Raw genomic sequence first — 57,671 nt, 5'->3', positions numbered from 1 at the left:
TCTTCTATTCCTAATATTAAAGGCCACCCTTTATCTAGAAAAAATCTAGCCCACTTATCATAAGAGTGATGATGGGAAGTAACTCCAATAATATATACTGGCTTATAAATATTATTATCTAACTCAATTATTTCAACCAGCTCAATTCCTCCTTTTTCATTAATTGGCTCTCCTAAAGAAGTCGGTATCTGAATATCAACAATTAAAATATGATAATGTTTTAAACTCATGAACTGCAGAGCTTGACGAATAGAATTGCAATAATCCACATTGCAAAACAAATCATCCTTTGCAATTTTTGAAATAACTTGAGTTTTTTCATAACCATCATCGACTATCAAAACAGAGCAGCTCATTAAATACCCCCAATTATTTCTGACATGGCATTTTTCCATCCTTCATCTGCAGAGCTATAATACACTGCGCCAAGATAAAAATTTGGATAACTATTTTTTAAACCAGCATCTAAATCTTCAAGTTCCACTTGCCCTTTAGAAAAAGTTGCGTACTGTGTTACTACTACCACAGGTACAAAACGTTCTCTAAGATCCATTTGCGCAAGAAACTCTTTACCAGCAAAACTATCTGGTGTGCCCCCAACCGGATCCTCTGAGCTAGGATCAAAGTTAGGCATACTCATATCTAAAACTACCAAATCAAATTTTTCACTAATTATAGACTTTAAGCCAGAACGAAGTGAAGAACGAACTTGAATATTTATAAACACAGAAAAAAAATTTTCTAAAAAAGAGCAAATATCATCACTTTTTTCTTTTTGATCTTCAACGATTAGTATATTCATTTAAACTTAACCCCTTTGCCAACCTCACATAGTATGTCAACATTAAAAAAATCTTCATCATCAAAATAGATATCTAACGCATGAGGCGTTTCTAAATCTTTTTCTAATATTTTCCATATTTTAAACAAGCCTGTACCTCCTTCTTTCTGTAAAACATCATTTATTTTACTCTCATCTCCATAAGCTAATTTATAAAACTCTAGCTTTGAAGATCTTTCTTCCAAAGTAATATCGCTTGAAGTTTTGTTTATTATCTTAATCAAGAGATCATCACTTTCAGTTTTATGCACAAATACTTCAATACTCAACTCGTTTTTTTCAAGTCCAGATTTTGAAACGGCATTTTCAAAGAGAATAAAGAAAACATCCACCATATATAACAAATTTCTTTCAGAGAAAGTACAGGCGACATTCTTGTATAATGAGACCTCAACATCTGTTGAGTATTTAGCAATATCTACGCAAGTATCTATATCATATTCATCTCCTTCGTCAATATCGGTATGAGCAAACCAAGAACAAACAACGTCAATTTGGGTAGAAAGGCTGGCTTTTGCTCTATCTACGGCATTGGAAAAATCAAATACAACACCTGTAGGAATAGTTTCCTTTGCAAGATAAGTTTTTAGTTCATCTAACAACTGAGTAAGTCTAAATTTAAAATCGGTTCTAATGTACTTCTGTACTTCTCTTAAATTACAATCTGTACGATCCCATAGCCATTGCGTAGCTGTTTTTACAAAATCATTAAATCCTGGGGATATCGGTAACTCTTTCTGTAAAGCGAAAGACTCTAAACTTGAAACAGAATAATCAAACATAGCGATAGTATTATCCGAAACCCTCCCTGTAAGTACTAATTCTTCTCCAAGAAAACTAACCTGCAATCTTTTATCATTTAGTTCCGCTATTATATCTTCATATTTTTTTGAAAAAACAGCTAACACATTATTTACAGTATTTATTTCATTGTCACTTATTTCTCTATATCTAAACAACCATTTTGGTGTTTTAGAAAAATCCTCTTTATCTTTTTTCAATATAAACAACCCTTCTTCTAGCAATGGCTTTCTTAATGCAGTTGGTAAAACACCATGTCTTATTCTAGTACTTAAATGATTATTTAAGCCTCTATCACCATATGTAAATTCAGCTCTTATCATTTTAGCTAAACTCATAAAAGTAGAGTTCTTCAAACTTTGCTTTACATTTTGTGGATGAATTCTTGAAAGGTAGCGCCAGTAATCAATTCTTTCATTTCCTATTTCTGTTTTAATAACATCAATAATATCTAAAAAACTATCATCATCAGTTTTTTCTTCTTTACTAGCATTCGCTAGATCGATATATTTTTCAAAAAGAGATTTAAATTTTTGAGAATCACGACCGTTCAAATTCGACATATCTACATATATGCGACTATTTTCTACTTTTCTAACAGCTTTTCTCATTATATGAGTTCGGTTTATATCCTTTATCTCATCGCTTAGCATAATATCATTGTCATCATATTTCATAAGATAACGACAAATTTTTACCCTGCATTCTTCTGTATGTCGTGGAGAATCAAAAGCTAAATAAAGCTTCATAACCTCAGGAGTACATACCCATCTAAGAAAATAGTGGAGCTTTTCTTGTCCAAATATAGACTCACTTCCAAAAAGCTCTGTTGGAAAAACAAAATTATTTTTTGTTAAAAAATTATCAAATGCATATTTTAAAGCAGAGTCGTGTGATGAGTTATTAAGACGCGAGTGCAAAGAATAAAATATAGGAACTTCTATAAATGAAGATTCTTTTATAGAAAACTTTGCTTTTATAATTAAATCTTCAGTGTCAAACATATAAAAAAAACTTTCATTTTGTAAAGCTTCATGTATAAGAACTTTCAAAGCCTTTATATATTCTCCTAATTTTATATATGATTCAACTAACAATTTAGTGACTTCAATTGAAGTAATAAGGTCTTCGTTTTTTCTATAATTTTATTAAAATTTTCAATTGCTAAATTAGGTTTTTGACAATCTAAATCATATATCCCAAAATATTTTAATTTACGTGAAATTGGAATCTCAATATTTTCTAAGTGAGATTTATTTCCATTATTACTAAATTCTTGTAAAGCTAAAGATGGTGAATAGGGAACAATTTCTTGAAACTTTTTTAAATACACATCTCTTACCTTAGAAGGCATAATATTACATTTTCTGGGTGTTTCAAGTGGAGAAAATGCTTGAACCAACTTGTCACAAATATTATATGTTTTATTACTAACAAATAACGACTCTCTTTGTAAGAAAAAACCTAACTGTTTAAACCAATTAATCCCTCTTAGCAGATGAGCTTCACAAGATAGATATTGAAGAGATGAATAGTAAAAGCTATCTCGTTGATATATTTGGCTAGCTGCAATTATCAGCGGACTAAACTTTATTTCATCATTTAATGTCTGATCCCTAGCCTTAGACTTAGCTACTAGATCATAAAATGTAAAGCTATTTTTACAACCGTTACTGCCATTACTGCCATTACTGCCATTACTGCCATTACTATACGTCTTTATAACTTCATCATACTTTCCAGAGCTATACATATCCACAATATCGACTTCGCAAGGAGATACATTCCAGTCGATATTTTCAATATATAAAGTCGCTAGCGATCGAAATATAGGAGTATTAAAAGCTTGATATAGTCTAATAGCAAGTTGTTTAACCGGGAAAACTCCAGGATCTTTACTATAAACCGCATATATTAAATAATCAGTCAACAAAAGGAAAACATCAATTATTGAAGTATTCTTTTCTATGTTAAATATGGCTTCGAAATCGTAATCTATATCAACATGTAACCCATAAATTTTATAGTTTAAAAAATTTCCAAACGACTGCTCTAAAGAGTTTCGAAGTTCAAATAAATGATTTTTTTTGGTTGTAAAATATATTTCATGCTCACCATCATATCCGGATGAGTACTTTAAAATATATTTAAGTAAAGGAGTCGCTCCAGAATCAGTTTCTGAATTATTTTCTAATTTAGTATTGGAATCATTATTAGAGCCGCTATTTATACGGGAATTGACAACCTTTCTTAATGATAAAGACCAAAATGATTTACCACAGGATTGATCAGCAAGATTTAATAAAGATAAAATATTTTCATAATTATTATTGAGAATTGCTTCTTCTATTTTTTTTCTAACTCTATAAAACTTATTATCGATAGCTTATTTACTTCTACTAATGCAAGACACCAAGCAATATTTTTTTCTAGACTAGCATTTGGTGTTTTTTTCTCGAAAAAACTAGTTATAGGGATATCCTTTGTAAGGCGAATTGCGTTTTTAAAAAATAAATTATTAGCGATATTATGTACACCTTGGTGTATCTCAATAGGGCTAAGTTCTTCAAAAAATTTAATTCGTGCTTCATAACTTGTCCTTGATGAAGATAAAATCTTAGATAAATTAGATTGTTTTCTTTTAGTTCTAGTCGTTTTCTTTTTATAAGCCATATTTCCTCCCATACATTTATTAACTTTAATATAATTATAGCTATAAAAAAAGCCCGCTTAACGCGGGCAGAAAAATTGAGTGGAATTAATTTGCTGTCAGTTTTCACTCCCACTCAATAGTAGCAGGCGGCTTACTGGAGACATCATAAGTCACGCGCGATACCCCACCCAGCTCATTGATGATGCGGTTGGAGACAGTCTCCAGCAGCTCATAGGGTAGGTGCGCCCAGCGGGCGGTCATGAAGTCGATGGTTTCTACTGCGCGGATGGCGATGACCCACTCGTAGCGGCGGCCGTCACCTACTACGCCTACCGATTTCACCGGCAGGAACACGGCGAATGCCTGGCTGGTTTTTTCGTACCAGCCGGAGGCGCGCAGTTCTTCGATGAAGATGGCGTCGGCTTCACGCAGGATGTCGGCGTACTCTTTCTTTACTTCACCCAGAATGCGTACGCCCAGGCCCGGCCCCGGGAAGGGGTGGCGGTATACCATGTCGTAGGGAAGGCCGAGCTCTAAACCAAGCTTGCGCACTTCGTCTTTGAACAGCTCGCGCAGCGGCTCAACCAGCTTGAGCTTCATGGTTTCCGGCAGGCCACCCACGTTGTGGTGAGATTTGATGACGTGCGCTTTGCCGGTTTTGGAGGCGGCGGATTCGATCACGTCCGGGTAGATGGTGCCTTGGGCCAGGAACTCGACGCCTTCAATCTTGCTGGCTTCTTCATCGAACACGTCGATGAAGGTGTTGCCGATGATTTTGCGCTTGGCTTCCGGGTCTTTCTCGCCTTTCAGCTTGCCCAGGAACAAGTCTTCAGCGTCTACACGGATAACCTTGACGCCCATGTGCTTGGCGAAGGTTTCCATCACCTGGTCGCCTTCCGCTTTACGCAGCAGGCCGTTATCCACGAATACGCAGGTCAGCTGGTCGCCAATCGCTTTGTGTAACAGCGCGGCGACTACGGAAGAGTCTACACCGCCGGAAAGGCCGAGCAGCACGTGGCGGTCGCCCACTTGCTCACGTACGCGCTGTACCTGGTCTTCGATGATTTGGGCAGGTGTCCAGCGTTTTTCAGCTTTACAGATATCCAGCACGAAGTGCTCAAGAATCCGCTGGCCTTGCAGGGTGTGGGTCACTTCCGGGTGGAACTGTACGCCGTAGAACTGCTTCTCTTCCCAGACCATCGCCGCAATCGGGCAACTGGGTGTGGAAGCGGTAATGGTGAACTCGGCAGGCGCTTGGGCGACCTTGTCGCCGTGGCTCATCCACACATCCAGCAGGGCTTTGCCGGTCGCGGTGTCTACGTGATCTTTGATGTCTTTGAAAAGTGCGTTTTCAGCATCGATGCGGATTTGCGCATAGCCAAACTCGCTCTTGTTGGAGCCTTCCACCTTACCGCCCAACTGCTCGGCCATGGTCTGCATGCCATAGCAAACGCCAAACACGGGCAGGCCCATTTCGAACACGCACTGCGGCGCACGCGGGGAATCCAGCTCGGTCACGGACTCGGGGCCACCGGCCAGGATGATGCCGTTGGGGTTGTACTCGCGGATCTCTTCTTCGGTGATATCGAAGGCGCGAACCTCAGAAAATACGCCAATTTCGCGTACCCGGCGGGCGATCAACTGGGTGTACTGCGAGCCGAAGTCGAGAATCAGGATTTTGTGAGCGTGGATATCATTCATGGCGGTATCTCGAGTAAGCAGTGGAGGTGCTGCTGGTAAGGCCGAAAAGCAAGCGGCGGAGCAATGCCCGCCGCCGTGTTACTTAAAGCGCTGGTTAGCTCACCCGGTAGTTGGGAGCTTCTTTGGTGATCTGCACGTCGTGAACGTGGGATTCGTTAAAGCCAGCACCGGTAATCTGGACAAATTCCGGCTTGGTGCGCATTTCCTGAATATCGCGGCAGCCGGTGTAGCCCATGGAGGCGCGCAGCCCGCCCATCATCTGGTGAACGATGGCGCTCATCATGCCTTTGTAAGGTACGCGGCCTTCGATGCCTTCGGGCACCAGCTTCTCGGCACCGGCGTCCTTATCCTGGAAGTAGCGGTCGGCGCTGCCCTGGTTCTGCGCCATGGCGCCCATGGAACCCATGCCACGGTAGGCTTTATAAGTACGCCCCTGGAACAGCTCGACTTCACCCGGTGCTTCTTCGGTACCGGCCAGCAGGCCGCCGACCATCACCGCGCTTGCGCCAGCGGCGATTGCCTTGGCCAGGTCGCCAGAAAAGCGTACGCCACCGTCAGCAATCAACGGAATGTCATACTCTTTAAGCGCGGCGGCCACGTTGGAAACGGCGGTGATTTGCGGCACGCCCACACCGGCCACAATACGCGTGGTGCAGATGGAGCCCGGGCCGATGCCCACTTTCACGCCGTCGGCACCCGCTTCGGCCAGTGCTTTGGCAGCGGCGCCGGTGGCAATGTTGCCGCCGATGACCTGAATGTCCGGGTAGTGCTCTTTGATCCAGCTAACGCGATCAATAACGCCTTGGGAATGGCCGTGGGCGGTATCGACAATAATGACGTCAACGCCTGCTTCCGCCAGTGCGGTTACGCGGTCCGGGGTTTCTGGGCCGGTGCCTACGGCGGCGCCTACTAACAGGCGGCCATCGCTGTCTTTAGCGGCCATCGGGTAAGTGCGGGCTTTTTCGATATCCTGGAAGGTGACCAGGCCACGCAGGTGGAAGGCGTCATCTACAATCAGCATTTTCTCAATGCGGTGTTCGCGCATCTTGGCTTTGCTGGTTTCAAGGTCAGTGCCTTCCTTAACGGTAACCAGCCGATCACGCGGGGTCATGATATCAGCCACGCTGTCGCCGACGTTCGGCTGGAAGCGCATGTCACGCTCGGTCACGATACCCACCAGCGTTTCGCCTTCCACCACCGGGAAGCCGGAGAAGCCGTTCTCTTTCGCCATGGCGAGAAGGTCTTCAAGCTTGGCCTTGGGGCTAACGGTGACCGGGTCTTTAACAATGACACTTTCGTGCTTTTTGACCTTGCGCACTTCCGTGGCCTGCTGGGCCATGGTCATGTTCTTGTGAATGATGCCGATGCCGCCTTCCTGAGCCATCGCAATCGCCAGACGCGCTTCGGTCACGGTGTCCATCGCAGCAGAAACGAGCGGGATATTAAGCGAGAGATTACGGGTCAGGCGAGTTTTGAGACTGACATCCTTGGGGAGGATATCGGAGAAGCCAGGAACGAGAAGTACGTCATCGAACGTAAGCGCTTCTTGGGCCATACGTAGCATAGCGGCAACACCCAATTTGATGTGGGAAGAAGGGGCGTGAAAAGTTAATCCCCCATTATAGCGTTTTGAGGGGTTCCCCAGCAATGTGAGCATGCGACCAATTATCTACTCTGCGTTGGTGGTAAGCTAAACTAACCGTTTTTATTTCTTGTAAACCAAGGTGATTGCCATGCCAGACGCCTCCCACGCCCTTTCCGTCAGCGAGCTCAACAAGCAGGCCCGTCAGGCGCTTGAACGCGATGTGGGCGAGGTGTGGGTGGAAGGCGAGCTTTCTAACGTTTCCCGCCCGGCGTCCGGGCATATCTACTTCACGCTTAAAGATGACCGCGCCCAGGTGCGCTGCGCGCTGTTTCGTCAGCGGGCGCGTTTTGTATCGGCGCCGATGCGCGATGGTGACCAGGTAAAACTGCGCGGGCAAGTGTCGCTGTTTGAACCGCGCGGTGACTACCAGCTGATTGCCGAAGCCGTGCAGGCGGCCGGGCTGGGCGAGCTGCTGGCCGCCTTTGAGCGCCTCAAAGCCCAGCTGGATGCCGAGGGCGTGTTTGCCAATACGCGCCCCCTGCCCTTTCCGCCACGCAAAATTCTGATTTTAAGCTCAGCTACCGGCGCGGCCATTCGTGATGTGCTGGCCGTTTTAGCGGCGCGCTGGCCCTTGGCAGATGTGACGCTGATTCCAGTGCCCGTACAGGGCGAGGAAGCCGCCCCCGCGATGATCGCAGCACTTGGGCTACTCAACCGCCAGGCACGGTTGGACCCTGAGCGCGATGTGGTGTTAATCACACGGGGCGGCGGCAGCCTGGAAGATTTGTGGGCGTTTAATAACGAGCACCTGGCACGGGCGATTTTTCATTCACGCCTGCCGGTGATGTCGGCGGTGGGCCATGAAGTGGATGTCACGCTTGCCGATTTTGCCGCCGATGTTCGCGCCCCGACCCCTTCCGCTGCCGCCGAGCGCCTGGTGCCGGACCAACACGCCTTGAAGCGCCAGTTAGTGGATCAGCAACACCGCCTTCACCGCGCCATGCAGCGCCGGTTGGAGCGCGATAGCCAGCAGCTGGATAGCCTGCGCGCACGGCTTCGCCATCCCGGCGAGCAGCTAAACCGCCAGCGCCAGCACGTGGCGACCCTTGCCCAGCGTTTAAATCGCGCTATGCAGCAAACGCTTACTCAGCAGCAGGCAAGCGTAACGCAGCTGGGCAAGCGCTTGGCGAGCCAGGACATGGCGCGCCTGCACCGTGCAGAAAGCGAACGGGTGGGCCAATTGCACCGCCGTATGGAAAACGCCATGCAGCGCCAGCTTCAACGTCAGCAGGCGCGTTTAACCAGCGCCGCACGGGAGCTTAATGCGATTAGCCCACTGGCCGTACTGGGCCGGGGCTACGCCATTGCTCAGGATGAAAAGGGCCAGGTCGTGCGCCGCGCCGAGGAGACCAAACCCGGCCAGAAGCTCTCGCTGCGCCTGGGTGAAGGCAGGTTGAATGTCGAGGTAAAGCGGCGGTTTAAGTAAGCAGATCAACCTTCGCTGGTTACGCTGAAGGTGGCGTTAGCGAAAACAGGCCTGGGTTCAACCGCGCCTCTTCTTGAATACCCTCATCAATCGGCGTGTCGTAAGTTTTGAGCAAATACCCCAGCACCGAATAGAAGCCGACCATGGCCATCAGGTCGATCACGGCTTCACGCCCAATCGCCTCGGCCAATGTTTCTTCCTGATCGCTTGCCAGCATACGCTTGTCGAGTAGCGCATCTACCGCGTTAACAATCAGGCCATCAACGCCGTTAATTGATTCAGGCACGCCACGAATAGCATTTATCCTCGCATCAGAAAATCCTAGCGCCAGCGCACGACTGACATGGTGGGCCCACTCATAGGCCGACCCCAGGCGAAAACCGGCACGTAGAATCACCACCTCGGTTAACTCGGGGCCCAAGGCATTGTCCTTCACCACGTGCTGCCGCAACGGCGCCCAGGCGTTTAGCAGGGTCGGATGGTGTGCCATGGTGCGGTAGACGTTCATCGCGCCTGCAAAACCTTCACGTAACTCTGTAAACGCTTCTGGCCAATCGGCGTCGCTCATCGGCGGGCAGGGGGACTGCTTCATGGTGTATTTCCTCTTGTATTATTTGGCTCTCGCGCCCGTTATTCGGCTATTGCGGCGTCAATCGCTTGGGTAATCCGCTCAATGAGGAGATCAATCTCGTCTGCATTAATCGTATACGGCGGCGCGAGCAGCACGTGATCGCCATACACGCCATCAATGGTACCGCCCATGGGATAGCTGATCAGGCCCCGTGCCATGGCCTGGCGCTTGATCCTGGCGTGGATTTTTCGAGCGGAATCAAACGGTGTCTTTAGCTCGCGGTCGGCCACCAGCTCAATGCCTCGAAACAATCCCCTACCCCGAATATCACCTACGTAAGGTGACGCACCCAGCGCCGCTTCAAGGCCGCTTTGCAAGCGCGCGCCCATGGCGTTTACATTCGCCAGTGTTTCAGGCCGTGCGATGATCTCGACAACCTTGTTCGCCGCAGCCGCCGCGACCGGGTGACCAAGATACGTATGCCCATGTTGAAAAAGGCCGGAGCCGTTGGCGAAGCTCTCATAAATAGCGGATGACAAGAGCACGGCCCCAATCGGCTGATAGCCGCCGCCCAGGCCTTTGGCCACGGTGAGAATATCCGGCGTGATGCCGTCCTGCTCGCAGGCGAACAGAGTGCCCGTGCGCCCCATGCCGCACATGACTTCATCAAGAATCAGCAGGATGCCATGTTGATCGCAGATTTTACGCACTCGCTTGAAGTAATCGGCCTCAGCGGCCACCGCGCCAAGGGTCGCCCCCACCACCGGTTCGGCCACAAACGCCATGACGCTTTCAGGGCCCAGCTCAAGAATCTTGGCCTCAAGCTCATCGGCAAGCCTGGCGGCGTACGCCTCAAAAGATTCGTCGCTTGCCTTGTCACGGTAGGCGTAGCAGGGTGAAACATGGTGCGTTTGAGGCAAAAGCGGCTGAAACTGCTGCCTACGCATGGCGTTGCCGCCAGTGGCAAGCGCGCCCAGGGTATTGCCGTGATAGCTCTGGCGCCGGGCAATAATATGCCGCCGCTCTGGCCTGCCGGTTTCAACAAAATACTGGCGGGCCATTTTTAACGCGGCCTCTACCGCCTCTGAACCACCGGATACCAGATAGACATAATCCAGCCCGTCTGGCGCCAGGTTCACCAGCTGCTCAGCCAGTTCCTCGGCAGCATCCGTGGTGAAAAATCCGGTATGGGCGTAGCAGAGGTTATCAATCTGGGCGCGCATGGCCTCCAGCACTTCCGGATGGCCGTGCCCCACACTCGTCACCGCCGCCCCACCCGAACCATCCAGGTAGCGGCGGCCTTCGGTATCAGTGATATAAACGCCCTGCGCTGACGCCGCATGCGGTAACGCCTGACCAATACTGCGGTGAAGAATACGCGTCATAGCCCTTTCCTCTTCAGATGACCATCAACCACCCTATTTAGAACAAGAGTGACACGACCGAGGGCGCCAATGCAACATACAAATCTTTAATTGAAAAATTAAAACAATTGGATCATTGTTTTATCGAAAAGCGCCCTTACCCTCGTGCGCAATCATCTAAAGCCCTTGGGCGTATTCAAGAGGCAGCTCTGCTATGTCAAAAAGCCCTATATCAAAAAGCTCTGCGTCAAAAAGTCCTGTATCCCAGAGTGATCCGTTAAGAGAGCAGATCATTGCACAGTTCGATGGCATGTCAGCACAGCTGCAACAGGCCGCGCGCTACCTACTTGAGCATCCGGAAGAAGTGGCCTTGGTGTCCATGCGCGAATTGGCGCGCTTGGCGGCGGTTCAACCGGCGACCATAACGCGGCTTGCCAAGGTGCTGGGCTTTCAGGGCTATAACGAAATTCGCGCCCACTATGCACAAACAGTGCGTCAGCGAAGCGATGGCTTTGCGGCCAAGGTACGCCAACGTGATGGTCAGGCGGTAAGCGCGCCAGGCAGTGATATTGCGCATCACATGCTGCACGGGTTAAGCACCCAGATAGCCGCGCTTTGCGAGCCTGAGCCACTGCAGCGCTTGACCGCCATGGCCGAAAGGCTCGCGGCAGCCAAAAAAATCTATGTGCTGGGGTTACGTTCAAGCCATGCGGTGGCCTGGCATTTTCATTACGTTATGTCGCTATTGGGCGAGCGCTCGGTACATCTTGATGGGCCTGCTGGCACGGGGGGCGATGCCCTGATTCGTGCAAAACCGGATGAGGTGCTGCTGGCCATATCCATCAACCCCTACGCGCGCGATACGCTAATGCTTGCGCAGTTAGCAAAAGATAAAGGCCTAGCGGTTCTCTCGATCACCGATAGCGAGGTATCACCGCTGGTGAGTATTTCCGAGCATACGGTTTCCTGCACCACTGAGAGCTACAGCTTCTTTCATACTCTGGCCCCTGCGCTGGCCGTTTCGGAAGTGCTCTGCACACTGCTGGCCGAGCGTGACCGCCCTGCCACGCTAGAAGCGCTGCAGGACGCCGATGACCATCTTGCGCATCTTAATACCTACTCGAATGCGCTCCCCCGGCGAGAGTGAACGCTACCGCTTTGGCTGGCTTCGGGCGCAAAAAGCATTAATGCTGCCCATAAAAAAGTGCCCAGCCAAGGCCGGGCACTGCGCGACAAGATAAGAGCGTCTGCTTGCCTGATTAACGCCTGGGCGGCGTCAAGGTGTCGTTGCCTTGCGTATTACCGGAGGGCGTACTGGAGCCTGCAAGGCCGGGTTCGGTGACTCCCTTGGCCGTATTCGGCGTGGCGCCCGTGGTGCTTGCGCTAATGCTTGAAGCTGAGCCATGACCTGTGGGGCTACTGCTTGATGGCGTGCCCGGCGTTGCATAAGACGCTGAAGGCTGGCCGGACGTCGAATGCGTGTGGTCAGAATGCGCATCTTCTTTCATGTGCTCGGCTTTCTCATGAATCTTTTGCTGGGCTTTATCCACCTGCTCGTGGCCCGCTTCGGATGCCTTGTGCAAGGCGCGGTCGCGGTATTCGCCCATGTATTCATCCTCTTTACGCGTCGTGGGGAACAGCCCCGCTAACGCAGCACCCAGCGCAAACCCTAGCGCACCGACCACCAGCGGATGCTCCTGAATAAACTCAGAGGATTGACTGCCCGCGTGGCGAGCGCGATCCGACATGTTGTGCAGGTGATCCCGCGTGCCGTGCTGAAGGTGGGATGTGGTGTCTCGCATACTGCCTCCCATGTGCTGTGCCTTTTCGCCAAGATGATGTGCTTTGTCGCCAAGGTGGTGAGCGGTATCTCTGGCCTTTTGGCTAATATGATGAGCCTTGTCTTTCGCGCCCTCTTTCATGCTGCTCATACGGCCTTTGCTACTGCCATGCTGTGCTGGATTACCGGCAACGTAGCCTGGCGTACCGCTATAGATAGGCGTTCCATCATCGGTATGCGTGCCTTCATGAACCGGCACTCCCGGCGAGCCGCTCACCGCATGTTCATCTGCATAGCGGTGCGAAGATGCATGCTGATGGCGCCGTTCATGGTTCGGGTGACGCTGGGAAAGCATCAACCAACCAAGACCGGCAGTGGTCATCAAAAACGGTAGCGGGTGCTGCTTGATTGTTGCGCCCAGGTTGGATGCAAACTCGTTAGCACCGCCATGACGAATATAATCATAAGAGCTGTTTAACAGCTGTTGAGGAGAGAAGCGCTCCTCAATTTCATGCAGCGTGGCGTCAAGGCGTTCACGTGAGCGATGAATGTCCTTTTCAATCTCTTCAGTGCTGCGATGGTCATGGTGGTCGCGCTGGTTATGGATATCGCTGTGGCTGTCGTTATGGCTGTGATCGCTCATTTCAAATCCTCCTTGACGTTATGCCTATGCTCTTTGGCGAGCTCCCTGTCGGCCTGTAGGCTATGCAACGTGCGGTCAGGCACCAGGCTGCGCGCCTGAAGTTTGGCAAGCCCACTTTTAAGCATCACGATGCCAATTACCGATACCACCACGCCTACGATAATGGCAGAGAGCCAAGGCGTCATATCAGGAGGAAGCACCTCATTGAGCATAAAGACAAGGGCGGCAAGCAGCGTGAGAAAGCCGCCTAAAAGCACCGCGCCTGCGACCGCAATGGCCGCCAAGGTGATCATGACCTGATGCGTTTTTTCCGACACCTCTGCCTTGGCAAGCTCGGTTTCGTTGCGCACTAACGACGTTATTTCCTGCATCACCGTCGATAAAAGCGAGCCGACCGACGCGCCTTGTGGGGGCGTATTGTGATCTGAATCCATTCATAACCTCTCTTGCCCTTGATTAAGGGCCTTCAACTCAATCTTTTAAACCTGGCGACAGGTTGATCCACAGCTGGCGGCTACACAGGCCAGCTACAGCCGACCGGAGTCACCGGGCTTATTGGTTGAACCTGGCGTAGCAGTAGTGGTATCAGCCGTGCCGCCGGGCGTTGCCGTAGGCGCTGAGCGTTGCTGTGTGGGGTCCGAGGCACGCGAAGATGCCCCACCCATCACGCCACCTTCCGGGTTCTCAGGCGTAGGAGACTCATGGCTTGAATAAGCACCCGATGACGGATGAGCATAACTACCTGGGCCGTTTGAATAACGGTTTGAACCGCCAGATGAGTGCGAATGCTTGCCTGAGCTACGCAAGAAGCGTGTCACCAAAAAACCAGCCGCAATTGCCCCGCCAAAGAACAAGGCAGGCTCACGTTCGCTGAAGCTTTTCGCTTCCTGGCAGATGCTGTTTAAGTCCTTGTTGCGTAGCTTTTCTGAAAAACGATCAGCTGTATCGGCAAACTTTCTCGCCTGCTGTGAGAAGTACGGCTGATCTTGATGATCAAACTCATCAGCCATCTTACGAAAAGCGCTGGTAAATTTTTGCGATTGCTCGGTGGCGGTATCACGCTGCTGATTGTAAAAGCTTTCAGCCTGATGCTGAGCCGCTTCACCTACGTCATGTGCCGCGTCGCGCCCTTGCTGTTTGAGCGAGTCGGTATTTGAAGAACCTGGGTCAGCCTGTTTTCCATAATCATTCATTTGTTACTTCCTCCTTGTCGTTTCACGCGTTAACGTACTTGTTAACCAGCACGCACTAACAAACACTTATTAACAAGCAGTTAACAAACAGTGGCTTGAAACAAAACGAACTGAACCGCTAATCAATTAAACACACGCACTAGATAACGAGCTCACCACCCAAATAGTTGTTTAATATAAATCGGCTTTTTCACTATAGTTACCCAACACTCCCTGTCAATTTATAACCTTGGGCACACCCTTACGGCACCGCTATTTAACCAATATCAAAAAACATTTAATTAAAAGCAAAAACCAGCCTTTAACAAACATCAACCAATCCGCCTCAACCTCCCACCACTGCTACCCTCCCTCACATCCAGCAGGCATGAATAGCGGCATCCTCTCAAGCTGATGACCTTTGTTCATCAGGGTCTAAAACACCTAACCCATCCTTTAAATATCTACTTAAATAAATATCAAACCTCAGCAAACGCATCACATGGTTGATAAAAAAGATTAAAAGGACAAACAACTCATCTATACCAGCTCAAGCCTATAAAAAACCCTTCAGCCATCAACCCCGAACTTTATAACAATTCAATCTTTTATAAATCAAACACACTTGAATTGGCTCTTGATAAAACCTTGCGCTAGTGTAAGTAACGCAGAAATACGATTAGGCCACGGCTTTTCGTAGAGGAAGGATTAACGTCCCAACAAGGAGTCACTGCACATGAGCGACCAGAAACAGCCTCCTCAGCACCAGAATAAACAGCCCGGTGATGAGCACGAAATGCGTCCGGAACCTGAATTTATTCGTGATAGCTATAAAGGCACCGATAAGCTTGTTGATAAGGTAGCGATTATTACCGGCGGTGATAGCGGTATTGGGCGCGCGGTAGCGGTACATTACGCCCGTGAAGGCGCCGATAGCGTGATTGTTCACCTTAAAGAGCCTAAAGATGCCGAAGATACGCAAGCCCTGGTGGAAGCGGAAGGTCGCCGCTGCCTGGTATTACAGGGCGATGTAGCTGACCCCGCCTTTTGTCGTGACATCGTTAAAAAAACGCTGGACCACTTCGGCAAGCTTAATATTCTGGTCAACAATGCGGCCGAACAGTACGACTGGAGCGATCTGACCGAGATCCCCGACGAGCAGATAACGCGTACCTTCCAGACCAACCTGTTTAGCCATTTCTACCTTTCCAAGGCAGCGTTACCTCATCTGGAGGAAGGCGATACCATTATTGCCACCTCCTCCATTAATGCCTTTAAAGGCAACAACACACTGATCGATTACAGCGCCACTAAAGGGGCTATCCAGGGTTTAATGCGCTCGCTTGCCATGTCGCTGGTCGGTCGCGGCATTCGGGTGAACGCTGTTGCCCCAGGCCCGGTATGGACACCGCTGATCCCCGCAAGCTTTGACGATGAGAAAGTCGCCGAGTTTGGCGGGCAAGTACCCATGAATCGCGCCGGGCAACCGAGCGAAATGGGGCCTGCCTATGTGTACCTGGCAAGCGAAGAGTCTTCGTACATGACGGGGCAGACGATACACCTGAACGGTGGGGTTATTTTAAATACGTAAGCCCGGCACAGGTGTTAAAAACCAAAAGGTGTTAAAGGCCAAAAGATGCAAGAGAGCTGGGCGGCTTTGCCGCCCAAGTGCACCATCAAACTTCAACCCCGGCACCGCTGCGCGCTGCTCCCGCGGGTGCGCTGCGCTTACCACACGCTACGTTATTAGCTAAACTTTCAGCGTTTTCAGTAATACCTTCGATTTACGTGCGTGGTTATAGGCTTCGCGCTTTAAAGGGGGTAACTCTTCAAGGCTGGCGGTCTGAAAGCCGTGCTCCACAAACCAGTGGGCCGTGTGGGTGGTTAATACAAATATTTCGCTGACACCGCACTGGCGTGCGCGGCGCTCCAGCGCTTCCATTAAGCGTTCACCGCGTTCGCCCCCACGGTAGTTACCGTGCACGGCCACGCAGGCCAACTCGGCAACTGTGGTGTTAGGGAACACGTGCAGCGCGGCACAGCCAATCACCATGCCATCGCGCTCGATAACCATATAGTCATCAATTTCATGCTCCAAACGCTCACGCGAGCGCGCCACTAGCATGCCGCGGCGCTCCAGCGGTTCAAGCAGCTCCAGAAGCCCTGCAATATCGTTGAGCTTAGCCGGGCGTAGCTGCTCGTAGCGGTGCTGGGTAATCATGGTGCCCACGCCGTCGCGGGTAAAAAGCTCACCCAGCAGCGCATCGTGATTGCGCCACGACAACAGGTGGGTGCGGGCCACCCCCTCTCGTGCAGCGTTGCACGCAGCTTGAAGGTGGCGGGCAAGCTCGCTGCCGGGCAGCGCGCTCTCAAGCCGGGGTTCAGCATCGCCTGGCGTTAGCTGGCGCAGCAAGGCGCCCCCCTCATCCTGTAAGCCTTCTGATTCGCCCAGCAGGATCAACTTGTCGGCCTTGAGCGCTACGGCGGCATGCTGGGCAACTTCTGCGGCGTCCAGGTCGAACACTTCGCCGGTGCTTGAGAAACCCAGTGGCGGCAGGAGTACCAGCGAGCCCTTATCGAGCAGCCCTTCAATGGCGCCAGCCCGAACGCGGCGTACTTCGCCGCTATGATCAAAGTCCACCCCCTCCCGAACACCCAAGGGCTTGGCGGTGACCAGGTTACCGGAAATCACGCTAAGCTCTACACCGTGAAGCGGCGTGCTGGGCAGGCCAAGCGATAACCGTGCTTCAAGCCAAAGCCGCTGGTGGGCCGCGACCTGCTCTACATGGGTCATTACGGCGCGGTCGGCCACCCAGCGTCCGTTAATGCGCATGGGTTCAACACCGGCCTGGCCAAGCGCTTCCTGCACTTGCGGGCGGGTGCCAAATACCACCACCAAGCGCACGCCCAAGGTATGCAGCAGGGCTAAATCCTGAATCAATTGCTCCCCACGGCCAGACGCCATGGCTTCGCCTTCAATCAAGATGACGAAGGTTCGCCCCCGGTGCGCATTAATGTAGGGGGATGCGTTACGAAACCAATCAACAAAGGGGAAATGCTTATCCAAGGGCCGCTCTCCGGCAGCAGGTGAAAGAAAAAACGACGTTTACAACACTACTCGCGCTACTTTACCAGAGCGCAAAAAACAGCGGCACCTTCTATTGCAAATCGGCTAGCGCAAATCTGCATGAAGGTGCCGCTGATCTTGAGGCTTTTTGTGCGGGCGTGCGCCGGGTGGCGCCGCCTGTTACACCGTTAGCCGAACATGCCTTTAAACATAAAGAAGAACACAATCGCTAAGCCTGCACCGGCGGGCAGGGTAATCAACCAAGAGACAACAATGGTGCCAATAACGCGCAGGTTAAGTGCCGCCATACCGCGCGCCAGCCCGACACCCAACACCGCGCCGACCAGCGTATGGGTCGTTGAAATTGGCAGGCCCGTGCCCGAGGCAACGACGACGGTACTCGCAGCGGCAAGCGTTGCGGCAAAGCCACGGCTAGGGGTGAGCTCGGTGATCCCGGTGCCCACGGTCGCAATTACCCGACGCCCATACGTCACCAGACCAACGACGATACCCGCGCCGCCCAATACCAGCACCCACCAGGGCACCAACGCCGCGCTATCAATCATACCTTCGCTGCGCACGACACTTATGACGGCGGCCAGCGGCCCCACCGCATTGGCGACATCGTTGGAACCGTGAGCAAAGGCCATGGCACACGCGGTAAAGATCATCAGCACGCCGAAAACACGCTCAACATTGGCATAGCCAAAGTGGTCATTGGCGTTCTTGGTGTACTTGATACGCCGCTGCATTACTATGCCAAGGCCCATGATCAGCACACCAATCAGAATCGAAAGCAGCAGGCTTTCGCTGAAGCTAAGATGCAGACCAACATGGGAAAGGCCTTTGGTCAGCGTCACCATGGCAACAATAAAGCCGACCAAAAATATATAGCCCGGCACATAGCGCTTGGCCGCCGCTAACGGATCTGAACTCTCGAAAATCAAGTGGTGTACCGACTTAAACAGCATATAGCCGATGGTACCGGCAATCAGCGGAGAAATAGCCCAACTAGAGGCAATCTGGCCGACCTTGTCCCAGGCCACCGCATCAACGCCTAGACCTACCGCCGCGAAACCGACAATGGCACCAACAATGGAGTGTGTGGTCGACACCGGCCAGCCGCGGGCAGAAGCGACCATCAGCCAAATGCCTGCCGCCAACAGCGCTGACAGCATGCCGTAAACCAAAAACTGTGGGTTGGCTTCAAGCAGGTTGGGATCAATGATGCCGCCACGAATGGTGGCGGTAACCTCACCACCGGCAAGCCAGGCGCCTAAAAATTCGAAAATAACAGCAATGATGATGGCTTGCTTGATGGTGATCGCTTTCGACCCCACCGACGTTCCCATGGCGTTGGCAACATCGTTTGCGCCGACGCCCCACGCCATGAAAAAGCCAAATAAACAGGCCAGAATAATAAATATCTCGCCGTACTGGGCAATAATTTGCATTGGTTTCCCTTAGCGTGCGGTCAAAATCTGCAAGCGACTGCCTACGCGCTCAGCACGGTCAGACACTTCACCCACCCATTCGATAATCTTGTAAAGAAAGATCACATCGACGGGCGGTAGCTGGCTTTCAAGCTGAAACAGCTGGCGACGAATGGCCACCTGCTGACTATCTGCCTGGTGTTCAAGGTTATGCAGCTCACGGATCATGTTGCTCATAACATCCGCGACGTTACGCCCAAAGCCTGACTCTAAAAGCTCCATCAGCTCTTCAAGGGCCTGGCGCGCTTGGGCCACACATGCCACGCTAGTCGCCATATAATCGCGCATCGGATCAGCGAGCTCATCAGGCACGCGCATTTTACGGCCTAGCATAATGCCGGTAATGTCGCGCACCTTGTTGGCGATTTTGTCCTGGACACTAATCAAATCCAGTAGATCAGACCGTGAAACCGGCAGAAACATGGTGCTGGGCAGGTTGAGCCGTAGATCCGTTTTCAGCACATCCGCTTCGTGTTCTAAACGGGTTACGTTTTCACGCAGCTCAGTGGCGGTATCCCAATCGCCAGCAAGCGATGCTTCAAAAAACGGTAACAGTTGGTCGGCGCATTCATTGGCCTTGACGATGTGGGCCAGCAGCGGCTGGAATGGCGAGCGGCCAAACATCGCGGAAAAAGGGTTGGAGGTAACCATAGAGCCTTTTAGCCTGTTTTCGGGGGAGCCTGGAAATGGCAACGCCAGTATAAAGAGTGCGCTCGCCGCCGTCATGAAAACTTCATATTGGTAGCAAAAATTTAACCAGTACTTCACGTTTAAGAGTGGCTATTGTCATGAAAAATGCAACACCAATCGAAGTAGAGATAAAACTTGCGCTTGCCCAAGCCAGTATTGAGGCGCTCAAGCACCACTCTTTGCTCGACACAAAAACACCGTTAATCCAGACCTTAGCCAATACCTACTTCGACACACCGACCCATGACATGGCCAACGCACGAATCGCAGTGCGTCTTCGTCAAGTTGATGGCCGCGTGCTGCAAACGGTAAAAACGGCGGGCCAGGGGGGTGGCGGATTATCCAGCCGCCAGGAGTGGGAGTGGCCGGTCGCACGCGCTGAACTCGACCAGGCAGGTCTCGCTGAGCTTCCCCCTTTCAGTGACGAGCCAGTCAATAATGGGCCTGCCCACAAAGTGCTCAGAGAACGACTAACGCATCTAGCCCCCATACTGCGCACCGACTTTACCCGATATAGCTGGCAGCTCGACTGGCAGGGCAGCCAGATTGAGCTGGTACTGGATGAAGGCGAAATTGAAAGTGGTGGCTACCGCACGCCCATTTGTGAAGTAGAACTGGAGCTTAAAAACGGTGACCCGCAAGCGCTCTGGTCGCTGGCGATTGCGCTAGCAGAACAGGTTCCGCTTCGCCCATCTGATAGCAGCAAGGCATCGCGGGGTAACGCCTTGCGCGCCCAACAGTGGCCGCTTCCTAACGCCACGACACCTGCTGAATGGCTACACCGGGCAACGCTTGCCCTTGATGCCTACCACGACAACCAGCAGCGCCCGTTCCTAAACCTTACCCATGAGGCGCTGACCCGGTTGGCCGAACACGCATCACTGCCCGAGGACATGAAGTCCCAGGCGGCTCACCTATCCACAGCGCTAGATGACGCTGGTCAACCCCGTATTGCCTATGGCGTAACGCTCCTGACGCTTTCCCATCGTTTAGCGCTGCAACGCGAGCTAAGCTAACCTTCACGTTGTTTTAGATAGATTCAAGCACGTTTGCCCATAGACCTAATCACTGTGATAAGTGATTGCTCATTTCATCAGGATCGCCATGAGTTTTAACCTGACCCCTGCCGCGGAAGGGCTTCGCACACAGCTGTTTCACGTTATTTTCGAGTCCGACACGCCCACTGCCAAGGGATTCGATATTGCGCTGATTGTGATGATTTTGGGCAGCGTCGCCGTCATTCTGCTCGGCAGTGTTCAGGAGGTTTCCCAGGAGTATGGCTGGCTTTTCTACTACCTGGAGTGGGGCTTTACGATTCTGTTCACCGTGGAGCTTGCGGTACGCATCTACTGCCTTGAACGTCCCACGGTCTATCTGAAAAGCTTTTATGGCGTGGTCGATCTAATCTCCATCCTGCCAGCCTGGCTGGTACTGCTGATGCCCGGCTTTCATGCGCTGGTGATTATTCGCATACTCCGCGTGCTGCGCATTTTCCGTATCCTGCGCCTGATGGAATTTGTGGGCGAAGGACGACTGCTGATCGAAGCATTAAAGCGTAGCGTGCGCCAGGTACTGCTGTTTTTCTGCAGTATTTTTATGGTTGTCACCATGTTTGCCGCGCTGATGTATACCATCGAGTCGCCGGAAAGCGGCTTTACCAGTATTCCCATGTCGATCTACTGGGCGGTGGTCAGCGTTACCACGGTGGGGTATGGCGATATCGTGCCGGGCACAGCGCTTGGCAAAGCGATTACTGTGCTTCTCATCCTGATTGGCTACTCGATTATCGCCGTGCCTACCGGCATTTTTTCAGCCCAGGTCATCCGCTCTATCCGTGAAGACCGCTACTCCGATGAAGCGTGCCCAGGATGCGGCCACGACCGTCACGAAAAAGACGCACTCTACTGCCTTCGTTGTGGCACCTGGCTGGATGAAAACAGTGAAGACCCGCGCAAAGAGAAACAGACTGAAGAGATGTAATCGCCTCAAGCGAAAAAGGCCGCCGGTTCAGGCGGCCTCTGCTTAATGTCTTGCTTAATTGTCTTCGAAGGGAGCCTGCCAGACATCAAGCTCAGCGTTGCGCCAGCTGCCATAGGTCGCATTGGGGAACACGATCCAGTCCTGCCCAAACCGTTCAGCGTTTTCATCTACCAGCCGTTTCTGCTCCTCCAGCTCAACGCCAGCAAACACGTCAGAAAAGTCGTGAAGCGTATCGCCCAGTTGCATCACCAGCGCGTACTGCTCGGCCACGACGGCCCGACGCTCGCCTTTGGGCGGCCCCAGCAGCATAACGCTCTGCTCGGACACTTGGGGTAACCCTAACGTCTCCAGAGTGGCTAGCGTTGCCGACTTGTTTTCCTCATAGCGGTCAGAGACATAATAGATGGCAACGCCCTGCTCATCAGCAAATTCCAAAAAAGCTCTGGCGCCCGGGATCAGGCTCGGCTCACCTTCGCGCTCCCAGTGTTTCCACGTGTCCCAAGTCGTAAAGTCGTGACACGCCTGCATATCGCGCACCAATAACGCACTGTTATCAATAACGGTTTCATCAAGATCGGTAATGATAGCCAGCTCAGCGTCTTCACCATGGGCAGCTATCTGGTCCTTCAAGCGGTACGTTGCCAGCTCGAACCCCTGCCGCTGCAACGCGATGACTTCGGCAGCCTGCTGCTGGTAGCGAAGCCCCATTGCGTACTCATTCATCTCACAAGCGGCACTGTCGCTGGCCACAGCATTAACAGACACAGGTAACGCTGCCAGACTTGCGAAAGCCGAAGCAATAACGGCACTGCGATAACGGAACATCGTCATTAAGCACTCTCCATTTTTTTATGATGATCGGGCGGAAAGCGAATTCCACTCAATTTATAAAAAATTATTATGAACATTTGGCGTTTTTAGCCTAATTTATTTTTATTGGTCATTCAAATAATAAAAATAGAGTATAACTGGCATGAAAGGTGACGATAGATTTACATCGGGAGTGCAGATAAACAGATCGCGCCATGCCTAGCAGCTGCCAGAGCATGGCGTGGGTAAGTCAGTTGGCGAAGGGAGCCGTGTCACCGCGTCCGGCACGGACAATTTTGGGCGGTAGCTCTCGCAGGTCGATGACGCTGGTGGGGTCCAGGTGGCAGGCGCCACCGTCAATAATCAGGTCCAAATGCGCTTCAAAGCGGTCACGAATTTCCTCTGGGTCGCTCATGGGAAGGTCCTCCCCCACCGGAATCAGCGTAACGCTCATTAGCGGTTCGCCAAGCGCTTGCAGTAGCGCATGAGCAATCCGGTGATCAGGTACGCGTACGCCAATGGAGCGCCGTTTGGGGTGCAGCAGCAGGCGCGGGACTTCTGTCGTGGCATCCAGAATGTAGGTGTACGGTCCTGGCGTATGCGCTTTCAGCAGCCGAAACACCGCATTATCTACCTTGGCGTAAGTGCCAATTTCCGAAAGGTCCGAGCACATCAGCGTAAAGTTGTGCTTGTCATCCAGCGAGCGCAACCACTTGATCTTTTCAATAGCCTTCTTTTCGCCCAGATGACAGCCTAACGCGTAACCTGAGTCAGTGGGATAAGCCACCACACCGCCTTTGCGAATAATCTCAATCGCTTGATCAATCAGGCGCTTTTGTGGGTTTTCTGGATGAATCTGGAAATATTGGCTCATTGTCTGCTCCTGCCCGTGGGCGCGTTTCAGTCCATTAGGGTATTCGCTTTTATCAAACGCTTACTCATACCATAGCTGACGCAGCGGCTAATGGACCAGCGGGGGCATTGCGTAAATGCGCTAAGCGAGGGTGCTGCCAAATGGGCGGCGCGGCCGTGCGCGGCACCATGCACATGCTGCCAGGGGCGGCGTGGCTGCCGGGAAAGTGGAAGTCGCTGCCTAACGAGGCGTAAAGCCCACGCTCGACCATTTGACGAGCCAGGTCCCTTGTGACATCCGGGTTCTGCTGGCCACTCACCAATTCAACCGCGTCACCACCTGCGGCCTGAAAGGTATCCATTAACTGCCCTCGCTTACGCCGGGTTAAGCCGTAGCGTAAAGGGTGGGCAATCACCGCAACGCCACCAGAGGCCACCACCCACTCGACGACTTCGCTGATTTCTGGCCAGTGAGCTTTAACATCGCCTTTTTTACCGCTGCCAAGGTAGCGTTTAAACGCAGTGGCCCAATCGGCCACAACCCCCTCGGCCACTAACGCGCGGGCAAAATCAGGCCGGCCTAGCGGGCGGTCACTGCCTGCCTGCTCCCGGGCTTTTTCCAAGGCATTTTTAAGGCCCACTTTCTCTAACCGCTCGGCTATCACTTCTGCGCGCTGAATACGCGCCAGCCGCTGCTGTTCAAGCCCTTCAACCAGCGGACCTTGCAGGCCACCGGGCATCAGCGCCACGACGTGGATGTTAATGCCTTGCCAGCGAGTGGATAACTCGCAGCCAGGCACCAGGCATAGCCCGGCTTGTACCGCCGCCTTTCCAGCCTCGTCGATGCCGTCCATGGTGTCATGGTCTGTCAGCGCCATGTGGGTAAGGCCACGCGCTGCGCACAGCGACACCAACTCCGTGGGGGTTAACGCGCCATCCGACGCCGTTGAGTGCATATGCAGGTCAGCCGTGTAGCGCTGATCGGCATCAAACACCGCAGGAAGTAACGTTGCAGGAAGTAGAGGCATGGGCATGACGTCATGTGGCGAGTTTGTCAGAATAGGGATGTCTACCACGAACAGTTATAAAGTGCTGTGTTCAAAAGACCTGGTGTTCACAGCGCTGCGCGTGGGACGATTTACAAACGCTCGCCATGGTGCGCGCTTATGTAGATGCGGTCAATGCTGCATAGGGCGCTTTACTACATGCTTTTAAGGAGTTATCCCCATGCTCTACGCCATTATTAGTGAAGACGTATCGAATAGCCTTGAACGCCGCCTGGCGGCCCGCCCGGACCATTTGGCACGCTTGGAAACGCTACGCGATGAAGGTCGCTTGGTGCTCGCGGGCCCGCACCCCGCTGCGGATACTGAAAACCCCGGCGACGCGGGTTTTAGCGGCAGCCTGGTGGTGGCTGAATTCGACAGTTTGGAAGCCGCTCAGGGCTGGGCTGACGCCGATCCATACATCATTGCAGGTGTCTATGCCAAGGTAATTGTTAAGCCGTTCAAGAAAGTTTTGCCTTGACCGATTAGGGCGAGTGTGGAGGGTCCGCCTGCTAATTCACAGAGCCTGTGGAAAACTCTGTGCAAACCCGGCGGACGCTTTTCGCTAAGCCAGAGATAGCGCCCTGATTAACAAATTGATTATTTTTTAACCACTTCAGTCATTACGGATATCCGCGTGCCTCAACGCCTTACTGATTTACCCCCTTTAACGGCGTTAAGCGCGCCATTACTCACCTGGAGTGACACTTCACCGCACTCGGATGATTTTGATGACGTGTACTTTTCCCGTGAGGGCGGTCTTGAAGAAACCGAGCACGTTTTTTTAAATACCAACCGCTTGCCTGAGCGATTTGCCGCTTGGGAAAACACGCGCGCCTTTGTGATCGGGGAAACCGGCTTTGGCACGGGCCTTAATATGCTGTGTGCCTGGGCCTGCTTTGAGCAGCACGCGCCAACCGGGGCACGGCTGCATTTTTTATCCACAGAAAAGTATCCCTTGGATCAGGTATCGCTTGAGCGCGCCCTACGCGCCTGGCCGTCGCTTGCCGGTTATTCACAGCGGCTTTGCGAGCAGTGGCCCTCACCCGTTAGCGGCGTACACCGCCTGCACCTGAGCGACCGCGTGACGCTGGATCTGCATTATGGCGATACCACCGAGCGGCTGACGCTTTTAGATGGTCAGGTCGATGCCTGGTTTCTGGACGGCTTTGCACCTTCTAAAAATCCACAAATGTGGCAGCCCGAGCTGTTTGAGGCCATGGCGGCGCGCTCTCGGCCGGGGGCCACCTTTGCCACGTTCACCTGCGCGGGCATTGTTAAGCGGGGCTTGAAAGCGGCAGGCTTTAGCTGGAAAAAAGTCCCGGGCTGCGGGCATAAGCGCGAAATACTGGCAGGCATGATTGACACACCGCCTACCGATAAGCGCCGTGAGGCAACGCCCTGGTTTACGCCGCCAGCGCCTCTTCCCACGCAGCAGGTGGCGGTTATCGGGGCAGGGATCGCTGGGTGCAGCGTGGCAGCAGCACTTGCCAGGCGTGGCGTTAATGTGACGGTGATCGAGCGCGAAACACCCGGCGCAGGCGGCTCGGGTAATCGCCAGGGGGCGCTTTATGTGAAGCTTGCGGCCGACACCAACCACCAAAGCCGGTTTTATCTCTCCGGCCTTTTATACAGCCAGCGCTGGCTTAATCAGCTCAAGGTTCCAACGCTTTGGCAGCCCTGCGGCGTCGTGCAACTGGCCACCAACGCGAAAGAGACCAAGCGCCAGCAGCGCTTTAGCGAGCAGCATGCGCTTCCCGAAAGCGTGGTGTCGCCGCTTACCCAAGGGTTGAGTGAGAAAGCCGGTGTGGCCATTGAAGCCGAACACGCCCTGTTTTATCCACACGCAGGCTGGGTGCGACCCAAAGCGCTATGTGAGCACTTACTCCAAACGCCTAATATCACGCTGAGACAGGGCGATGTTACGTCCCTTACGCGTGAAAATGACCGCTGGCAGCTCGCACTTGCTGATGGAAATACGATAAGTGCAGACCAGGTGGTGATTGCAAGCGCTCACTACGCCAATACGTATGCTCAGACGGCCAGCCTGCCGCTCCAACAGGTGCGCGGCCAGGTCAGTGAAGTGAGGCTGCCCGCCGGCGTAAAAGGCCCTGAGCGGGTGGTATGCGCCGGTGGCTATGTGTCGCCCGCCATTGAAGGGGTGCTTACCTTTGGGGCAAGCTTCGTGCCCAACAATGCTTCTACCGACGTGACCGATACCGACCACCAGCGCAATATTGATGAGCTTCGCCAAACGCTTCCAGCGCTGGTGGCAGAACTTGAAAGCGCAGGCACCCACCTGACTCCACAGGCGCTTGAAGGACGTGCGGCGGTACGCGCGGCAAGCCCTGATAAAACGCCCTATGCAGGCCCAGTCCCCAACGCCTCGGCCTGGCAGACAGCCTATGCCGTGCTGGCAAAAGACGCCTCGCGAGTGCCAAACGCCCCGGGTGAGCACTACCCAGGGTTGTGGATATCTACCGCCCACGGCTCCCGCGGGCTTTCCAGTGCGCCGTTATGCGCCGAGCTTATTGCCTCCCGACTGCTTGATGACCCCATGCCGCTTGAGGCTCAGTTGGTCGACCACCTTCATCCTGGGCGACGTATTATCAGCGCGATTATTCGCGGTCAGTAGTCACCCTCTTCCTCATCATCTGCCAGATCACGACCGAAGGAACGCCACTGCGCCAAGGTCATTACTTCGGTCATTTCAAGCTTGAGGTCATGGGCAATAATCAGTTCACTGCGCGCCAACTGCTGTTTCAGCTCGTCGACCCACCCTTTCATCCCCGTGCCGGTATCGGTGGTGTCATAACCCTGCCGGGTAACAAACGCCTCCAGCAACGCATCAAGGGTTTCCGGCGGCAACATGCGGGCGGGTACTTCAATGAAACGGCTCATTCGCTCTGCTCCCACTGCGCAAGGCGCTCAATAAAGGTGGCTTCATCCACAACCTCTACGCCCAGCTGTTCCGCTTTGGTTAACTTACTACCGGCCGCTTCACCGGCGACCAGCGCCGTGGTCTTTTTCGAAACGCTACCCGCTACTTTGGCGCCAAGCGCCTGTAGCCGAGCCTTGCCCTCGTCACGGGTCATGCTTTCCATGGCGCCCGTCAGCACCCAGGTTTGGCCTTCTAGCGGTGTAGGGCCTTGGGTAACGTCGGCTTCCTGCCAGGTGACGCCTGCCTCAATCAAGGCAGCAAGGGTCTCCTGGTTATGGGGCTGGCGGAAAAAGGTGTGTACGTGGGCCGCCACAATGGGGCCAACATCGTTGACCGCCTCAAGCGCTGCCTGTTCGGCTGCTTGAAGCGCTTGCAACGTTCCAAAATGGCTCGCCAGATTGGCAGCGGTGGCCTCACCCACCTCGCGAATACCCAATGCGTAGATAAACCGAGCGAGCGTCGTATGACGAGCTTTATCCAGCGCGTTGACCAGATTAATGGACGATTTTTCGCCCATACGCGGCAAGCTCTGCCATTGCTCAACCGTCAGGTGAAACAGGTCGGCAGGTGTTTTCACCCAATCCAGCTCTACCAGTTGGTCGATCAGTTTGACGCCCAGGCCATCTACATCCAGGGCCTTGCGGCTGGAGAAGTGTTTGAGCGCTTCTTTACGCTGGGCAGCGCAGAAAAGCCCACCCGAGCAACGCGCTACCGCTTCGCCTGCCACGCGTTCGATATCCGAACCGCACACCGGGCAGTGCTCGGGGAACACAATCGGCTGCGCGTCTATTGGGCGTTTTTCCTTATCGACCCGGACCACTTGGGGGATCACATCGCCTGCGCGGCGAATAGCCACCGTATCGCCAATCATGACATCCAGGCGGGTGATTTCATCGGCGTTGTGCAGCGTCGCGTTGGAAACGGTAACGCCTGCAACGCTAACGGGTTCAAGCCTTGCCACTGGTGTGATGGCACCCGTACGGCCTACCTGAAACTCAACGTCATTCAGCGTGGTGATCTCTTCCTGAGCGGGGTACTTAAACGCCGTTGCCCAGCGGGGTGCGCGAGCCACAAACCCAAGCTCACGCTGATAGCGCAGTGCATTCACCTTGATCACCACGCCGTCGATGTCGTAGCCCAACTGGTCGCGCTTCTCACCCAACTGCTCGCAATACTCAACGACCGCCTGCGAGCCGGTCAGCACTTTTAACTCCGCGCTGGCGCGAAAGCCCAGCGTTACCAGTCGATCCATTAGTGCGCTATGCGTGGTGTCGCCCATGTCCGGTTCCAGACGCGCCGCCTGATAGGCATGAAACTCCAACGGGCGGGTAGCAGTAATCTCGGGGTTCAACTGACGTAAACTACCGGCAGCGGCGTTACGCGGGTTGGCAAATACCTTACTGCCCTCCTCGCGTGCACGCTCGTTAAGCGCTTCAAACCCCTGGTGGCGCATGATGACTTCACCGCGCACTTCCAAAAGCTCAGGAATGTGCTTGCCCATTAGCTTTAAAGGCACCGAGCGCAGCGTACGCAGGTTAGAGGTAATGCCTTCCCCGGTGCGGCCATCGCCACGGGTGGCGCCACTCACCAGCACGCCCTGCTCATACACCAGCGATACCGCAGCGCCATCAAGCTTCGGTTCACAGGTAAACTCAACGTCATCTGCTGCGCACTCCAAGCGCTCTGCGACGCGCTCAGCAAAGGCCACGATGTCGTCGCCGCTAAACGCGTTATCCAGCGAGAGCATGGGGATGGCGTGGGCGACCGAAGGAAAGCCATCAGCAGGGGCCGCACCCACGCGCTGAGTCGGTGAATCCGGAGAGACGAGCGTTGGGTTTTCAGCTTCCAGCTGCTTTAAGCGTTGCAGTCTCCGGTCATAGTCAGCGTCCGATAACGTTGGCTCATCCAATACGTAGTAACGGTAGTTGGCTTCATCAAGCTCGGCGCGCAGCTGGGTGACTGCTTCCAGCACTTGGGGGTCAGGCTGACTCATTAACGTTGGTTTCCATCGTACGGGCTAAAATCAATCACAAAAAAGACACATCCTGGAACAAAAACACCCGCCTTCTGCAAGAAGGCGGGTGTTTAACAGCAAGCGCTACTTAGTGGGCTTGCATGTGGCGATGCAAGCGGTGGCGGCGTTCAAAATCATGCACCCGCTGGCGGGCAAACTCAATGGTTTGAGCCGTCATGACGCTGCGATTTTCATCCTTCAGCTCGCCACTCATATGGCGAACCACGACCATAGCGGTTTCCACCATGGCTTCAAAGGCTGCAGAGCTGTCGACCGCTCCCGGCAAGGGCATCAGGAAGGTGATCCCTGGCGTTACAAACTCACCCATCTCTTCAATAGGGAATGTGCCGGGTTTAACCACGTTAATCATTGAGAACTGAAGTTCGCTGTCGTCACTTTCTGTTTCAAAGCGGTGGAACACACCCATGGCACGGCTGTAGCGTAGGCCGCACGCCATAATGAGATCCAGCAACTTGCTGCCATCGAAGCCTTCCGGGTCCCGGGAGAGCACGCTGATAACCACCACCTCATCGGCGTTGGTCAATGTTTCTTTGGCATGTTCACCCGGCACATCATGACGCAACGCTTTTTCAAGCGTTGGGTGAGCACGTACGACATTATCACGCGAGCCACGCACCGGCGCTTCATCGTAGGCTTCATAGTCATCGTACTGATCCGCTGATGTTTCATGCGCATAAGCAGGTTCAGACTCGTCATGGCGTGCAGCGGCCCGTTGCGCTTCCGCAGCAATTTCGGCGGCTTCGCAAGCTTCGGCCTGCTCCTGGGCAATGCGGGCTTTTTCTGCCTCGGCAGCTTCTTTTGCTTCACGGCGCTGCTCGGCTTCAAGCGCTTTGCGCTCTGCTTTCAGCTTGGCGGCGGCTTCAGCACGCTTGGCCTTTTCAGCTTTCTTACGGGCTTTTTCTTGGCGACGCTGTATCAGGCGACGTTTAAGCGAGCGGCCCATACCCTCAAAATCAACCAGCCGATACTCATCAACGGCATCATCATCCAGCTCGTCATACTCGCCGGCCGTATCTTCACGCAGTTGACGACGCTTGGGCGCCCTGGCCGAAGCGGCATCTTCTGGCTCTGCACGCAACACAGGATCGGCGTCTGTTTCAACAGCGAGGACCGGCTCAGCGGGGCTCTCCTTATTCACCGCGACGGATTCATTCACCGCGACTGACTCTTCTTTCGCAGCAACGGACTCTTCGTTGGCAGTAGATAGGGAGATAGACGGCTCTCCAGTGTGTGGCTTGCTTTGGGTTGGCACTTGCTCGGCAATAGGCGCATGCGCTTCTGACGCTGTTTTGTCTACCGACTGAGTGTTAACAGGATTGGCTTGTGCCGTTGGCTGGGGTTCAACCTGGCTCACGTCCGCTGGAGCGTCGCTATTCGGGAAGATGCTTGGCTCTCGACGATCAATGTCAGCCGGGTGTGCTTTAGGCGCAGCGGCCTGGCGCTGAGGCTGTGCAGATGCTGCTGTATCCACTGGCGGAGTAGTCGCTTTACGCTTAGGGACCGCATTGGCAAAGGAGCGCCTAAATTCGGATAGCACTCTGGAAGGCCCTGGATGGTCTTGACGTTCCAACTTGGGTTTCGCGCCGACCCCACTATAGTCCGCAGGTTTAACGACACGTGCGCCACCGTTCGGAAGCTCCCAGCTAATTTCGGCTTCTTTAGCCTCATCATCCAGCTCGGTTAGCTTCGCCTCGGGAAGGTCCTTAACCGCCTGGTCCAGACGAGGGACGCGCCGCTGGCGTTGGAGTCGTCGCACACCGTCGACTACGATGAGCGACACCAACGCCAGTCCTAAAATGATTAACCATTCTCTTAGTTCCATGTCGAACATTCCATGGGTCATTTAACCGGTTACTAAAGCGCCATACCTGAGTGAAAACCTTTCAGGTGGTAAATAAATACCACTAGCATAGCGCGGTTACTATAAATAGAGCCATTTTTTAGCGATTTCTACGTTATGGCACGGTTCCTAAGCACAGTTCCTAAGTACAGTTCCTGACGTTTTCTAAGCAATATTGACGTTCATCGTGATCAGACTCAGTTGCTATTATTCAGGTCGTGAATCTGCTCTTTAATCCTAGTGTATATGTACTGAATCTATCTTACTTAATGTTTACTTAATCCTTAAAGCGAAGCGAGCTTAACAACCAACCTGCCACTACTGTATATAAAAACAGCAAAAGGCTTTAATCCAGCTCAGCCACACTAGTTCAAGGTAAACCTACCATAGCATTAACCACAATTTTATAATGATCAATATAGATAAGTTGAGCGTTTTTACACATTTTTTTATTATTTCTACTCAATTTGTTAACAGTTGTAGCAGTTATTTGCTTAACCGTTGGACAGCTTTTGCCAGAATGCGTTCGCAAAGTGGCTGGCTAATACACGTGGTCGGGTCAGGTGTATTTCTAACGGGATGTCCCACGAATCATCTAATGCACGCACCAACCTTCCATCGCTAATCTCTTGTTCTGAAAGGCTTTTAGGTATCCATGCCAGGCCTTTATTTTCCAACACCATGGACATCAACACCGCAGCCAAGTGGCTGGTAAAGCGAGGTGCACTTATAAGAGAAGTGGCATTTTCATTAAGCCAGTGGTTAACAACACGGCCTAATCCCGAAGCATCGGTATATCCCAGGTAAGGCAACACTTCCAGGCACTGAGAACTGCTTAATTCTTTTCCCACCAGTGGAATCAGCGAATCCTCGCCCACCTTTATACTCTCAAACTGGTCAGGCGATAACCGTGAGGGAACAGCGCAATGCCGATGGCTTAACAAGAACTGGCAGTCACCTTGTAACAACAACTGCTCACACGTGGACATTGTATCCGAGTGAAGGCGCACGGCCTCCATGGGCGCTCCCTGCTCCAGGGCTCTTATCCAACGGGGGAAGAACGTAAATGACAGCGAGTGCGTCGCTGCAAACTGCAACGTTCGGGTCGCTTCCCCGGCAATTTGCTGTGCTTCAGCCCGCAAGCGGTACAGTCGGCCAATTGCGTCAAACGCACTGGCCTGTATGTGTTTACCGGCGTCGGTGAGCGTGGTGCCCTGTGGGGTGCGAATAAACAGGCTAACGCCCATCCACTGTTCAAACGCGCGGATCCGTCGGCTGAACGCGGGCTGGGTAATATGTCGGGAGTTTGCAGCACGTACAAAACTGCCGTGCTCGGCAAGGGCGGTAAAGTCTTCTAACCAGACGAGTTCCATGGGGCAATGCCGTTTCAGCATGGGAGCACCTAGTAATAGCATTGGGCAGCCCCCCTTGTCACGCATAGGGTTAAGCACTTAACCACCAAGGAGCTTGCCATGCGTATTGTGGATATTCGCGAGAAAACCGTTTCGATTGCCTCCCCGATTGCCAACGCTTATATCGATTTTTCCAAAATGACCTGTTCGGTCGTGGCCGTCATCACTGATGTGATACGCGACGGTAAACCCGTGATTGGCTACGGTTTTAACTCCAACGGGCGCTATGGCCAGGGAGCGCTCATGCGGGACCGCTTTCTGGATAGAATCACCGAGGCCAACCCCGACACGCTCATTGATCACGCCCGCGACAACCTGGACCCGTTTGCTATCTGGAACACCCTGATGAAAAACGAAAAGCCCGGCGGGCACGGTGAGCGCTCGGTCGCGGTAGGCACGATCGACATGGCAATTTGGGATGCAGTCGCCAAAATTGAGGGCAAACCGCTCTACCAGTTGCTTGCCGAGCGTTATCGAAACGGCCAGGCCGACGATAAGGTCTGGGTATATGCGGCTGGTGGCTACTATTACCCTGGTAAAGACCACACCAGGCTGCAGGACGAAATGCGTAGCTACCTGGCGCGTGGCTACAACGTGGTAAAAATGAAGATTGGCGGCGCCCCGCTTGAAGAAGATATTCGGCGTATCGAAGCCGTGCTTGAAGTCGTTGGCGATGGCAGCCGCCTGGCGGTAGATGCCAATGGGCGCTTTGACCTGAAAACGGCAATCGCTTACGCCGAAGCGCTGAAGCCTTATAACCTCTTCTGGTACGAAGAAGCCGGTGACCCGCTGGATTACGCGCTTCAGGCGGAGCTTGTCAACCACTATGAATTACCCATGGCGACCGGCGAAAACCTGTTCTCGCACCAGGACGCCCGTAACCTGCTACGCCATGGCGGCATGCGTGCCGATCGCGATTTCGTGCAGTTCGACTGCGCCCTCTCTTATGGGCTGGTGGAGTACATGCGCACGCTGAACGTGATGGATGAGCTTGGCTGGTCATCGCGCCGCGTCGTACCCCACGGCGGCCACCAAATGTCACTGAATATCGCCGCAGGCTTGCACCTGGGCGGCAACGAATCCTATCCGGATGTCTTCCAGCCGTTTGGTGGCTTCGCTGACGGCATTCAGGTTGAAAATGGCTACGTCGGCCTGCCCGATCTTCCAGGCGTAGGCTTTGAAGCCAAATCCAGGCTGTATGCAGTGATGCGTGAGCTAGGCGAAGGCTAAGAAAATTCTGCCTTAATTCGCCTAATCCACCAACGCGGCGGCTTCATCAATCCCCACCGATACCAGGCGCGACACGCCGGGTTCCTGCATGGTCACCCCCATCAGGCGCTCGGCGGCTTCCATGGCAATCTTGTTGTGGGTGATATAGATGAACTGAACGTTTTCCGACATCTCTTTTACGAGCTTGGCATATCGACCCACGTTGGCATCATCCAGCGGCGCGTCAACTTCATCGAGCATACAGAACGGCGCAGGGTTGAGCTGGAAGATCGAGAACACCAACGAAAGCGCAGTCAGTGCTTTTTCCCCACCGGAGAGCAGATGAATCGTGCTGTTCTTCTTACCCGGCGGACGCGCCATGATCGCCACCCCGGTTTCCAGAAGATCATCACCGGTAAGCGTTAGCCAGGCCGCCCCACCGCCAAACACGCGGGGAAAGAGCTCCTGCAAACCGCTATTCACTTGATCAAACGTTTCCTTGAAACGTACCCGCGTTTCCTGGTCGATACGCTTGATCGCTCGCTCCAGGGTTTCCAGCGCTTCGGTCAGTTCGGCGTGCTGGGCTTCCAAATAGTTGCGTCGCTCGGCCTGCTGGTCGTACTCCTCAATCGCTGCCAGATTAATGGCGCCCAGGCGGCGTATCTTCTCGCCAGTGCTTTCCAAACGCTCCTGCCAAACCTGCTCACTGGCATCGCTTGGCAGGTTCTCGGCCAGGGCATCGGCGTCATGCCCCAGTTCGGCCAGTTGCTCATCTTGCGTGGCCGCTTTTAGCGCCAGCGCCTGAACATCCATACGCCGCTGCTGAAGCTGCTCGCGGCTCTGTTCAAGATTGCGTTCGTGCTGCTGGCGGGCCAGCTCATCATTGCGCAGCTGTTCTGTCAGCGACTGGGCCTGCTGGCGCGTTTCGTTAAGGCGGCGCTCCTGCTGCTCACGCTGATGTAGTAGCTCTTCAAGCTCTTCACCGGCCAACTCGTCCGGCTCAAGTAGCGTTTCCCGTGACTCTTCTAGCTCTGCTATGCGTAGCGTCAAGCGCTCTTCGCTTTCGCTGGAGCGCGTCTGCTGGGCGCGCAAACTACTCCGCTCAGCGGTTAACCGTTCACGCTCTAATGCCAACGTCTGCTGCTGTGCTTTTAACGGGCCGTGTTGCTGAGTCAGCTGGTCGCGCTGTTCGCGCTGGCGGCCACGCTGCTCGCTGGCCTCTTCGCGTGCTTGTGCAGTGGTTTCCAGCGTTTCCATCGCCACGTGCCAGCGGGCACGCTGCTCCTCCAGGGTAAGCGTTAACGCTGCCTCATCCTCTTGCAGTTGCCCAAGCTCCGCATCAAGCTCGGTGGCCCGGCTCTCCAAATGCTCCAGCTTTTGGGCAGCGCTACGCTCTTTAATGGCCAACTGCTGAACGCTTGCAGCATGGCCACGCTCCTGCTCAGCCTGCTGTTCACGGGAAAGCTCCAGGGCTTCAATAGTCTCACTGGTCGTTTCGCACTGTTCTTCAGCCAGCGCCAGCGCTTCTTCATCCTGCTCGCGCAGGGCGTCCAGCTCCTTGAAACGGCGCCGCGTTACCAGTAAGGCATCAACGCCTTCGCCATTGGCCTGCTGATGCAGCCAGCCGCGCCCCCGCCAAACGCCGTCACGGCTAACAACGCTTTCTCCCGCTGCAAGGCCGGGCGCAAGCTGCTCAGCCTCGGCGCCGGACTCAACGTAGTGAATACTTGCTAACCATGCACCTATCGCACCAGCGCCGCTTACCAGTGAATCCAGCCGCTGGCCCTGGGTTGAAGCGGCGGGCGCTTGCTCATCAATCAAACACCAGTCGGTAGCCAGCGCCTGCGGCAGTGCGGCAAGCTGGTGGCTTGCGACCAGGCGAGCATTCAACCAGGGCGCCAACAGCCAGGAAATGACCGTCTCCCAACCGGGTGTCACGCTGAGGGTTTCCCCCAGGCGAGGGGCATTACTTAGCCCGTGGGTTGCCAGGGTTGCTTCCATGTCCGGGTCATGGTCGGCCAGCGCGGCATCCATCAAGGTTTGCAGCGAGGCCAGCTCACCCTGGCGCTGGCTCAATTCAGCGCGTTTATCATCACGGGTAAGCGTTGCCTGTTGATAACGCTGTTTGGCATCGCTGTACTGCTGCTGCCACTGTTCACGCGTTTGGGTGAAGGCTTCGGAACGCTCTTCAGCTTCTTCCAACTGTGCCTGGAACTGAGCGTGCTCTTCGCGTAGCGCGCTCAAGTCCGCCAAATCGCCGCGCTGCTGGCGCCGCCGCTGGCTCTCTGCCTGTAAGCGTTGAATACGCTGCTCTAAATCGCGTAGCTGGTCCTGGCTGCGGTCGGCTTCGCGGCTGGCATCGCGCCAGCGATTTTCGGCGTCCGACCACTGCTGCTCGGCGGCTTCCATGGCGGGGGTAGCATCGGCCAAGGCCTGTTCCAGGGCGTCCAGCTGCTCTTCCAGCACTTCGTGTTCGGGCGCCAGATCCTCAAAGCGTTCGTCGATGGCCGCAAGGCGCTCTCGGTCGCCTTCGCTCACCAGGCGTTGCTCATCCAGCTCGCGCCGTGCAGTGGCAATATCGTTGGCTAGCTGGGACTCACGGCTACGCCGGTGAGCCTGATCCTGCTCCAGCCGTGCAATGCGCGTGGTGGTTTCAAAAAACTGCTGCTGGTGGCGCTCCAGTACCTCGGCCAGCTCATCGTGCTGCTCACGAGCTTGCTCCAGGCGGGTTTCGCACTGGCGTACGCCAAACACATCTTTTTCAACTGAGATTTCCAGCTCACGAACCCGGCTCTCCTGCTGCGACTGCTCTGCCCGCAAGGTGCGCCCGCGTAGCAGTGCCAGCTCGCCTTTAAGCCGGTACTCCTGCTGCTTTAACTCCTGATAGCGTTTGGCCGCCTCGGCCTGGCGCTTTAAGCGCTCAAGCTGTTTATCCAGCTCCTCGCGAATATCGTCCAAACGCTCAAGGTTTTCCTGGGTGCGCCGCATACGATTTTCGGTTTCGCGGCGGCGCTCCTTGTATTTGGAAATGCCCGCGGCTTCTTCAAGCGTTGAGCGCAAGTCATCGGGGCGAGCTTCAATCAATCGCGAGATCATGCCCTGGCCGATAATCGCGTAGGAGCGCGGGCCAAGCCCGGTGCCCATAAACAGGTCGGCGATATCCCGTCGACGGCACTTTTGGCCATTGAAGAAGTAGTTGGACTGGCCGTCACGAGTCACTAACCGTTTGACCACGATCTCCGCGTATTGGGCATACACGCCACCCATGGTGCCATCGCGATTGTCGAACTTGAGCTCAATAGACGCCTGGCCCACCGGTTTGCGCCCGGTCGAGCCATTAAAGATAACGTCGGCCATGGACTCGCCACGCAGGGTTTTAGCGGAAGACTCGCCCATCACCCAGCGCACGGCGTCGATAATATTGGACTTGCCACAGCCATTGGGGCCGACAATCGCGGTCATATTACCGTCGAAGGGCACCGTGACCGGATCGACAAACGACTTGAATCCAACAAGGCGGATAGAGGTTAAGCGCATGCCAATCCTACAAAAAATTATTTATAAACATGAGACGTATTCAAAATACATGATTCATAACGACTTCGGCAGCGGTGATTGGCTCAGAGCTCATCAGCCGCCGCTGTTTCGGATGTATCGGCCAGGCGTTCCTGGGCCGCGCGGATACCTTCGCGTAGCGAGTCGGCCGTGTTCGGATCGTTGACCGTTGCCAGCGCGCGGCGCCAGCGGTCCATTGCGCCCTCGTAATCGCCGTTATCAAACGCGTGAATGCCTAACAGACCGAGCACCGTTGGTTGGCGTGGGTCCTGAGCCAGCGTTTCATTCACCAAACGCTGCACATCCGGGGTCAGCTCACGCCCTGCCATAAAGAAGCGAATTTGCGCAAGCTGGGCGAGCAGTGCAGGGAGCCGGCCTTCCAGCGCGATGAGCCGTTCCAGCGCATCGATGGCGTTATCTTCCTGGCCGGTATCGCGATACAGCGGAAACAGCGAGGCCCACACGTTGGCATTGCCCGGCTGAAGCGCGGCCTGCTCTTCCATACGACGAATATACGTGTCTGGAGTAGCGCCGGGGTCGTTGAGTAATTCCTGCTGAACGCCATACAGGGCAAGATCACCCTCGGCCCCCTCTTCCAGGTACCAAAAAAGACTGATGGCCACCACACTCAAGGCAATCAATGGCACAGCTAAACGCCCGGCAAGGGGCGATTGTAGCGGTCGTACGGCCAGCGTGGCAGTATCTTCCAGAAGGCTACGCTCAAGTTCCAGCGTTCCTTCTTCAAACTGCGCGGTACTAACATCGCCACGCGCATGAGCCGTCTCTAACGAGGTAAGCCGACGCTGAAAAATGGCCACGTTCTGCTCGGCCGAAGTGTCGTTGGCTTCATATGCACGTTGCTGATCATAAAGCGCATGCGCCTTACGCAGCGGGGAAAGTAGCAAGACAATCGCTGGCAACATGATAATCGCCATGGCGACCCATAAAAGCGTCATGAGGATCTCCTGCGCTGAATCAGCGCACCCAGCCGAGCGCGCTCTTCAGCACTTAGCGCCTTGGCAGACGCATGGCGCCGTGCGCGTACAATCAGCAGCACGATCAAAACACCCCCGACGCCTAACCCGATGGGCAGCCCCCACAGAAGATAGGTACGGCTCTCCAGGCGCGGATTATAGAGAACATAGTCGCCAAAGCGCTCTACCATGTGATTGATCACTTCGCTATCGGAGCGCCCATCCTGCAGCATTTGATACACCCGTTCCCGCATATCGGCGGAGATAGGCGAGTTCGAATCATTGATGGCCTGGTTTTCACACAGTGGGCAGCGCATGGACGCGGTTAATGCGTGATAACGCTGCGCCAGCACCGGGTCGTCAAACTCACGCAGTTCGATTCCCTCCGCCACAACGCTTGCCGACAACAGCAGCAGGAAGAGCACGGCCAGGGTACGTATTAACGCCATTTGGCGACCTCCGGCAAAATACGCTCGGCCATATCCTGAGGCGAGATATCGCCTTTATGGTGATAGCGAATTATCCCTTCGGCATCAACCAGAAACGTTTCCGGCGCGCCATAAACGCCGAGATCAAAGCCCAGGCTGCCATCAGGGTCAAAGATATTCACTTCAAACGGGTCGCCAAACTCGTTTAAAAAGTGCATTCCCTTCTCGCGGGTATCGCGATAGTTCACCCCGACCATACGAACCCCCTGGTCGGCCAATGCCAAAAGCTGGGGCATTTCCTGCTTGCAGGCCGGGCACCATTCGCCCCACACATTAACCAGTGAGACCTCTCCCTGGAGCAGCGTTTGATCGACCAGGCGGCCTTCATCACGCAACGTGGTGGCCTCAAATGTCGGAAACTCACGTGCCATCAGCGCCGAGTTCCGGGCTGACGGGTCATGCTGCAAACGCTGATATAAAAACAGCGCCACCAGAAGAAAACCCAGCGGTAGCAGTAACAGCCATAGTCGACGGCTCATAGCGCGGCTTCCTGCGTTTTGGGCGAGCGGGCCACGTCGGCACGGTCGGCCGTTCTGGTTCGGCGATAGCGCTTATCCACTATTGCCAGTATGCCGCCTAACGCCATCAACAAACCGCCCAACCAAAGCCAGCGTACAAAAGGCTTATATTGAATACGCATGGCCCAACTGCCATCCTCCAAATCTTCACCCATGGCAACGTAAAGATCCCGAAACAAGCCGGGGCGTAGCGCGACTTGGGACATGGGCATACCCGTTGCCAGATAAAAGCGCTTCTCAGGGCGCATAATAAAACCATGCCCTGATTCGATATTGCGCACCTGAATGACGGCCGTATCGGCCATAAAGTTGGCGCCTCGGCGGCTTTTAAGCTCCGTCAACGTGAACTGATAGCCCGCGACGTCAAGCTCGGTGCCCGGCGCCATACGCACCGTGCGCTCAGTGGCATAGTTGGACACCACGGCCACACCAATAATCGTCACTGCAATTCCCACATGCCCGAGCACCATGCCCCAATACGCCAGGGAAAGCTTGCGCAAACCCGCCAGGCGGCTGGCGCCGTGGCGGGTTTTATCCCACATGTCCTTCCCAATCGGCAGCACGATCCACAGCGCAGCCACAATACCCAATGAGGCCCACAGGTTCCATTCACCGGTGTATATCAGCGGCAACACCATACCCAGCACCAGCGCAGCGACGCCAGCAAGCCACAGCTTACGGCACAGCTCACTGGCCGACATGTTCTTCCAGCGAGCGACCGGACCAAGCCCCATAAAGAGACACATCACAACCGTCAGCGGTACAAAAAGCGCATTAAAGTACGGTGGGCCCACGCTGATTTTACCCAGCTTGAGCGAGTCTAAAATCAGCGGGTAGAGCGTGCCCAGCAAAATAGTCACGGTCATGATGACCAATAGAATATTGTTGATAAGCAGCAGCGAATCTCGTGATAGCCAGTTGAAGCTCGCATGATGGCTCACGCGGGGCGCGCGCAGCGCAAATATCAGTAGAGAAAGCGTCACGGTGATCGTCAGTAGCACCAGAATAAACAAGCCGCGTGAGGGGTCATTGGCAAACGCGTGCACCGAGGTAAGCACACCAGAACGCACCAGAAAGGTACCCAGCAGCGATAGCGAAAAGGTAAAAATGGCCAGCAGTACGGTCCAGCTTTTAAACGAGCCGCGCTTTTCGGTGACAGCCAGCGAATGGATCAGCGCAGTGCCGGTTAGCCAGGGCAGCAGCGAGGCGTTTTCCACCGGGTCCCAGAACCACCAGCCTCCCCAGCCAAGTTCGTAGTAGGCCCACCAGCTGCCCAATGCAATACCCACCGTCAAAAAGGCCCAGGCAATATTGGTCCAGGGGCGCGCCCAGCGCGTCCAGGCCGCATCCAACCGCCCCCCCAGCAGCGCGGCAATGGCGAAGGCAAACACGACGGAAAACCCGACATAGCCCATGTAGAGCATCGGCGGGTGAACAATCAAGCCAATATCCTGAAGCAGCGGATTAAGGTCCGCGCCATCGTGAGGCACGTTGGGCAAAAGCCGCTCGAAGGGATTGGACGTCAGCAGGATAAACAGTAAAAATCCCACGCTAATCAAGCCCATCACACCCTGTACCCGCGCTACCATGTCGCGAGGCAGGCCGCCTGAGAAGCGCGAAGCAGCATACCCCCAGCCCGCCAGCATCAGGCTCCACAACAGCACCGACCCTTCATGGTTGCCCCACACCGCACTGAGCTTGTAGTACCAGGGCAACAGCGAGTTGGAGTTGTTGGCGACGTTCGCCACGCTGAAGTCATCCACCGCATAGCTGGCGGTTAGGCACACATAAGCCACCGCGATGAACAGAAACTGCCCCGTGGCCATGGGATGACCATATGCCATCCAAAGCGGCCTGCGCGTGGCAGCTCCGGCTAATGGCATTACGCCCTGCAATACCGCCATTAGCAGGGCAATAATTAACGCGAAGTGCCCAAGCTCAGGGATCAGTTTTACCAACATCGGCACTCCAGCATGACACGGACTCTAGGGTATAGGACATTGGCTCAACCTATTCACGCTTGGCTGCTTCAACCGGTTGGCCCTGATAATCAGCAGGCGAGTAGCCTGCCTCTTCTAACGCTTGCGACACTTCGGGCGGCATGTAGTTTTCATCGTGGCGAGCAAGCACCTTGTCAGCGATAAACCGCCCATCTGTAGACAGTTTGCCTACCACCACCACGCCCTGCCCTTCGCGAAACAGATCCGGCAGGATGCCGTTATAGGCCACCGCAAGCTCGTCCACGTAGTCGGTTACCAGGAACTCGACGTTCAGGCTTTGCGGGTCACGGATAACCGTGCCCTCCTTTACCATACCGCCTGCACGGATTGTCCGCTCGATGGGCGCATCACCCTGGGCAATCTGCACCGGACTGTAGAACAGGTTGATATTAGCGCGCAGGGCGTAGAGCGTGAGGCCTACCGCCACGGCGGCTAGCGCCAGCGCGCCGAGAATGATCACCAGCTTCTGGCGACGTTTAGGTGTCATCAGCATGTCTCGTTTGATGGGGTGGATGACGGTCACCACGCCGGGCACGGCGTTTTACAGCACTGGCCAGTTGGCGGCGCTCAAAACGAGCATGAATGATGCAGGCAACCATCAAAAGTGCCGTGACGCCCCAGGCCGCCCACACGTAAGGTCCGTGTCCGCCCATGGCCAAGAACGCGCCAAACGATGTAAATGCCATTACCGCGCCTCCCTGATCAAATCCCTGACCCAGCGCTTATCAATTTCCCGACGCAGGATTTCACTCCGCGTACGCATCAGTGTAAGAGCGATAAAAAAACAGTAGAAGCCCAGCACCATGATCAGTAACGGCAGCCACATTTCCGTGGGCATGAGGGGCCGCGACGTCAACGTAAAGGTCGCCGACTGGTGGAGCGTAAACCACCAGTCCACCGAGTACTTGATAATCGGAATATTGATGACCCCAACCATGGCCAGTACCGAAGCCGCTTTTGATCCCCCCTCACGACGGGCAAAAGCACTGCGCAGGGCGATCACACCCAGAAACAGGAACAACAGAATCAGCATGGAGGTCAGTCGGGCATCCCACATCCACCAAGTGCCCCAGGTGGGGACACCCCACACCGCCCCGGAAAAAAGCGCCACAAACGTCATCACCGCCCCAAACGGCGCCATAACTGTCGCGGCCATATCCGCCACCTTGATCTTCCATACCATGAAGACAAGGCTCGCCGCCGCCATCGAAACAAACACCGACTGGGCAAGAAAGGCGGCGGGCACGTGGACATAAATGATCCTGAAGCTATCGCCCTGCCCCTGATTCACCTCGGTGGGTGCAAAGGCTAACCCCCATACCGTACCGGTCGCAATGAGTACCAGGGAGACTGCCCAGCACCAGGGCTGCACCTTTGCACTCATTGCATAAAACGATTTGGGAGAGCCCCATTTATGAATAAAGGTCCACATGGCGTGTTCTGTCCTCAACCGTTGATACTGATGCGTAGCGAGGCGGCAATCGCCCAGGGAGCCAACAGTAGCGACGCGGCCAGCAGGGCCCCGAGCATGGCCAGGTGCGCCGCGACACCTTCACCGATGACAGCAGCCTGCACCGCCCCGACCCCAAAAATAAGCACCGGTATATACAGCGGCAGTATAAGCAGCGACAGCAGTACACCGCCTCGCGCGATACCGACGGTCAACGCCGCACCAATCGCGCCAAGCAGGCTCAAACTGGCACTGCCCAGTAAAAGCGAAAGCGCAAGCACCGCGTAGCTGCCCGGAGGCAGGGCCAGCATCACACCCAGAAGCGGCGCGACCAGTGCCAGCGGCAGCCCGGTCAACAACCAGTGGGCCAGCACCTTGGCCAGGCTAAGCGCGGCTAGCGGCTGAGGCGCGAGCAGCATCTGCTCAAGGCTGCCGTCGTCATAATCGGTGCGAAACAGGCTATCCAGCGACAAAAGCGCCGCCAGAAGTGCCGCTACCCACAAAAGACCTGGCGCGATCAGCGCAAGTACGGCGCGGTCGGGTGAAATGCCGATTGGGAACAGCGTTATCACCAGCGCGAAGAAGACCAGCGGATTGAACAGCTCGCCGCGGCGTCTGAACATCAGTGTTACATCACGCTTCAGGGTAGCGGTAAAGGCGATCCACAGCCCGCCCGGCACCGGCGTTTCAAGTAGTGTAGTGGTCGCCTTCTGCCCCTGCGTCATTGTCTACCCCAGTTGAATACAGCGAGCGGCGGGCGAAGCATTCAGCCCATGGTGAGTGGTTACCAGAATGCTCCCCCCGGCTTGAGCATGAGCTGAAAGCTGCGCTTCAAGCGCGGCTACGCCTTGGTGGTCAATGGCGGAAAACGGCTCGTCAAGCACCCAGAGTGGACGGCGCGTCAGCGTTAACCGGGCCAACGCCACACGGCGCTGCTGACCCGCCGAAAGCTGGCCGGCCAATACGTCCTCAAAACCGCCAAGCCCTACTTGCTCCAAAGCGCTCAGGCGCTGCGATTCATTCCCCCGCTCGCCGCTTAGCGCCTGGTACCAGGCCAGGTTTTCAAGCGGTGAAAGCCCAGCCTTGATGCCTGGCGAATGCCCCAGATACAGCAGGTTGGCCAGATAATGTTCACGCACCTTGCGAAGTGGCGCGCCGTTCCAGAAAAGCTCGCCTTGGTAATCACTCAGTTGACCTGCCAGCAGCTTTAACAGCGTGGTCTTGCCGCTGCCATTGGGGCCTTCAATTCGAACGATGTCACCGCTGCGAATCGTGAGATCGAGCCCTTCAAATAGCCAGCGCCCATCACGCTCACAGGCTAGTTGTCGTGCTTGCAGGCACAGGCTCAAAGGTGTCTCCCAACAGGTTGATAGTTAGCCAAAACTCTACACGGAAAGCCACGTTATCTCCAGCCAATCGCAGCGGCCGTGAGAATGCACCAAGCGTGCCGACGGGACCAGCATTTTGAATAGCCAAAGGCACTGGATAAAAACAGCACTACCACTGTATGCAAAAACAGCTGTATACTAAAACACTGTATGAAAAGACATGCCAACAACCTGCTGGCTTGCCACTACTAAACGCCTAGGGAAAGGGCGCTGCATTGGAGAATTTCCTATGAATATATCGATGTCAGCACCAACTCACGCCGGTTCTACCGTATTGAGCAGCGCGTCCTGCGCACCTAAAGGCATTCAATCGGCACGCGCCTTTAAAACAGCACCACGCAGAACGCGCCACAATACCTACGCCCTAAAAATACGTGGTAACCGAATGCGTGATTGCAACTTGTTTGATGGAGATGTCATTATTATTCGGCGTTTTCAATGCGATACCCACGAAGAAACCGCCGTCGCTCACATCAATCAGCAGCCTGTTGCGTTGAAGCAGCTCTCGATCAGTCGCTTTGGCGTACATTTATGGCCTGCCGACACCCAAGCGCCGGATCTCTTTTTGCACAATCGCGATATTCAAGTGTTAGGAATGGTAATGGGTGTGGCGCAGGATAGTGCCAACGACCTTGCTGCCAATTCTTATGGCCTTATGGAGCACTGATTGCGTTATCAAGTTCCTGATTTAGCTGCCTCGCAGTGGCATACCGCCGAGATAGAGGTCGAAAAAAGCCAGTTTCTGGCGTGGCTATGCCATGCGCCAGATGTGGCCGCTTTTAGTGCACTTCTTGAAGCGGAAAGAGCTGCTCACCCCAATGCCAGCCATCACTGTACGGCTTATATTGCTGGGCCGCCCGGGTAGCAAACACTGATTGGTTTTTCCGATGATGGCGAGCCTGGCGGCACGGCCGGTCGGCCAATGTACCAGGTACTTCAAGGCAGCCAAATGGGTGAAATCGGCGGTGTCGTGACGCGCTACTTCGGCGGCACCAAGCTAGGCACCGGCGGGCTGGCACGGGCTTACGCTCAAGCCATCAGCCATGCGTTGGAAACCTTACCGACGCGTGAAGTGATTGAGCGAGACGCCTACACGCTACGCCTTACCTTTGCCAGCGAGGCTATCGCCCGCGCCTGGTGCGACGAAAAGGCCATCCCCATTGAACACGTCAACTACGATGGCGAAGGTGTTCAGCTCACCATTGGCTGGCCCCGCGACCATACGTTCGACCTTTCCCCCTTGGAAAATCGCCTAAAGTGCACGCTGGACGTTACCCCAGTAAACGCCCCCGCCCCCTGAACCAAAAACGGCTTACGGAGTAAACCGTAAGCCGTGCATGGGGCACTTCTGCTTCCCCGTCAATCCTGTCTATTTATCCCAAATATTTAATCATTACCCCGGCAGCCACGGCAGAACCAATTACCCCTGCCACGTTTGGACCCATCGCATGCATCAACAAGAAGTTATGCGGATTGGATTCCAGACCGACCTTATTAGCTACACGCGCCGCCATAGGCACAGCGGATACCCCGGCAGCACCTATCAGCGGATTAATCGGCATACGGCTCATTAGGTTCATCAGCTTGGCCATTAACACGCCGGCGGCGGTACCAATTCCGAAGGCCACAATACCCAGCCCTAGAATCCCGAGGGTTTCCACCGTCAAGAAGCTTTCCGCCATCAGCTTTGAGCCAACAGAAAGCCCTAGAACGATCGTCACGATGTTGATCAGCGCGTTCTGGGCGGTATCCGAAAGCCGCTCTACCACGCCGCATTCGCGCATCAAATTACCAAAGCAAAACATCCCCAGAAGCGGTGCTGCGTCGGGTAGAAACAGCGCGACCAGGATCAACAGCATGAGAGGAAAAATCACTTTTTCCAGCCTGGAGACGGGGCGCAGCTGCGTCATTTTTATCTGACGCTCTTTTTTAGTGGTTAGCAGCCGCATAATAGGTGGCTGGATTAACGGCACCAGCGCCATGTACGCGTAGGCCGCCACCGCGATAGCACCCAATAGCTCTGGCGCAAGCACGCTGGACACATAGATAGACGTTGGCCCATCGGCGCCGCCGATAATCCCGATCGCTGCCGCCTGGTTCAGCGAGAAGTCCATGATGCCCATGGAGGTCAGCACAACAGCACCAAACAGCGTGGCGAAAATACCAAACTGGGCCGCAGCACCTAGAAACAGCGTACGAGGGTTGGCAAGCAGCGGGCCAAAGTCAGTCATGGCACCCACGCCCATAAAGATCAACAGCGGCGCGATACCCGATGCAATGGCCACTGAATAGAAGTTATACAGCATGCCATTGCTGTAACCGACGCTTGTCGCAATATCCTTAGCGGCACGCAGCTGCTCTGGCGCTACCTCACCATGGGCAACTACTTTGAGCGTTTCACGCCACGCATCAATACCTGCCAAAGGATCCAGCATTACGCCCAGCGCGGCACCAACCTGCTGAAGCACGGCAGGCTTGCCAACCTCAATGGCCTGGTCCAGCGCTGAAATCGCAAGGCCAGCTTCGGGAATATTGGCAAGAATCCCCCCAAAACCAATCGGCACCAACAGCAGCGGCTCAAATTTCTTATGGATCGCCAAATAGAGCAGCAGCAGCCCGACCCCGATCATGACCACTTGGCCAAGCTCAAGGTTATAAAGCCCCGAGCCCTCCCATAACGTGACTAGCTTATCCATTCCCGAGGCCCTTAAAGCTCAATCAGTACGTCGCCAACAGCTACGCTGTCGCCTTCACTAACATTGACTTTCGATACCGTGCCGGCACTGCTGGCGCGAATTTCGGTTTCCATTTTCATAGCTTCAAGAATGATGACCACTTCCCCATCCGCTACCTGGTCGCCAGGGCGCACATTCACCTTGAAGATATTGCCAGCAAGCGGTGCTTCTATGGCTTCACCACGGCTGGCCGCCGGGGCGGGGCTCGCCGCAGGCGCAGCCGACTGCTCTTGCACCTGGCCAATATCGCCGCCTTCAGAAACTTCCACTACAAACGCTTTGCCATTGAGTTTTACGGTATAGGTTTCAGGGCCACGTGCCGCCTCTGGCGCACTGCCTTGAGTAACCACCGGAGGCTTGGCAGGCTCGCTACCAGCCGCCTGGGGCGCAGGTTCGAAAGCATCCGCGTTATCACGATTTTTAAGAAACTTCAGACCGATTTGCGGGAACAGGGCGTAGGTGAGGACATCATCTATTTCACACTCGCCTTCTGCCAGGCGTACCTGCTCGACTCCGGCTTTCTCTTTAAGCTCTGCCGCCAGCTTTTGCATTTCAGGTGCAAGGTTATCCGCCGGGCGACAGGTAATCGGCTGACCGCCTTCCAGCACGCGGGCTTGAAGCTCGGTGTTAAAGGGGGCGGGTGCCGCGCCGTATTCGCCTTTCAGCAGCGCCTGCACCTCTTTGGAAATGGACTTGTAACGCTCGCCCATCATCACGTTCATTACCGCTTGGGTACCGACGATTTGCGACGTGGGCGTCACCAGCGGAATAAATCCCAGGTCTTCACGCACGCGAGGAATTTCGCCAAGCACATCGTCCAGCTTGTCGCCCGCACCCTGCTCTTTCAGCTGACTTTCCATATTGGTCAGCATGCCGCCTGGCACCTGGGCTACCAGAATGCGCGAATCGATGCCGCGTAACGAACCTTCAAAAGCAGCGTACTTTTTACGTACTTCACGGAAATAGCCCGCGATGTCTTCCAACAGCTCAAGGTCCAGCCCGGTATCACGGTCGGTATCCTTGAGCATCGCAACAACGGACTCTGTGGGGCTATGTCCATACGTCATCGACATGGACGAAATCGCAGTATCGACGTTATCGATACCGGCCTCGACTGCCTTAAGAATGGTGGAAGTGGAAAGTCCTGTCGTGGCATGGCAATGCAGGTGAACAGGAATAGACAGATTTTTCTTCAGCCGCGTTACCAGCTCAAATGCGGTATAAGGCGTTAACAGCCCCGCCATATCCTTGATAGCCAGCGAGTCTGCGCCCATTTCGGCAATATTGGTCGCTAGATCGACCCAGCTATCCAGGGTATGTACCGGGCTTACCGTGTAGGAAATAGTGCCCTGCGCATGCCCACCCACCTGACGAACCGCTGTAATCGCGCGCTCCAGGTTGCGCGGGTCATTCATGGCATCAAACACACGGAATACATCAACGCCATTGGTTTTGGCCCGTTCGACAAACTTATCGACTACGTCATCCGCATAGTGGCGATAGCCCAACAGGTTTTGACCACGCAGCAGCATGGCTTGAGGCGTATTGGGCATCGCCTCTTTTAATGCCCGGATGCGCTCCCATGGGTCTTCGCCTAAATAACGAATGCATGCATCAAAGGTGGCGCCACCCCAGGTCTCTAGCGACCAGTAGCCAACACGATCCAGCTTTTCAGCGATGGGCAGCATGTCGTCCAGACGCAAGCGGGTCGCAAACAGTGATTGATGGGCATCACGCAGTACCACATCGGTAATTCCCAGCGGGCGTTTTGTCTCATTCATAGCAGTAGCTCACACGTTAAAATTATTGATATGTAGTAAAACTAACAAAATAAAGGCAAATAAGGGGATAGGCTGACTAAAAAATTACCGATTAGTGACGCTTTAATGAGCGGTAACGATGCACCGCAGCACTGATAACTGCAGTCACTTCCTCGTCCTCGCCACTCAACGCGGGAGCAGACGAAGGCTTTGTACCTGCCAACGTCGGCACAGGCGTCGGCTGAAAACGTCCCAACAGTTTTGACATCAACGTAACGCTAATGACTAAAATAGTAAGAAAAACAAAAACAAAGCCCATCCCAAGCCCCATAATTGCGAGCCCCTCCTGGAGTAGTTCTGCATTCTGCATAATGTCTCTCTTGTTGTAGAGCATAAATTAACGCTTAAAGGGTTCTAAAAGTCCCTTGGCGCCGTCAAAGTAATACACTAACCTGCCACACCCAGCATAAAACGCAATCGCGCCATAGTGGAAGTCATGGTTGTTAATTTACTACAAAACGGAAAAATTGGCCTCGCCCCGATGGAGGGCGTTATCGACGCCCTCACCCGCGACTTATTAACGCGTGAGGCAGGCTTTGATTGGACCGTTACCGAATTTGTCCGCGTGGTCGACACGCGTCTCCCGCCCCGAGTGTTTTACAAGCACTGCCCTGAGCTTACCAACCGCCCTGTTGCGACCGCCAGCGGCATTCCCGTGCATTTGCAACTGCTTGGCTCTGACCCTAAGGCGCTGGCTGAAAATGCTCGCCAGGCGTTAGCGCTAGGCGCTGTCAGCGTGGACTTGAATTTCGGCTGCCCGGCCAAGCTGGTTAATCGGCATGATGGAGGCGCCTCGTTACTACGCCGCCCTGAACGCGTCTACCAGGCAGTGAAGGCCGTCTCCGAAGCACTTGAGGGTCAAATTCCGGTCACCGCTAAAATCCGCCTGGGCTTTTCAGACCGGCGCTTAGCCGTCGCCTGCGCCCAGGCGACCCAGGCAGGCGGTGCCGCTCGTCTGGTTGTTCACGGCCGCACACGTGATGAAGGCTATCGCCCTCCGGCCCACTGGGAGTGGATCGGCCGAGTGCGCCAGCAGGTATCGATACCCGTGGTTGCCAATGGCGATATATGGACGCTGGAGGCGTACTGGAAAGCGCGCACCCTGTCAGGCTGCAGAGATGTGATGTTAGGCCGTAGCGCGCTAGCAGACCCCTGGCTTGCGCCACGTATCCGGCACTGGCAGCGAACCGGCGAACGACTGCCTGAAACCACATGGCCAATGCGTGCCAGCGTGATCAAGGAGTACGCGCACCTTCAGCGGCAGCATCTACCCGACCGAGTTGTGGTCTCGCTGGTAAAGCAGTGGCTCGCACAGATGCGCCAGGGCAATGAAGAAGCCAACCAGCACTTTCAGCGCGTTAAACGCCTAACAGACCTTGATACCCTGCTTAAAAGCCTGGTCATCGACACAGCGCACCCTGAGGCGGCTGTCAGCTGCCACTAAGCAAGAGCATTGACCAAAAAAAAGCGCCCTCGCAATGCGGGGCGCTTAAAACGATCCAAAACCAAAGCGCGAGCCGCCTTGGTCAGGCTAGAAAGCAGAAAACCCGCTCTCATAAAAGAGAACGGGTTTAGAATCTGGCGCGCCCGGGAGGATTCGAACCTCCGACCCCCTGATTCGTAGTCAGGTACTCTATCCAGCTGAGCTACGGGCGCTTTAGTGATGTAAATACTCATTACTAAACATGATGAAGAGCTTATGCTTAAATACTTGTAATGAAATACTTATAGGCTTCCGCCTTACATCAGGTTAGAAGATGGCGCGCCCGGGAGGATTCGAACCTCCGACCCCCTGATTCGTAGTCAGGTACTCTATCCAGCTGAGCTACGGGCGCATCTTCTAATGTGCGGCTGGCGGAGAGAGAGGGATTCGAACCCTCGATAGGGCTATAAACCCTATACTCCCTTAGCAGGGGAGCGCCTTCAGCCACTCGGCCACCTCTCCTCAACAGCACGGCGCGAATGTTACCGATTTCAGCGACTGCTGTCTAGTCCTATGCCGATTTTTTTCGCGCCAGCTTCATCTTACCGTTGATACGCCCTGTATTGGGCGCGATAAAAGCGACCATTTATTCTGCTTCGCTTTCTTCACTGCTACGCTCGCGCTGGATGCGCTGATAGATCTCTTCACGGTGTACAGCCACGTCTTTCGGCGCATTGACGCCGATACGCACTTGATTACCTTTCACACCTAACACTGTGACGGTGATTTCATCACCTATCATCAATGTTTCGCCAACTCGGCGGGTTAGGATGAGCATGGCTGATCTCCTTCTCAGACGTTTTATACAACGGGTTGTGTCCACCAGAGGCGCCACTAAGCCATTATGCGGCATAGCGGCGCGCTAACCAATGCCTCTGACTCCATGACAACTAAACCTCCCGTTGAAAGAAAGCTCACCACCAGCAAGTAGCGAGTACCTCTTCAGCGTAGAAGGTTTAAGGCAGAAATGTTATTCAGATTCTATATCTGACTTATCCAGGCCAAATGCCTTGTGTAACGCGTTAACGGCAAGTTCCATATGCTTTTCATCAATCACCACTGAGATTTTAATTTCAGAGGTGGAAACCATACGGATATTGACGTTTTCATCAGCCAAAACACGGAACATCTTCGAGGCAACACCGGCGTGAGAGCGCATGCCAACACCGACCAGGGATACCTTGGCGATATTGTCATCGCCACGCAGCTCACCACCGCCCAGGTCAGGAATAACCGTTTCTTCAAGCAGCTTCTTGGTGGTCTTGTAGTCGCCCTTCGCCACGGTGAAGGTAAAGTCGGTGTAGTCACCCGCCGGTGCTACGTTCTGCACGATCATATCGACTTCAATGTTGGCATCAGCGATAGGGCCAAGAATGCGCGACGCAACACCTGGTACATCGGGCGTGTGCAGCAGTGTCAGCTTGGCTTCATTTTTGGTAAACGCGATACCGGAAATCAGCGGTTCTTCCATGGAGTCCTCGTCTTGGTCAGCATCTGCAATAATTAGGGTACCGGGGCCATCTTCAAAGCTCGACAGTACCCGTAGGGGAACGTTGTACTTGCCCGCAAACTCTACCGCACGAATTTGCAGTACTTTGGAGCCCAGGCTTGCAAGCTCCAGCATTTCTTCCACCGTAATGCACTCCAGGCGCTGTGCCTTGGTGCATACGCGGGGGTCAGTGGTGTAAACCCCATCAACGTCAGTATAGATCTGGCACTCATCGGCGCCGAGTGCCGCAGCAAGCGCTACCCCGGTAGTGTCCGAGCCACCACGTCCTAGCGTAGTGATATTGCCGTCTTCATCAACGCCCTGAAAACCAGCCACAACCACGACCTTGCCTGCGTCGAGGTCAGCCTTAAGGTCTTCGGTTTCAATGCGCTGAATACGCGCTTTGGTGTAAGCATTGTCAGTATGAATACCGACCTGGGCACCGGTGTGCGAAGTGGCCGCAACGCCAACCTGCTGGAGCGCCATGGCGAGTAATGAAATCGTTACCTGCTCACCGGTCGAGAGCAGCATATCCATTTCACGCGGGGCAGGGTCATCATTAAGCGCATTGGCCATATCGGTCAACCGGTTGGTCTCTCCGCTCATGGCGGAGACCACGACCACGACCTGGTGGCCCTGGTCACGAAAGCCCTTGACCTTTTCCGCCACGGCTTTGATACGGTCAACAGAACCTACCGAGGTGCCACCGAACTTCTGTACGTATAGTGCCATATGCCGTTTTTTCCTATTCGTCCGGGAATGGGGGATGAAAGTAATTATATTAAGTTAGCAAAAGGCCGGTTGCAGTTAATTGCCACCGGCCTTTGTGATTAGCTAAGTATGTTTTCCAGCCATGCGGGGACGCTACTTAACGCGCCAGCCAGCGCTTCTGGCTGACTGCCACCCGCCTGCGCCATGTCAGCACGACCACCGCCTTTACCGCCAACTTGCGAGGCGACATGGTTAACCAGCTCACCGGCTTTAACGCGCTCGGTCAGGTCTTGAGTCACGCCTGCAATCAGGCTGACCTTGCCCGCCGCCTCATCGGCAACGCCCAGGATAATAACGCCAGAGCCAATCTTGTTTTTAAGTTGGTCGAGCACGCCACGCAGATCCTTACCGGATACTCCCTCCAACTGAGTCGCCAGCAGCTTAACGCCGCCGATCTCCTGCGCCTGGCTCAGCATGTCGCTACCCGCAGCGCTTGCAAGCTTAGCCTTCAACTGCTCAAGCTCTTTTTCCAGGCTGCGATTACGTTCGACCAATGACTCGACGCGGGCTTCCACCTGCTCGGGCTTGGTTTTCAAGCGATCACCCAACCGCTGCACGCGCGCTTCCTGCTCGCGGAAGTACGCCAACGCATTCTCGCCGGTAATGGCTTCAATGCGCCGCACGCCAGAGGCAATACCTACTTCACTGACGATATGGCAGCAGCCGATATCACCACTTCGTGCAACGTGAGTACCGCCACACAGTTCAATCGAAAAGCCGTCAGCACCGATCGTCAATACGCGAACATTTTCCGCATACTTGGCTTCAAACAACGCCGCAGCCCCTTTGGCCTTGGCTTGCTCCAGGCTCATCTGCTCAACGTACGTCGGCGCATTAGCAAGAATCTGCTCGTTAACCAGACGCTCCACCTCTGCCAACTGATCAGCACTCAGAGGCTCGAAGTGGCTGAAATCGAAGCGCAGACGTTCTGCATTTACCAGTGAGCCTTTCTGCTGCACGTGATCGCCCAACACCATGCGCAAGGCTTTGTGCAGCAAGTGAGTGGCCGAGTGGTTGCGAATGGTCGCAGAGCGCAAGCTGGCATCAACCTCGCCACGAACGCTGGCCCCCACGTTCAACGTGCCTTCTATCATCACGCCTTGGTGCAGATGATGACCGTTCTGCTTTTGTGTATCGGTAACTTCGAAGCGGCCGCCCTCTACGTATAAGTAGCCGGTATCGCCCACCTGGCCGCCCGATTCACCATAAAACGCGGTACGGTCTAATACGACAGTGCCTTTCTGGCCTACTTCCAGCGCAACAAGGGCGTTGCCTTCGCTATCCACAATAGCAGTTACCGTGGACTGATCTTCAAGCTGGTCATACCCCGTAAACTGGGTTTCGCCATCCAGCTCAATAGAGGCGCTGTAGTCGGCGCCAAACTGGCTGGCCGCACGGGCACGCTCGCGCTGAGCGTCAAGCTCGCGCTGGAAACCAACTTCATCCAACGTCACACCGCGCTCACGGCAAACATCCGCCGTAAGGTCAAACGGGAAACCGTACGTGTCATACAGTTTGAACACGGTTTCACCCGACAGCACGTTGCCATCAAGCTCCTCAAGCGCGGTATTCAATAAGCCCATGCCGTGGTCCAGCGTGCGCGCAAACTGCTCCTCTTCTTTCAGCAAAATACGGGCAATTTGGGCGCTCGCCTCACGCAGTTCGGGATAGGCATCGCCCATCTCGGCATCCAGTGCATCCACCAGCGTATAGAAGAACGGCTTGGTGGCGCCCAGCTTGTGACCATGGCGAACCGCTCGGCGGATAATGCGCCGCAGCACATAACCACGGCCTTCATTTGAAGGCAGCACGCCGTCGGCGATTAAAAATGCACACGAACGAATATGGTCCGCAATAACGCGTAGCGAAGGCGTTGCCATATCGGCATGCCCGGTCGCCTTGGCGGCCGCCTGGAGCAAATTCTGGAACAGGTCGATCTCGTAGTTGGAGTGCACGCCCTGCATAACGGCCGCTACCCGCTCAAGCCCCATACCGGTATCAATAGAGGGCTTGGGCAGCGGGTTCAGCGTGCCCTGGGCATCGCGATCGAACTGCATAAAGACCAGATTCCAGATCTCAATGTAGCGGTCGCCATCTTCGTCAGCGCTACCGGGAGGACCACCCCATACGTCAGGGCCGTGATCAAAGAAAACTTCTGAGCTGGGGCCGCAGGGGCCGGTATCGCCCATTTGCCAGAAGTTATCTTCATCCAGCCTGGAGAAGCGCTCCGGGTCGATGCCGATTTCATCTTTCCAGATGCGCTCGGCCTCATCATCGCTAATATGCACGGTGACCCACAGCTTCTCTTTAGGCAGACCCAGCGTTTCGGTTAAAAACGTCCACGCAAAGCGGATAGCGTCCCGCTTGAAGTAATCACCAAAGCTGAAGTTACCCAGCATCTCAAAAAACGTATGGTGGCGTGCGGTATAGCCAACGTTATCCAGGTCGTTATGCTTGCCACCGGCACGCACGCAGCGCTGAGATGAGGTGGCACGCACATAAGGGCGTGGGTCACGACCAAGAAACACATCTTTGAACGGCACCATGCCCGCGTTGGTAAACAGCAATGTCGGGTCGTTACCTGGCACCAGTGAGCTTGTGGGCACAATGGTATGCCCTTGCTCTTCGAAAAAGGATAAAAAGGCCTGTCTAATCTCTGCGCTTCTCATAGGGTATCCGTAACAATAAAGCATGATGCCCCAGGGCGCTGTCGCCGCTACCCGCTGGGGTCGCAAAAACGCCATTATAGCGCAGTTGTCTAACGACTAAAGCGGCAGTTAATGGCTAAGAGCTAAAGACGTCAGAAAACGATAACCCACAATAGTGATGAAAGAAGGCTTTACAGGCAAGAGAGCGCGTAACGAATTTGTTCAAAATCGAAGCCTCGTGACGCTAGAAAGCGCTCTCGTTTGGCCCGCTCTTTGGGGGATTCACCGGGGGAGGAAAAGCGTCGCGATAAGGTATCACTGGCCAGTTCAAACCAATCGACACCTTCATTCTCTTCTACGGTAGCGAGGGTTTCTGCCACTATTTCCTGGCTGATGCCGCGTTGACGCAGCTCGCCTTTAATCCGTATCACGCCCTGACCGCGCATAATGCGTGAACGGATAAAGCCTTCAGCAAAGCGGACGTCTGACTGAAGCCCCTGCTCTTCAAGGGTATCCAGGCACGCCTCAATGTCAGCGGTAGCAACGGCTTTTTGTTTTAGCTTTTGCGCTATCTCAGCGCGAGAGTACTCGCGCCGAGATAGCAGCTGTAGTGCGATGTCGCGTGGGGTGGCATCACGTGACGAAGCAAACATAAGCGTTACAGCAGGTCGTCGTCAGCATCGGCGGCAACATCAGCAGCCGATGCCTCTTCTTTCTTGGGGTCAGGCTTGGCAAGCAACTGTTCGCGGATCTGGCTTTCGATCTCTTCCATAATGGCCGGATGCTCTTCCAGGTACTGAGCCGCGTTTGCCTTGCCCTGACCGATTTTGCTGCCCTTATAGCTGTACCAGGCACCTGCCTTGTCAACCAGGTTGCACTGTACGCCCAAGTCGACCACCTCACCGGCATGGTAGATACCCTTGCCGTAAAGAATTTGGAACTCGGCCTGACGGAACGGCGGTGCTACCTTGTTTTTAACTACTTTAACGCGCGTTTCGTTACCGGTGACTTCATCGCCCGATTTCACCGAGCCAGTGCGGCGAATATCCAACCGAACACTGGAGTAGAATTTCAGTGCGTTACCGCCTGTGGTGGTTTCCGGGCTACCAAACATAACGCCGATTTTCATGCGAATCTGGTTGATAAAGACCACTAAACAGTTGGCGTTTTTAATATTACCGGTAATTTTACGCAGCGCCTGAGACATCAAACGTGCTTGCAGGCCTACGTGGGTATCCCCCATCTCCCCTTCGATCTCCGCACGCGGAGTAAGCGCTGCCACGGAGTCGATAATAATCACGTCAACGCCGCCCGAGCGCACCAGCATATCGGTGATTTCAAGCGCCTGTTCACCCGTGTCCGGCTGGGAAACCAGCAAATCATCGAGGTTAACGCCCAGTTTTTCCGCATAGCTTGGATCAAGCGCATGCTCGGCATCGACAAACGCACACACCTTGCCCTGCTTCTGTGCTTGAGCAATCACGGAAAGCGTCAGGGTGGTTTTACCGGAGGATTCAGGGCCAAAGATTTCGACTACTCGGCCAAAGGGTAACCCTCCAATGCCAAGCGCAATATCCAGCCCCAGCGAGCCAGTGGAGACTGACGGCATCACAACGCGAGGAGCGTCACCCAAGCGCATTACCGTGCCTTTTCCGAACTGACGATCAATTTGGCTAAGTGCGGCGTTTAGCGCTTTCGTACGGTTGTCATCCTGAGCCATGCAAACACCCTCATCACAGACTGTATAATTAACCAGTATTATGCCAAAAATTCGTCGCTAAACAAATCCTCAACGTGGTTTTTAACGATTATTTCTCTTCCTGACCCTCAGCCAGCATATCCAGGCGCGCCACCAGCCCTGCCAACGCCTCGCGAACGGCCTGCTCGCGTACCGCTTGGCGATCACCGGGAAAATGAAAACATTTGGCGTCCTGGTGATTAACATCGCCCCAGGCCAACCACACCGTACCCACCGGCTTTTCATCGCTGCCGCCCCCGGGGCCTGCCACACCACTGACCGCCACGCCCAATTGCGCGCCGCTATCACGGCAGGCACCGGCCACCATGGCATTCACCACCGCCTCACTGACAGCGCCATGGGTGTGTAGTGTAACGTCTGAGACACCGATCAGCCGCGTTTTAGCCGCATTAGCATACGTCACGTAACCCGTTGTGAAGTAGGCCGAGCTGCCGGCAGCCGAGGTGATCGCACTGGCAATGCCGCCACCGGTACACGACTCTGCCGTGGTCACCTCTATATCCAACTGCTGGCAAAGCTTTCCAAGCCGCTGCGCCAGCAGGGACAAATCCAGATTTTTTAGGCTCGTTATGCTGGGCGTCATGGTCGCTCCTTCATGTAAGATATCAGTCAGCGTAGAAT

At 54.2% G+C, this 57,671-nt stretch carries 51 protein-coding genes, 3 tRNA genes and 1 pseudogene (1 of these 55 cut by a window edge); 11 read left to right on the top strand and 44 right to left on the bottom strand.

Translation table 11 applies throughout. The features are described from left to right. The 7 genes from INT20_RS04680 to guaB all read right to left on the bottom strand — a co-directional run. Positions 1 to 341 carry the 5' end (the start) of a phosphorylase family protein gene (locus INT20_RS04680; protein ID WP_193056511.1) on the bottom strand. Its footprint begins 847 nt before the window's first position, so only the first 341 of its 1,188 coding nucleotides appear in the window; it begins with the start codon at positions 339 to 341; the stop codon falls past the left edge of the window. Between the two features lie 14 nt (positions 342 to 355). Continuing rightward, the gene (locus INT20_RS04675) at positions 356 to 802 is read right to left on the bottom strand and encodes a response regulator (protein ID WP_193056510.1); all 447 of its coding nucleotides are present in this window, start codon (positions 800 to 802) and stop codon (positions 356 to 358) included. Next, positions 799 to 2,739: a hypothetical protein gene (locus INT20_RS04670; RefSeq protein WP_193056509.1), complete on the bottom strand. Its 1,941-nt coding sequence runs from the start codon at positions 2,737 to 2,739 to the stop codon at positions 799 to 801. Before INT20_RS04670 ends, INT20_RS04675 begins: the two co-directional genes overlap by 4 nt. Further along, positions 2,733 to 3,575 carry a hypothetical protein gene (locus INT20_RS04665; RefSeq protein ID WP_193056508.1) on the bottom strand — a complete coding sequence of 281 codons (843 nt, stop codon included), beginning with the start codon at positions 3,573 to 3,575 and terminating at the stop codon, positions 2,733 to 2,735. Before INT20_RS04665 ends, INT20_RS04670 begins: the two co-directional genes overlap by 7 nt. Positions 3,576 to 3,988: 413 nt before the next feature. Further along, on the bottom strand, positions 3,989 to 4,315 hold the full coding sequence (locus INT20_RS04660; RefSeq protein WP_193055371.1) for a hypothetical protein: 327 nt from the start codon (positions 4,313 to 4,315) through the stop codon (positions 3,989 to 3,991). A gap of 103 nt (positions 4,316 to 4,418) precedes the next feature. Further along, positions 4,419 to 5,996: a glutamine-hydrolyzing GMP synthase gene (gene guaA, locus INT20_RS04655; RefSeq protein WP_193055370.1), complete on the bottom strand. Its 1,578-nt coding sequence runs from the start codon at positions 5,994 to 5,996 to the stop codon at positions 4,419 to 4,421. A gap of 94 nt (positions 5,997 to 6,090) precedes the next feature. Next, entirely contained in the window at positions 6,091 to 7,560 is a 1,470-nt protein-coding gene (guaB, locus tag INT20_RS04650; protein ID WP_193055369.1) for an IMP dehydrogenase, read from the bottom strand. A gap of 169 nt (positions 7,561 to 7,729) precedes the next feature. On the opposite strand from guaB, the gene xseA reads away from it, so the two are divergent. After that, positions 7,730 to 9,067: an exodeoxyribonuclease VII large subunit gene (xseA, locus tag INT20_RS04645; protein WP_193055368.1), complete on the top strand. Its 1,338-nt coding sequence runs from the start codon at positions 7,730 to 7,732 to the stop codon at positions 9,065 to 9,067. 19 nt (positions 9,068 to 9,086) lie between these two features. Here xseA and INT20_RS04640 read toward each other — a convergent pair whose 3' ends face one another. Beyond that, positions 9,087 to 9,659 carry a carboxymuconolactone decarboxylase family protein gene (locus INT20_RS04640; RefSeq protein WP_193055367.1) on the bottom strand — a complete coding sequence of 191 codons (573 nt, stop codon included), beginning with the start codon at positions 9,657 to 9,659 and terminating at the stop codon, positions 9,087 to 9,089. Between the two features lie 38 nt (positions 9,660 to 9,697). Next, on the bottom strand, positions 9,698 to 11,023 hold the full coding sequence (locus INT20_RS04635) for an aspartate aminotransferase family protein (protein WP_193055366.1): 1,326 nt from the start codon (positions 11,021 to 11,023) through the stop codon (positions 9,698 to 9,700). Between the two features lie 193 nt (positions 11,024 to 11,216). On the opposite strand from INT20_RS04635, the gene INT20_RS04630 reads away from it, so the two are divergent. Then, positions 11,217 to 12,149, top strand: a complete 933-nt coding sequence (locus INT20_RS04630) for a MurR/RpiR family transcriptional regulator (RefSeq protein ID WP_193056507.1) — start codon at positions 11,217 to 11,219, stop codon at positions 12,147 to 12,149. Between the two features lie 112 nt (positions 12,150 to 12,261). Here the strand turns inward: INT20_RS04630 and INT20_RS04625 are convergent, their stop codons facing one another. The 3 genes from INT20_RS04625 to INT20_RS04615 form a co-directional block, all read right to left on the bottom strand. Then, the gene (locus tag INT20_RS04625; RefSeq protein WP_193055364.1) at positions 12,262 to 13,425 is read right to left on the bottom strand and encodes a DUF3618 domain-containing protein; all 1,164 of its coding nucleotides are present in this window, start codon (positions 13,423 to 13,425) and stop codon (positions 12,262 to 12,264) included. Further along, positions 13,422 to 13,859 carry a phage holin family protein gene (locus INT20_RS04620; protein WP_193055363.1) on the bottom strand — a complete coding sequence of 146 codons (438 nt, stop codon included), beginning with the start codon at positions 13,857 to 13,859 and terminating at the stop codon, positions 13,422 to 13,424. Before INT20_RS04620 ends, INT20_RS04625 begins: the two co-directional genes overlap by 4 nt. A 93-nt stretch (positions 13,860 to 13,952) precedes the next feature. After that, the gene (locus tag INT20_RS04615) at positions 13,953 to 14,618 is read right to left on the bottom strand and encodes a hypothetical protein (RefSeq protein ID WP_193055362.1); all 666 of its coding nucleotides are present in this window, start codon (positions 14,616 to 14,618) and stop codon (positions 13,953 to 13,955) included. Between the two features lie 715 nt (positions 14,619 to 15,333). Between INT20_RS04615 and INT20_RS04610 the strand changes: the two genes are divergently transcribed. After that, on the top strand, positions 15,334 to 16,188 hold the full coding sequence (locus INT20_RS04610) for an SDR family oxidoreductase (RefSeq protein ID WP_193055361.1): 855 nt from the start codon (positions 15,334 to 15,336) through the stop codon (positions 16,186 to 16,188). Between the two features lie 159 nt (positions 16,189 to 16,347). Here INT20_RS04610 and argA read toward each other — a convergent pair whose 3' ends face one another. The 3 genes from argA to INT20_RS04595 all read right to left on the bottom strand — a co-directional run bounded on the left by argA (position 16,348) and on the right by INT20_RS04595 (position 19,808). Continuing rightward, positions 16,348 to 17,664: an amino-acid N-acetyltransferase gene (gene argA, locus INT20_RS04605; RefSeq protein ID WP_193055360.1), complete on the bottom strand. Its 1,317-nt coding sequence runs from the start codon at positions 17,662 to 17,664 to the stop codon at positions 16,348 to 16,350. 188 nt (positions 17,665 to 17,852) lie between these two features. Beyond that, positions 17,853 to 19,118: an inorganic phosphate transporter gene (locus INT20_RS04600; protein ID WP_193055359.1), complete on the bottom strand. Its 1,266-nt coding sequence runs from the start codon at positions 19,116 to 19,118 to the stop codon at positions 17,853 to 17,855. Positions 19,119 to 19,127: 9 nt separating this feature from the next. Further along, complete coding sequence (locus INT20_RS04595) at positions 19,128 to 19,808, bottom strand: TIGR00153 family protein (protein ID WP_193055358.1); 681 nt, start codon at positions 19,806 to 19,808, stop codon at positions 19,128 to 19,130. Between the two features lie 137 nt (positions 19,809 to 19,945). On the opposite strand from INT20_RS04595, the gene INT20_RS04590 reads away from it, so the two are divergent. Together INT20_RS04590 and INT20_RS04585 are read left to right on the top strand one after the other, a co-directional pair. Beyond that, a complete protein-coding gene (locus INT20_RS04590) occupies positions 19,946 to 20,863 on the top strand; it encodes a CYTH domain-containing protein (RefSeq protein ID WP_193055357.1) in 918 nt (305 codons plus the stop codon). 88 nt (positions 20,864 to 20,951) lie between these two features. After that, positions 20,952 to 21,827 carry an ion transporter gene (locus tag INT20_RS04585; protein ID WP_193055356.1) on the top strand — a complete coding sequence of 292 codons (876 nt, stop codon included), beginning with the start codon at positions 20,952 to 20,954 and terminating at the stop codon, positions 21,825 to 21,827. Between the two features lie 54 nt (positions 21,828 to 21,881). Here INT20_RS04585 and INT20_RS04580 read toward each other — a convergent pair whose 3' ends face one another. The 3 genes from INT20_RS04580 to INT20_RS04570 all read right to left on the bottom strand — a co-directional run bounded on the left by INT20_RS04580 (position 21,882) and on the right by INT20_RS04570 (position 24,517). Further along, positions 21,882 to 22,658 (bottom strand): 5'-nucleotidase, lipoprotein e(P4) family, encoded by a 777-nt coding sequence (locus INT20_RS04580; RefSeq protein WP_172118187.1) that lies wholly within the window; start codon positions 22,656 to 22,658, stop codon positions 21,882 to 21,884. A gap of 229 nt (positions 22,659 to 22,887) precedes the next feature. Beyond that, a complete protein-coding gene (locus INT20_RS04575) occupies positions 22,888 to 23,511 on the bottom strand; it encodes an L-threonylcarbamoyladenylate synthase (RefSeq protein WP_087108002.1) in 624 nt (207 codons plus the stop codon). A 64-nt stretch (positions 23,512 to 23,575) separates the two neighbouring features. Then, positions 23,576 to 24,517, bottom strand: coding sequence for a PHP domain-containing protein (locus tag INT20_RS04570; protein ID WP_193055355.1), 942 nt, complete (start codon positions 24,515 to 24,517; stop codon positions 23,576 to 23,578). A gap of 199 nt (positions 24,518 to 24,716) precedes the next feature. Between INT20_RS04570 and INT20_RS04565 the strand changes: the two genes are divergently transcribed. Together INT20_RS04565 and mnmC are read left to right on the top strand one after the other, a co-directional pair. After that, positions 24,717 to 25,016, top strand: coding sequence for a YciI family protein (locus INT20_RS04565; RefSeq protein WP_172118189.1), 300 nt, complete (start codon positions 24,717 to 24,719; stop codon positions 25,014 to 25,016). Positions 25,017 to 25,172: 156 nt separating this feature from the next. Further along, a complete protein-coding gene (gene mnmC, locus INT20_RS04560) occupies positions 25,173 to 27,170 on the top strand; it encodes a bifunctional tRNA (5-methylaminomethyl-2-thiouridine)(34)-methyltransferase MnmD/FAD-dependent 5-carboxymethylaminomethyl-2-thiouridine(34) oxidoreductase MnmC (protein ID WP_193056506.1) in 1,998 nt (665 codons plus the stop codon). Here mnmC and INT20_RS04555 read toward each other — a convergent pair. From INT20_RS04555 to INT20_RS04540, 4 genes are all read right to left on the bottom strand, one after another. Further along, positions 27,164 to 27,436 carry a YheU family protein gene (locus tag INT20_RS04555; RefSeq protein WP_172118191.1) on the bottom strand — a complete coding sequence of 91 codons (273 nt, stop codon included), beginning with the start codon at positions 27,434 to 27,436 and terminating at the stop codon, positions 27,164 to 27,166. The genes mnmC and INT20_RS04555 overlap by 7 nt on opposite strands. Further along, a complete protein-coding gene (ligA, locus tag INT20_RS04550) occupies positions 27,433 to 29,469 on the bottom strand; it encodes an NAD-dependent DNA ligase LigA (protein WP_193056505.1) in 2,037 nt (678 codons plus the stop codon). The genes INT20_RS04555 and ligA overlap by 4 nt, the downstream gene beginning before the upstream one ends. 109 nt (positions 29,470 to 29,578) lie before the next feature. Then, a complete protein-coding gene (zipA, locus tag INT20_RS04545; RefSeq protein ID WP_193056504.1) occupies positions 29,579 to 31,333 on the bottom strand; it encodes a cell division protein ZipA in 1,755 nt (584 codons plus the stop codon). 512 nt (positions 31,334 to 31,845) lie between these two features. Next, positions 31,846 to 32,745, bottom strand: a complete 900-nt coding sequence (locus INT20_RS04540; RefSeq protein ID WP_226912036.1) for a LysR family transcriptional regulator — start codon at positions 32,743 to 32,745, stop codon at positions 31,846 to 31,848. Positions 32,746 to 32,823: 78 nt separating this feature from the next. On the opposite strand from INT20_RS04540, the gene INT20_RS04535 reads away from it, so the two are divergent. After that, on the top strand, positions 32,824 to 33,993 hold the full coding sequence (locus tag INT20_RS04535; protein ID WP_193056503.1) for a mandelate racemase/muconate lactonizing enzyme family protein: 1,170 nt from the start codon (positions 32,824 to 32,826) through the stop codon (positions 33,991 to 33,993). A gap of 21 nt (positions 33,994 to 34,014) precedes the next feature. Here the strand turns inward: INT20_RS04535 and smc are convergent, their stop codons facing one another. The 10 genes from smc to ccmA form a co-directional block, all read right to left on the bottom strand. Beyond that, the gene (gene smc, locus INT20_RS04530; RefSeq protein WP_193056502.1) at positions 34,015 to 37,509 is read right to left on the bottom strand and encodes a chromosome segregation protein SMC; all 3,495 of its coding nucleotides are present in this window, start codon (positions 37,507 to 37,509) and stop codon (positions 34,015 to 34,017) included. An 83-nt stretch (positions 37,510 to 37,592) separates the two neighbouring features. Continuing rightward, on the bottom strand, positions 37,593 to 38,483 hold the full coding sequence (gene ccmI / locus INT20_RS04525; RefSeq protein WP_193056501.1) for a c-type cytochrome biogenesis protein CcmI: 891 nt from the start codon (positions 38,481 to 38,483) through the stop codon (positions 37,593 to 37,595). Continuing rightward, entirely contained in the window at positions 38,480 to 38,950 is a 471-nt protein-coding gene (locus INT20_RS04520) for a cytochrome c-type biogenesis protein (RefSeq protein ID WP_193056500.1), read from the bottom strand. Before INT20_RS04520 ends, ccmI begins: the two co-directional genes overlap by 4 nt. Beyond that, positions 38,941 to 39,468: a DsbE family thiol:disulfide interchange protein gene (locus INT20_RS04515; protein WP_193056499.1), complete on the bottom strand. Its 528-nt coding sequence runs from the start codon at positions 39,466 to 39,468 to the stop codon at positions 38,941 to 38,943. The genes INT20_RS04520 and INT20_RS04515 overlap by 10 nt, the downstream gene beginning before the upstream one ends. Beyond that, a complete protein-coding gene (locus INT20_RS04510) occupies positions 39,465 to 41,468 on the bottom strand; it encodes a heme lyase CcmF/NrfE family subunit (RefSeq protein WP_193056498.1) in 2,004 nt (667 codons plus the stop codon). Before INT20_RS04510 ends, INT20_RS04515 begins: the two co-directional genes overlap by 4 nt. A 49-nt stretch (positions 41,469 to 41,517) precedes the next feature. Continuing rightward, entirely contained in the window at positions 41,518 to 41,994 is a 477-nt protein-coding gene (ccmE, locus tag INT20_RS04505) for a cytochrome c maturation protein CcmE (protein ID WP_193056497.1), read from the bottom strand. Next, positions 41,984 to 42,193 (bottom strand): heme exporter protein CcmD, encoded by a 210-nt coding sequence (gene ccmD / locus INT20_RS04500; RefSeq protein ID WP_193055343.1) that lies wholly within the window; start codon positions 42,191 to 42,193, stop codon positions 41,984 to 41,986. Before ccmD ends, ccmE begins: the two co-directional genes overlap by 11 nt. Next, a complete protein-coding gene (locus INT20_RS04495) occupies positions 42,193 to 42,939 on the bottom strand; it encodes a heme ABC transporter permease (protein ID WP_193056496.1) in 747 nt (248 codons plus the stop codon). Before INT20_RS04495 ends, ccmD begins: the two co-directional genes overlap by 1 nt. Before the next feature lie 14 nt (positions 42,940 to 42,953). Further along, positions 42,954 to 43,682, bottom strand: coding sequence for a heme exporter protein CcmB (gene ccmB / locus INT20_RS04490; RefSeq protein ID WP_193056495.1), 729 nt, complete (start codon positions 43,680 to 43,682; stop codon positions 42,954 to 42,956). Between the two features lie 3 nt (positions 43,683 to 43,685). Beyond that, the gene (gene ccmA / locus INT20_RS04485; protein ID WP_172118681.1) at positions 43,686 to 44,306 is read right to left on the bottom strand and encodes a cytochrome c biogenesis heme-transporting ATPase CcmA; all 621 of its coding nucleotides are present in this window, start codon (positions 44,304 to 44,306) and stop codon (positions 43,686 to 43,688) included. A 268-nt stretch (positions 44,307 to 44,574) separates the two neighbouring features. Here ccmA and INT20_RS04480 point away from each other — a divergent pair, with 268 nt between their 5' ends. Both INT20_RS04480 and INT20_RS04475 read left to right on the top strand, forming a co-directional pair. Beyond that, entirely contained in the window at positions 44,575 to 45,012 is a 438-nt protein-coding gene (locus INT20_RS04480) for a LexA family protein (RefSeq protein ID WP_172118680.1), read from the top strand. Further along, positions 45,013 to 45,645: pseudogene (locus INT20_RS04475) on the top strand (IMPACT family protein). 73 nt (positions 45,646 to 45,718) lie between these two features. On the opposite strand, the gene INT20_RS04470 reads toward INT20_RS04475, so the two are convergent. The 3 genes from INT20_RS04470 to INT20_RS04460 form a co-directional block, all read right to left on the bottom strand. After that, positions 45,719 to 47,041, bottom strand: a complete 1,323-nt coding sequence (locus INT20_RS04470; protein ID WP_193056494.1) for a sodium ion-translocating decarboxylase subunit beta — start codon at positions 47,039 to 47,041, stop codon at positions 45,719 to 45,721. Between the two features lie 11 nt (positions 47,042 to 47,052). Further along, complete coding sequence (gene oadA, locus INT20_RS04465; protein ID WP_193056493.1) at positions 47,053 to 48,861, bottom strand: sodium-extruding oxaloacetate decarboxylase subunit alpha; 1,809 nt, start codon at positions 48,859 to 48,861, stop codon at positions 47,053 to 47,055. Between the two features lie 91 nt (positions 48,862 to 48,952). After that, positions 48,953 to 49,210 carry an OadG family protein gene (locus INT20_RS04460; protein ID WP_193056492.1) on the bottom strand — a complete coding sequence of 86 codons (258 nt, stop codon included), beginning with the start codon at positions 49,208 to 49,210 and terminating at the stop codon, positions 48,953 to 48,955. Between the two features lie 126 nt (positions 49,211 to 49,336). Here INT20_RS04460 and INT20_RS04455 point away from each other — a divergent pair, with 126 nt between their 5' ends. After that, positions 49,337 to 50,344: a tRNA dihydrouridine synthase gene (locus INT20_RS04455; RefSeq protein ID WP_225733675.1), complete on the top strand. Its 1,008-nt coding sequence runs from the start codon at positions 49,337 to 49,339 to the stop codon at positions 50,342 to 50,344. Between the two features lie 135 nt (positions 50,345 to 50,479). On the opposite strand, the gene INT20_RS04450 is transcribed toward INT20_RS04455, so the two are convergent. The 9 genes from INT20_RS04450 to INT20_RS04410 form a co-directional block, all read right to left on the bottom strand. Next, positions 50,480 to 50,556, bottom strand: a tRNA-Arg gene (locus tag INT20_RS04450). Positions 50,557 to 50,658: 102 nt separating this feature from the next. Next, positions 50,659 to 50,735: transfer RNA gene (locus INT20_RS04445), tRNA-Arg, on the bottom strand. A 17-nt stretch (positions 50,736 to 50,752) separates the two neighbouring features. Continuing rightward, a tRNA-Ser gene (locus INT20_RS04440) sits at positions 50,753 to 50,845 on the bottom strand. A 124-nt stretch (positions 50,846 to 50,969) separates the two neighbouring features. Then, the gene (gene csrA, locus INT20_RS04435; protein WP_087107955.1) at positions 50,970 to 51,161 is read right to left on the bottom strand and encodes a carbon storage regulator CsrA; all 192 of its coding nucleotides are present in this window, start codon (positions 51,159 to 51,161) and stop codon (positions 50,970 to 50,972) included. A gap of 192 nt (positions 51,162 to 51,353) precedes the next feature. Beyond that, on the bottom strand, positions 51,354 to 52,604 hold the full coding sequence (locus INT20_RS04430; RefSeq protein WP_087107953.1) for an aspartate kinase: 1,251 nt from the start codon (positions 52,602 to 52,604) through the stop codon (positions 51,354 to 51,356). A gap of 98 nt (positions 52,605 to 52,702) precedes the next feature. Beyond that, positions 52,703 to 55,312: an alanine--tRNA ligase gene (gene alaS / locus INT20_RS04425; protein ID WP_193056491.1), complete on the bottom strand. Its 2,610-nt coding sequence runs from the start codon at positions 55,310 to 55,312 to the stop codon at positions 52,703 to 52,705. Positions 55,313 to 55,482: 170 nt separating this feature from the next. Continuing rightward, positions 55,483 to 55,944, bottom strand: coding sequence for a regulatory protein RecX (locus INT20_RS04420; RefSeq protein ID WP_193056490.1), 462 nt, complete (start codon positions 55,942 to 55,944; stop codon positions 55,483 to 55,485). Between the two features lie 5 nt (positions 55,945 to 55,949). Continuing rightward, complete coding sequence (gene recA / locus INT20_RS04415) at positions 55,950 to 57,011, bottom strand: recombinase RecA (RefSeq protein WP_087107947.1); 1,062 nt, start codon at positions 57,009 to 57,011, stop codon at positions 55,950 to 55,952. A gap of 88 nt (positions 57,012 to 57,099) precedes the next feature. Then, a complete protein-coding gene (locus INT20_RS04410; protein ID WP_193056489.1) occupies positions 57,100 to 57,633 on the bottom strand; it encodes a CinA family protein in 534 nt (177 codons plus the stop codon). Between the last annotated feature and the right edge of the window lie 38 nt (positions 57,634 to 57,671).

The organism is Halomonas citrativorans (genome assembly GCF_014898005.1).
GTDB lineage: Bacteria > Pseudomonadota > Gammaproteobacteria > Pseudomonadales > Halomonadaceae > Vreelandella > Vreelandella citrativorans.
Note: the sequence above shows the minus strand (reverse complement) of the source record. Positions and strands in the feature narration are given on the sequence as shown.

Excerpts from the sequence above, each read along its gene's own strand:
- INT20_RS04480 (WP_172118680.1), top strand. The coding sequence starts at position 44,575 with ATGAATATATCGATGTCAGCACCAACTCACGCCGGTTCTACCGTATTG.
- recA (WP_087107947.1), bottom strand. The coding sequence starts at position 57,011 with ATGGCTCAGGATGACAACCGTACGAAAGCGCTAAACGCCGCACTTAGC.
- INT20_RS04410 (WP_193056489.1), bottom strand. The coding sequence starts at position 57,633 with ATGACGCCCAGCATAACGAGCCTAAAAAATCTGGATTTGTCCCTGCTG.
- INT20_RS04630 (WP_193056507.1), top strand. The coding sequence starts at position 11,217 with ATGTCAAAAAGCCCTATATCAAAAAGCTCTGCGTCAAAAAGTCCTGTA.
- INT20_RS04515 (WP_193056499.1), bottom strand. The coding sequence starts at position 39,468 with ATGAGCCGTCGACTATGGCTGTTACTGCTACCGCTGGGTTTTCTTCTG.
- INT20_RS04660 (WP_193055371.1), bottom strand. The coding sequence starts at position 4,315 with ATGGCTTATAAAAAGAAAACGACTAGAACTAAAAGAAAACAATCTAAT.
- ccmE (WP_193056497.1), bottom strand. The coding sequence starts at position 41,994 with ATGACACCTAAACGTCGCCAGAAGCTGGTGATCATTCTCGGCGCGCTG.
- INT20_RS04615 (WP_193055362.1), bottom strand. The coding sequence starts at position 14,618 with ATGAATGATTATGGAAAACAGGCTGACCCAGGTTCTTCAAATACCGAC.
- INT20_RS04585 (WP_193055356.1), top strand. The coding sequence starts at position 20,952 with ATGAGTTTTAACCTGACCCCTGCCGCGGAAGGGCTTCGCACACAGCTG.
- INT20_RS04520 (WP_193056500.1), bottom strand. The coding sequence starts at position 38,950 with ATGGCGTTAATACGTACCCTGGCCGTGCTCTTCCTGCTGCTGTTGTCG.
- INT20_RS04495 (WP_193056496.1), bottom strand. The coding sequence starts at position 42,939 with ATGTGGACCTTTATTCATAAATGGGGCTCTCCCAAATCGTTTTATGCA.
- INT20_RS04575 (WP_087108002.1), bottom strand. The coding sequence starts at position 23,511 with ATGAGCCAATATTTCCAGATTCATCCAGAAAACCCACAAAAGCGCCTG.
- INT20_RS04640 (WP_193055367.1), bottom strand. The coding sequence starts at position 9,659 with ATGAAGCAGTCCCCCTGCCCGCCGATGAGCGACGCCGATTGGCCAGAA.
- INT20_RS04610 (WP_193055361.1), top strand. The coding sequence starts at position 15,334 with ATGAGCGACCAGAAACAGCCTCCTCAGCACCAGAATAAACAGCCCGGT.
- INT20_RS04600 (WP_193055359.1), bottom strand. The coding sequence starts at position 19,118 with ATGCAAATTATTGCCCAGTACGGCGAGATATTTATTATTCTGGCCTGT.
- csrA (WP_087107955.1), bottom strand. The coding sequence starts at position 51,161 with ATGCTCATCCTAACCCGCCGAGTTGGCGAAACATTGATGATAGGTGAT.
- INT20_RS04625 (WP_193055364.1), bottom strand. The coding sequence starts at position 13,425 with ATGAGCGATCACAGCCATAACGACAGCCACAGCGATATCCATAACCAG.
- oadA (WP_193056493.1), bottom strand. The coding sequence starts at position 48,861 with ATGAATGAGACAAAACGCCCGCTGGGAATTACCGATGTGGTACTGCGT.
- INT20_RS04460 (WP_193056492.1), bottom strand. The coding sequence starts at position 49,210 with ATGCAGAATGCAGAACTACTCCAGGAGGGGCTCGCAATTATGGGGCTT.
- INT20_RS04595 (WP_193055358.1), bottom strand. The coding sequence starts at position 19,808 with ATGGTTACCTCCAACCCTTTTTCCGCGATGTTTGGCCGCTCGCCATTC.
- ccmB (WP_193056495.1), bottom strand. The coding sequence starts at position 43,682 with ATGACGCAGGGGCAGAAGGCGACCACTACACTACTTGAAACGCCGGTG.
- smc (WP_193056502.1), bottom strand. The coding sequence starts at position 37,509 with ATGCGCTTAACCTCTATCCGCCTTGTTGGATTCAAGTCGTTTGTCGAT.
- guaA (WP_193055370.1), bottom strand. The coding sequence starts at position 5,996 with ATGAATGATATCCACGCTCACAAAATCCTGATTCTCGACTTCGGCTCG.
- INT20_RS04470 (WP_193056494.1), bottom strand. The coding sequence starts at position 47,041 with ATGGATAAGCTAGTCACGTTATGGGAGGGCTCGGGGCTTTATAACCTT.
- INT20_RS04510 (WP_193056498.1), bottom strand. The coding sequence starts at position 41,468 with ATGTTGGTAAAACTGATCCCTGAGCTTGGGCACTTCGCGTTAATTATT.
- alaS (WP_193056491.1), bottom strand. The coding sequence starts at position 55,312 with ATGAGAAGCGCAGAGATTAGACAGGCCTTTTTATCCTTTTTCGAAGAG.
- xseA (WP_193055368.1), top strand. The coding sequence starts at position 7,730 with ATGCCAGACGCCTCCCACGCCCTTTCCGTCAGCGAGCTCAACAAGCAG.
- INT20_RS04590 (WP_193055357.1), top strand. The coding sequence starts at position 19,946 with ATGAAAAATGCAACACCAATCGAAGTAGAGATAAAACTTGCGCTTGCC.
- INT20_RS04580 (WP_172118187.1), bottom strand. The coding sequence starts at position 22,658 with ATGACGATGTTCCGTTATCGCAGTGCCGTTATTGCTTCGGCTTTCGCA.
- INT20_RS04570 (WP_193055355.1), bottom strand. The coding sequence starts at position 24,517 with ATGCCTCTACTTCCTGCAACGTTACTTCCTGCGGTGTTTGATGCCGAT.
- INT20_RS04430 (WP_087107953.1), bottom strand. The coding sequence starts at position 52,604 with ATGGCACTATACGTACAGAAGTTCGGTGGCACCTCGGTAGGTTCTGTT.
- ccmD (WP_193055343.1), bottom strand. The coding sequence starts at position 42,193 with ATGGCATTTACATCGTTTGGCGCGTTCTTGGCCATGGGCGGACACGGA.
- INT20_RS04540 (WP_226912036.1), bottom strand. The coding sequence starts at position 32,745 with ATGCTGAAACGGCATTGCCCCATGGAACTCGTCTGGTTAGAAGACTTT.
- INT20_RS04455 (WP_225733675.1), top strand. The coding sequence starts at position 49,337 with ATGGTTGTTAATTTACTACAAAACGGAAAAATTGGCCTCGCCCCGATG.
- INT20_RS04535 (WP_193056503.1), top strand. The coding sequence starts at position 32,824 with ATGCGTATTGTGGATATTCGCGAGAAAACCGTTTCGATTGCCTCCCCG.
- INT20_RS04620 (WP_193055363.1), bottom strand. The coding sequence starts at position 13,859 with ATGGATTCAGATCACAATACGCCCCCACAAGGCGCGTCGGTCGGCTCG.
- INT20_RS04555 (WP_172118191.1), bottom strand. The coding sequence starts at position 27,436 with ATGAGCCGTTTCATTGAAGTACCCGCCCGCATGTTGCCGCCGGAAACC.
- zipA (WP_193056504.1), bottom strand. The coding sequence starts at position 31,333 with ATGGAACTAAGAGAATGGTTAATCATTTTAGGACTGGCGTTGGTGTCG.
- ligA (WP_193056505.1), bottom strand. The coding sequence starts at position 29,469 with ATGAGTCAGCCTGACCCCCAAGTGCTGGAAGCAGTCACCCAGCTGCGC.
- INT20_RS04635 (WP_193055366.1), bottom strand. The coding sequence starts at position 11,023 with ATGACGCGTATTCTTCACCGCAGTATTGGTCAGGCGTTACCGCATGCG.
- guaB (WP_193055369.1), bottom strand. The coding sequence starts at position 7,560 with ATGCTACGTATGGCCCAAGAAGCGCTTACGTTCGATGACGTACTTCTC.
- INT20_RS04565 (WP_172118189.1), top strand. The coding sequence starts at position 24,717 with ATGCTCTACGCCATTATTAGTGAAGACGTATCGAATAGCCTTGAACGC.
- INT20_RS04420 (WP_193056490.1), bottom strand. The coding sequence starts at position 55,944 with ATGTTTGCTTCGTCACGTGATGCCACCCCACGCGACATCGCACTACAG.
- INT20_RS04675 (WP_193056510.1), bottom strand. The coding sequence starts at position 802 with ATGAATATACTAATCGTTGAAGATCAAAAAGAAAAAAGTGATGATATT.
- ccmI (WP_193056501.1), bottom strand. The coding sequence starts at position 38,483 with ATGACGCTTTTATGGGTCGCCATGGCGATTATCATGTTGCCAGCGATT.